Origin of the sequence: uncultured Veillonella sp., assembly GCF_937981445.1 — a bacterium.
Classification (GTDB): Bacteria; Bacillota; Negativicutes; order Veillonellales; family Veillonellaceae; genus Veillonella_A.
The window spans coordinates 1-46,010 of record NZ_CALJON010000016.1; the positions used below are offsets into that span (position 1 = coordinate 1).

General features: G+C 38.2%; 43 protein-coding genes, 5 tRNA genes and 1 other annotated feature. Of the genes, 47 read left to right on the forward strand and 1 reads right to left on the reverse strand.

Features of this window, described 5'->3' with window-relative positions:
* From Q0376_RS03610 to Q0376_RS03785, 36 genes are all read left to right on the forward strand, one after another.
* Positions 1–550 (forward strand): aminotransferase class I/II-fold pyridoxal phosphate-dependent enzyme (locus Q0376_RS03610; protein WP_298704189.1); only part of this gene is annotated, 550 nt, incomplete at its 5' end.
* A gap of 177 nt (positions 551–727) precedes the next feature.
* The gene (locus Q0376_RS03615) at positions 728–1,384 is read left to right on the forward strand and encodes an amino acid ABC transporter permease (protein WP_298704191.1); all 657 of its coding nucleotides are present in this window, start codon (positions 728–730) and stop codon (positions 1,382–1,384) included.
* On the forward strand, positions 1,381–2,100 hold the full coding sequence (locus tag Q0376_RS03620) for an amino acid ABC transporter ATP-binding protein (protein ID WP_298704194.1): 720 nt from the start codon (positions 1,381–1,383) through the stop codon (positions 2,098–2,100). The genes Q0376_RS03615 and Q0376_RS03620 overlap by 4 nt, the downstream gene beginning before the upstream one ends.
* 447 nt (positions 2,101–2,547) lie before the next feature.
* Positions 2,548–2,745 (forward strand): cold-shock protein, encoded by a 198-nt coding sequence (locus tag Q0376_RS03625; RefSeq protein ID WP_295788962.1) that lies wholly within the window; start codon positions 2,548–2,550, stop codon positions 2,743–2,745.
* A 404-nt stretch (positions 2,746–3,149) separates the two neighbouring features.
* Positions 3,150–3,680 (forward strand): ribosome hibernation-promoting factor, HPF/YfiA family, encoded by a 531-nt coding sequence (raiA, locus tag Q0376_RS03630; RefSeq protein WP_298704196.1) that lies wholly within the window; start codon positions 3,150–3,152, stop codon positions 3,678–3,680.
* A 203-nt stretch (positions 3,681–3,883) separates the two neighbouring features.
* Positions 3,884–4,120, forward strand: a binding site (T-box leader).
* A 45-nt stretch (positions 4,121–4,165) separates the two neighbouring features.
* Positions 4,166–5,188, forward strand: coding sequence for a methionine ABC transporter ATP-binding protein (locus Q0376_RS03635; RefSeq protein WP_298704198.1), 1,023 nt, complete (start codon positions 4,166–4,168; stop codon positions 5,186–5,188).
* Positions 5,185–5,847, forward strand: coding sequence for a methionine ABC transporter permease (locus tag Q0376_RS03640; RefSeq protein WP_298704199.1), 663 nt, complete (start codon positions 5,185–5,187; stop codon positions 5,845–5,847). The genes Q0376_RS03635 and Q0376_RS03640 overlap by 4 nt, the downstream gene beginning before the upstream one ends.
* A 29-nt stretch (positions 5,848–5,876) precedes the next feature.
* Positions 5,877–6,707 (forward strand): MetQ/NlpA family ABC transporter substrate-binding protein, encoded by an 831-nt coding sequence (locus tag Q0376_RS03645; protein ID WP_298704201.1) that lies wholly within the window; start codon positions 5,877–5,879, stop codon positions 6,705–6,707.
* A gap of 248 nt (positions 6,708–6,955) precedes the next feature.
* Complete coding sequence (gene secA, locus Q0376_RS03650) at positions 6,956–9,400, forward strand: preprotein translocase subunit SecA (RefSeq protein WP_298704203.1); 2,445 nt, start codon at positions 6,956–6,958, stop codon at positions 9,398–9,400.
* Between the two features lie 92 nt (positions 9,401–9,492).
* Positions 9,493–10,600 (forward strand): peptide chain release factor 2 gene (gene prfB / locus Q0376_RS03655; RefSeq protein WP_298704266.1). Its coding sequence is split into 2 segments (ribosomal slippage): positions 9,493–9,549 and positions 9,551–10,600, totalling 1,107 coding nucleotides; the frame shifts between segments, so codons are not numbered across the junction.
* Positions 10,601–10,625: 25 nt separating this feature from the next.
* Complete coding sequence (locus Q0376_RS03660) at positions 10,626–11,315, forward strand: DUF2993 domain-containing protein (RefSeq protein WP_298704205.1); 690 nt, start codon at positions 10,626–10,628, stop codon at positions 11,313–11,315.
* Positions 11,316–11,373: 58 nt separating this feature from the next.
* A complete protein-coding gene (locus Q0376_RS03665; protein ID WP_298704269.1) occupies positions 11,374–13,368 on the forward strand; it encodes a DUF5693 family protein in 1,995 nt (664 codons plus the stop codon).
* Positions 13,361–14,455: a polysaccharide pyruvyl transferase CsaB gene (csaB, locus tag Q0376_RS03670; protein WP_298704207.1), complete on the forward strand. Its 1,095-nt coding sequence runs from the start codon at positions 13,361–13,363 to the stop codon at positions 14,453–14,455. Before Q0376_RS03665 ends, csaB begins: the two co-directional genes overlap by 8 nt.
* Positions 14,456–14,494: 39 nt before the next feature.
* Positions 14,495–15,328, forward strand: coding sequence for a transketolase (locus Q0376_RS03675; protein ID WP_298704209.1), 834 nt, complete (start codon positions 14,495–14,497; stop codon positions 15,326–15,328).
* A gap of 1 nt (position 15,329) precedes the next feature.
* The gene (locus Q0376_RS03680; RefSeq protein ID WP_298704211.1) at positions 15,330–16,262 is read left to right on the forward strand and encodes a transketolase family protein; all 933 of its coding nucleotides are present in this window, start codon (positions 15,330–15,332) and stop codon (positions 16,260–16,262) included.
* Between the two features lie 15 nt (positions 16,263–16,277).
* Positions 16,278–16,964 (forward strand): cell division ATP-binding protein FtsE, encoded by a 687-nt coding sequence (gene ftsE / locus Q0376_RS03685; RefSeq protein WP_298704213.1) that lies wholly within the window; start codon positions 16,278–16,280, stop codon positions 16,962–16,964.
* Complete coding sequence (gene ftsX / locus Q0376_RS03690) at positions 16,954–17,841, forward strand: permease-like cell division protein FtsX (RefSeq protein WP_298704271.1); 888 nt, start codon at positions 16,954–16,956, stop codon at positions 17,839–17,841. Before ftsE ends, ftsX begins: the two co-directional genes overlap by 11 nt.
* 16 nt (positions 17,842–17,857) lie before the next feature.
* A complete protein-coding gene (locus Q0376_RS03695) occupies positions 17,858–19,057 on the forward strand; it encodes a murein hydrolase activator EnvC (RefSeq protein ID WP_298704216.1) in 1,200 nt (399 codons plus the stop codon).
* 1 nt (position 19,058) lies between these two features.
* A complete protein-coding gene (locus Q0376_RS03700; protein ID WP_298704218.1) occupies positions 19,059–20,219 on the forward strand; it encodes a S41 family peptidase in 1,161 nt (386 codons plus the stop codon).
* 61 nt (positions 20,220–20,280) lie between these two features.
* Positions 20,281–21,555 (forward strand): GTPase ObgE, encoded by a 1,275-nt coding sequence (obgE, locus tag Q0376_RS03705; protein WP_298704221.1) that lies wholly within the window; start codon positions 20,281–20,283, stop codon positions 21,553–21,555.
* Between the two features lie 119 nt (positions 21,556–21,674).
* Positions 21,675–21,959, forward strand: coding sequence for a ribosome assembly RNA-binding protein YhbY (yhbY, locus tag Q0376_RS03710; RefSeq protein WP_298704223.1), 285 nt, complete (start codon positions 21,675–21,677; stop codon positions 21,957–21,959).
* Positions 21,960–22,049: 90 nt separating this feature from the next.
* The gene (gene proB / locus Q0376_RS03715) at positions 22,050–23,177 is read left to right on the forward strand and encodes a glutamate 5-kinase (protein WP_298704274.1); all 1,128 of its coding nucleotides are present in this window, start codon (positions 22,050–22,052) and stop codon (positions 23,175–23,177) included.
* Positions 23,178–23,211: 34 nt separating this feature from the next.
* Entirely contained in the window at positions 23,212–24,471 is a 1,260-nt protein-coding gene (locus tag Q0376_RS03720; protein ID WP_298704225.1) for a glutamate-5-semialdehyde dehydrogenase, read from the forward strand.
* Between the two features lie 148 nt (positions 24,472–24,619).
* Positions 24,620–25,240, forward strand: a complete 621-nt coding sequence (nadD, locus tag Q0376_RS03725; protein WP_298704227.1) for a nicotinate-nucleotide adenylyltransferase — start codon at positions 24,620–24,622, stop codon at positions 25,238–25,240.
* A gap of 6 nt (positions 25,241–25,246) precedes the next feature.
* Entirely contained in the window at positions 25,247–25,816 is a 570-nt protein-coding gene (gene yqeK, locus Q0376_RS03730; protein ID WP_298704229.1) for a bis(5'-nucleosyl)-tetraphosphatase (symmetrical) YqeK, read from the forward strand.
* Between the two features lie 8 nt (positions 25,817–25,824).
* The gene (locus tag Q0376_RS03735) at positions 25,825–26,856 is read left to right on the forward strand and encodes an LCP family protein (RefSeq protein WP_298704231.1); all 1,032 of its coding nucleotides are present in this window, start codon (positions 25,825–25,827) and stop codon (positions 26,854–26,856) included.
* Between the two features lie 301 nt (positions 26,857–27,157).
* The gene (rsfS, locus tag Q0376_RS03740; RefSeq protein WP_298704233.1) at positions 27,158–27,520 is read left to right on the forward strand and encodes a ribosome silencing factor; all 363 of its coding nucleotides are present in this window, start codon (positions 27,158–27,160) and stop codon (positions 27,518–27,520) included.
* Between the two features lies 1 nt (position 27,521).
* The gene (locus Q0376_RS03745) at positions 27,522–28,424 is read left to right on the forward strand and encodes a S1 RNA-binding domain-containing protein (protein ID WP_298704235.1); all 903 of its coding nucleotides are present in this window, start codon (positions 27,522–27,524) and stop codon (positions 28,422–28,424) included.
* Between the two features lie 29 nt (positions 28,425–28,453).
* The gene (trkA, locus tag Q0376_RS03750) at positions 28,454–29,818 is read left to right on the forward strand and encodes a Trk system potassium transporter TrkA (protein ID WP_363302985.1); all 1,365 of its coding nucleotides are present in this window, start codon (positions 28,454–28,456) and stop codon (positions 29,816–29,818) included.
* Between the two features lie 10 nt (positions 29,819–29,828).
* On the forward strand, positions 29,829–31,337 hold the full coding sequence (locus Q0376_RS03755) for a TrkH family potassium uptake protein (RefSeq protein ID WP_298704239.1): 1,509 nt from the start codon (positions 29,829–29,831) through the stop codon (positions 31,335–31,337).
* Positions 31,338–31,578: 241 nt separating this feature from the next.
* On the forward strand, positions 31,579–32,172 hold the full coding sequence (locus Q0376_RS03760) for an MBL fold metallo-hydrolase (protein WP_298704241.1): 594 nt from the start codon (positions 31,579–31,581) through the stop codon (positions 32,170–32,172).
* Positions 32,173–32,448: 276 nt separating this feature from the next.
* A tRNA-Asp gene (locus Q0376_RS03765) sits at positions 32,449–32,524 on the forward strand.
* A 5-nt stretch (positions 32,525–32,529) separates the two neighbouring features.
* A tRNA-Phe gene (locus Q0376_RS03770) sits at positions 32,530–32,605 on the forward strand.
* Positions 32,606–32,610: 5 nt separating this feature from the next.
* Positions 32,611–32,685 (forward strand) — tRNA-Gly (locus tag Q0376_RS03775).
* 6 nt (positions 32,686–32,691) lie between these two features.
* A tRNA-Cys gene (locus tag Q0376_RS03780) sits at positions 32,692–32,766 on the forward strand.
* 17 nt (positions 32,767–32,783) lie between these two features.
* Positions 32,784–32,872 (forward strand) — tRNA-Leu (locus Q0376_RS03785).
* Between the two features lie 355 nt (positions 32,873–33,227).
* Here the strand turns inward: Q0376_RS03785 and Q0376_RS03790 are convergent.
* Positions 33,228–35,111 (reverse strand): phosphoethanolamine transferase, encoded by a 1,884-nt coding sequence (locus tag Q0376_RS03790; protein WP_298704243.1) that lies wholly within the window; start codon positions 35,109–35,111, stop codon positions 33,228–33,230.
* A gap of 179 nt (positions 35,112–35,290) precedes the next feature.
* Between Q0376_RS03790 and Q0376_RS03795 the strand changes: the two genes are divergently transcribed.
* The 11 genes from Q0376_RS03795 to rsmD all read left to right on the forward strand — a co-directional run bounded on the left by Q0376_RS03795 (position 35,291) and on the right by rsmD (position 45,931).
* Positions 35,291–36,028: a ScpA family protein gene (locus tag Q0376_RS03795; protein ID WP_298704245.1), complete on the forward strand. Its 738-nt coding sequence runs from the start codon at positions 35,291–35,293 to the stop codon at positions 36,026–36,028.
* Between the two features lie 145 nt (positions 36,029–36,173).
* On the forward strand, positions 36,174–36,722 hold the full coding sequence (gene scpB, locus Q0376_RS03800) for an SMC-Scp complex subunit ScpB (protein WP_298704247.1): 549 nt from the start codon (positions 36,174–36,176) through the stop codon (positions 36,720–36,722).
* A 19-nt stretch (positions 36,723–36,741) separates the two neighbouring features.
* A complete protein-coding gene (locus Q0376_RS03805) occupies positions 36,742–37,632 on the forward strand; it encodes a pseudouridine synthase (protein WP_298704249.1) in 891 nt (296 codons plus the stop codon).
* The gene (locus tag Q0376_RS03810; protein WP_298704251.1) at positions 37,632–38,888 is read left to right on the forward strand and encodes an NAD(P)/FAD-dependent oxidoreductase; all 1,257 of its coding nucleotides are present in this window, start codon (positions 37,632–37,634) and stop codon (positions 38,886–38,888) included. Before Q0376_RS03805 ends, Q0376_RS03810 begins: the two co-directional genes overlap by 1 nt.
* 12 nt (positions 38,889–38,900) lie before the next feature.
* Positions 38,901–39,590, forward strand: coding sequence for a (d)CMP kinase (gene cmk, locus Q0376_RS03815; RefSeq protein WP_298704253.1), 690 nt, complete (start codon positions 38,901–38,903; stop codon positions 39,588–39,590).
* A 29-nt stretch (positions 39,591–39,619) separates the two neighbouring features.
* Positions 39,620–40,234, forward strand: coding sequence for a 1-acyl-sn-glycerol-3-phosphate acyltransferase (locus Q0376_RS03820; protein WP_298704254.1), 615 nt, complete (start codon positions 39,620–39,622; stop codon positions 40,232–40,234).
* A gap of 15 nt (positions 40,235–40,249) precedes the next feature.
* Positions 40,250–42,160, forward strand: coding sequence for a bifunctional 4-hydroxy-3-methylbut-2-enyl diphosphate reductase/30S ribosomal protein S1 (locus tag Q0376_RS03825; RefSeq protein ID WP_298704256.1), 1,911 nt, complete (start codon positions 40,250–40,252; stop codon positions 42,158–42,160).
* 185 nt (positions 42,161–42,345) lie between these two features.
* Positions 42,346–43,680, forward strand: a complete 1,335-nt coding sequence (gene der / locus Q0376_RS03830; protein ID WP_298704258.1) for a ribosome biogenesis GTPase Der — start codon at positions 42,346–42,348, stop codon at positions 43,678–43,680.
* Positions 43,667–44,278 carry a glycerol-3-phosphate 1-O-acyltransferase PlsY gene (gene plsY / locus Q0376_RS03835; RefSeq protein WP_298704260.1) on the forward strand — a complete coding sequence of 204 codons (612 nt, stop codon included), beginning with the start codon at positions 43,667–43,669 and terminating at the stop codon, positions 44,276–44,278. The genes der and plsY overlap by 14 nt, the downstream gene beginning before the upstream one ends.
* Positions 44,279–44,286: 8 nt before the next feature.
* Positions 44,287–45,288, forward strand: coding sequence for an NAD(P)H-dependent glycerol-3-phosphate dehydrogenase (locus Q0376_RS03840; RefSeq protein ID WP_298704262.1), 1,002 nt, complete (start codon positions 44,287–44,289; stop codon positions 45,286–45,288).
* A gap of 97 nt (positions 45,289–45,385) precedes the next feature.
* On the forward strand, positions 45,386–45,931 hold the full coding sequence (rsmD, locus tag Q0376_RS03845) for a 16S rRNA (guanine(966)-N(2))-methyltransferase RsmD (protein WP_298704264.1): 546 nt from the start codon (positions 45,386–45,388) through the stop codon (positions 45,929–45,931).
* The last annotated feature ends 79 nt before the right edge of the window (positions 45,932–46,010 follow it).

Genomic DNA, 46,010 nt, shown 5'->3' on the forward strand with positions numbered 1-46,010 from the left:
TGTCCATGAACCCTACAAGGCCTTAGCATATTATGATACAAAAGGACAAGTTGTATTTATGGGAAGTTTATCCAAGACCTTAAGTCCAGGTTTGCGCTTAGGTTGGTTAAAAGGCACACAAGATGTTATTCAAATGCTAAGTTTAGTAAAAGAACAAAGTGATATTCACAGTAGCATTCCAGACCATGTCATTGCTGCCACCTATATGGCTGAGTATGACTATAAAGGTCATGTAAAAGCTATGTGCGAAATGTATAAAAAGCGTATGTATACTATGATTAAAGCATTTAAAACGGAGTTACCAGAGTTTACTTTTCAAAGCCCAGAAGGCGGTTTCTTTCTATGGTTAGCCCTTCCTGAGGGCATACAGGACATGGCCTTTTTTGAGGCAGCCTTAGATGCAGGGGTGCTCGTAATTCCTGGATCAGCATTTTTAGTAGGTATGCATAATAAATCATATATTCGGGTTAATTTTTCTGGTGTCGATGAAGCACAAATTGTTGAGGCTGTTAAACGCTTAGCCTTAGCTTATAAAAATATGATTAAATAACTATTGACAATGTATAATGATACAACTATAATGTGTTGTAAATGTTTTTATAATATCTAGTAATTTACATGGTTTTATGGACATTTTATAGCGTATTGTATTATCTGTATAATATTACAAGGTAATATTAAAATTAGTATTCATTTTATAGTTTGTAGGTAGAAAAGAAAGGATTTTATGATGTTTGATTGGAGTTTGATTTGGAATAATTTCCCCCTACTCCTCGCTGGGGCTGGGATTACAATTCAAATTACAGCCATGAGTGTGGGCTGTGGTTTTATTATTGGTATGTTTGCTTCTTTAGCACGCTTATCTCGCTTTAAAATCGTGCGTATTTTAGTAAAATGCTATGTAGAATTATTCCGAGGAACACCTTTGCTTGTGCAAATCTTTATGATATACTTTGCCTTGCCAAAATTATTACATCAGCCTATTAATCCTTATATTGCAGCGGTTACAGCTTGTAGTATTAACTCTGGGGCATATGTATCGGAAATCTTCCGTGCTGGGATTCAATCCATTAACAAAGGGCAGATGGAAGCAGGCCGTTCCCTTGGTTTAACTTGGGCTCAAACAATGCGTTATATTATTATGCCACAAGCGTTTAAAGCGATTATACCTCCATTGGGGAATGAATTTATTGCTATGATGAAAGATACTTCCTTAGTATCTGTTATCGGTTTCGAAGAATTGACTCGTCGTGGCCAATTAATTATTGCCAGAACGTATGGGTCTTTTGAAATCTGGTCAGCCGTAGCTTTAATTTACTTAGTTATGACATTAAGTATTTCCCAACTTGTAGCGTACCTTGAAAGGAGATATAAAATTAAATGATACAATTAATTGATGTTCATAAAAAATTTGGTGAATTGCATGTATTAAAAGGCATCGATTTAACTGTTAATGCTGGTGAAGTAGTGGTAATCATTGGTCCTTCTGGTTCAGGCAAAAGTACAGTTCTTCGTTGTATGAACTATTTAGAAGAGCCTACTTCAGGTAAAGTTATTGTTGATGGCATGGATTTAAGCGATAAAAAGAATATTAATAAAGTGCGCGCCGAAGTGGGCATGGTATTCCAGCGTTTTAATCTATTCCCTCATATGAGCGTACTTAACAATATTACCTTAGCGCCTCAAAAGATTCGCAAAATGAGTAAGGCCGAAGCGGAAACAACTGCTCGAGAATTATTAAAGCGCGTAGGATTAGAAGATAAGGCTGATGCATATCCAGAGCAATTATCAGGGGGTCAACAACAGCGTGTGGCTATTGCTCGCTCTTTAGCGATGAAACCAAAAGTTATGCTCTTTGACGAACCGACATCGGCTCTTGACCCTGAAATGGTGCGCGAAGTGCTCGATGTAATGAAGAGTCTAGCTGGCGATGGCATGACCATGGTCGTGGTAACTCATGAAATGAAGTTTGCTAAAGAAGTGGCTGATCGTGTACTCTTTGTAGATGGTGGGGAAATTCTTGAAGATGGTACGCCAGAACAAGTATTTGATAATCCGCAGAATGAGAGAACTAAGTTATTCTTATCAAAAATATTATAAAATTATAAGAAAATCATAATGAAGTCTTATAAAAATTTTATATTATTCAAATAAACTTGATAAAATTATAGAATTTACTAAAAAAGGGTTAACAATCTTGAAGGATTGTTAACCTTTTTGTTATAATACGGTATACCTTTAAGTAATGAGAGCGTCTTGATTATATATTAATAGATATAAATTTTTAGAAATGCCTTGAAAATAATTTATTATAATCAAATTTAAAAAAGAATGGCTAAAAATCACATATTCTATTACAATTATGAAGGAGTTTTTTGTGATTTTAACATAATGTTTATTTTTGCATAATAGGATAAGAAAAACTTTACAATATACAATTATTGCATATGACAGTTATTATCCTTGTATTTTAATTCGCTCTATGCTACCATAAGCAAAGAGTACTTGAAGTACTCTATAGCAAGGATTTTTTAGGAGGATTTTGTTATGCTTGGTAAAGTTAAATGGTTTAGTGCAGAAAAAGGTTTTGGTTTTATTGAAAGAGAAAACGGTGATGATGTATTCGTACATTACACAGCTATCGAAGAAGATGGCTTCAAATCCTTGAACGAAGGTCAAGAAGTTGAATTTGAAATTAAAGATGGCGAACGTGGACCTCAAGCGACTAACGTTCGTAAAGTATAAAACTAACTCAAAAAATGACCGGCTTAGGCCGGTCTTTTTTATATTATGGTCAATGAAATCTCTGAACCACATTTAGTCTTACAACTCTACATTTTCATGGACAAAATTCCAATAGCGGATTTCTTTTAACACACTCTTTTAACACACTTCTTTTAACACACTTCTTTTAACACACTTCTTTTAGCATACTTCTTTTAACATACTTCTTTAAGATACATCTTTTAGCAAATTTCTAATAGTACATTTCTATTAACATATTTTTAGTACATTTTATAAATATAGTTCTATTGGTATATATTTAAAATTTTTTTGAAAAAAAGAAGGAGATTTAAAACTCCTTGTAGAATAAGTAAGTATAACCAACAAGCTTTGCTTTTAAAGCTTGAAAGAAAGGATGTTTGCATATGAAAGTTTCAGTAAGAGGTAAAAATTTAGAAGTAACTCAAGCTTTACGTGAATATTTGGAAAAACGCGTAGAGAAACTAGCCCGTTATTTTGGGTCACCTTTTGACATTCAAGCAGTACTTTCTGTTGAAAAAGAAAATCGTGTAGTAGAGTTAACTTGCTTCGTTGAAGGAATCGTTCTTCGCGGTGTATCTTCTAATGCAGATATGTATGCAGCTATTGACTTAGTTGTTGATAAGATTGTACGTCAAATTCATAAATATAAAACTCGTTTAGCAAGACGCTTCAAGAAAGAAGTGGGCTTCCAACCTGATGCGTATGCTCCTGAAGTTCCAGTTCAAGAGGAAACTATTGATGTAGTACGTAGGAAACGCTTTGCTGTACGTCCTATGAGTGTTGAAGAAGCGATTATGCAGATGAATTTAGTAGGTCATGATTTCTTTATGTTCTTCAATGCAGATACAGAAATCATGAATGTAGTATATCGCCGTAAAAATGGCTCCTATGGTTTAATTGAACCTGAATTATAAGGTCCATCCCTGAAGGGACTGCTATAGGTCATTGATACAATTTAATATGCTTATTATAATTGAATAGTATGATGAGAGCGGGTTACTTAGTAACTAGCTCTCATTTTATATTACTGGTATTACATTTATTTCTTTTTACCTTTACTTTTTTGCGTGTTGACAATTATAAGTTTAAAACCTATTATATTAGTATGTTTTAAAATATAAACACGATGATCAAAATAAGTACCTATATGTTATCTATACAGAGAGACAAGCTAAGGCTGAGAGCTTGTTATAGTGTCAATATAGGGAATGCCTTTGGGAGTGGGAAAGTCGAAACTGTAGTAGATTTTCACGGCGAGCCACCGTTATGGTATTTGAGATCAATCATAGCTTATCACTGCATATAAATGAGCTAGATTGTTAACAGAGTGGAACCGCGGGCCACCGCCTCTGTCATGGAGGCGGATGGTCCTTTTTTTGTACCTTATAGGAGGTGAACTATGATTGAACTAAAGCATATTAATAAAGAATTTGTTGTAAAAAAGCAAACTGTTAAGGCCCTTCAAGATGTGAACTTGACGATTGAAGATGGTGATATATTTGGCATTATTGGTTTTAGTGGTGCCGGCAAATCAACCTTGCTGCGCATGGTCAATGCTTTGGAAACACCGACTAGTGGTGAGGTACTCATTGATGGCGTAAATATTAATGCCCTTAGTCATAATGAACTACGGCAAGTGCGCAAGAATATAGGCATGGTGTTTCAGTCATTTAATTTGCTTAATTCTAAAACAGTGTATGACAATATTGCCATTCCTTTACGATTGAATAAAGTTAGTGCAGAGAACATTGATAAACGGGTTAAAGAATTATTAGAATTTGTTAATTTACCAGATAAAGCACAGGCATATCCGACTCAATTATCAGGTGGTCAAAAACAAAGGGTAGGCATTGCCCGCGCGTTAGCTACGAACCCATCCATCTTGCTATGTGATGAAGCAACCAGTGCGTTAGATCCAGAAACAACGGAGGCCATATTAGAGCTTTTAAAACGCATCAATAAAGAGTTTAATATTACCGTTTTAGTAGTAACGCATGAAATTCAAGTTATTAAAGAGATTTGTAATCGCGTAGCCGTTATGGAACTAGGTAAGGTTGTTGAAACGGGCAGCATTATCGATGTATTTAGTCATCCAAGAGAAGCAATGACACGACGATTTGTACAGACTGTAATTCCTGAAAAAATTCCTCAAAGTATTGTGACTAATTTGGAACAGGATACAAGACCCTACGAATTGATTAAGGTACGCTTCTTAGGCGATACAGTGACTAAACATGTAATATACGAAATTAATCGTAAATTCGAAGTAGAAACAAATATTATATTTGCCTCTGTAAATCAATTGCAAGATTCGGCGTTAGGCATATTTATTCTGCAGGTGGTGGGCTCTACAGAAGCTATCAAAGATGTTAAAACTTATATTGCAGACAATGGATTGGAATGGGAGGTGGTGACTTTATGATGCCAGATTTAGGAGTGCCTCACGAACAAATTTTACTTGCTGCGCAAGAGACCTTGTACATGGTTTTCGTGTCTCTTATCATTGGATCTCTTATAGGACTTATCTTGGCGGTCGTACTTGTTCTTACTAATAAGGATGGAATTTTACGCAATGATTATGTATTTGCCACGATAAATACAATTGTTAATATTGTCCGCAGTGTGCCATTTATTATACTGATGGTGTTTATTTTACCACTTACGAAACTGCTTGTAGGAACTCGTATTGGTACCACAGCAGCACTGGTCCCACTAGTTATTTTTATTGCACCGTATTTGACGCGTTTGTTTGAAAACTCCTTGCTCGATGTAGATAAAGGGATTATTGAAGCAGCTCAAGCTATGGGAGCTTCACATTTTGAAATTGTCTGGAATTTCATTTTGCCTGAAGCGAAAGCATCTCTTATCCTATCGGTTACTACAGGCACTATTGGCCTTATAGGGGCTACGGCTATGGCTGGTGCAATAGGTGCTGGTGGGGTGGGCGACTTAGCCCTTACTTATGGATATGAACGACTTAATTTCCCACTCATGTTATTCACTGTTGTAATTTTAGTTATTTTTGTTCAAATTATACAAACTGTAGGTAATCATTTTGCTTTTAAAATGCGCAATCATTAATATTTTTGAGAAAAGAAAGTAGGAGTATTATGAAATTGACAGGTTTTAAAAAATTAGGTGCATTAGCACTCACTGTTGCCCTTGGAGCTGTGTTATTAGCTGGTTGTGGCAATGATTCAGCATCGGCTGATAAAAAAGAATTAGTGTTCAGTAAATCCCAAGGCCCTTATTCTGAATTATTTGAACAAGGTGTAAAACCTATTTTAGAGAAAAAAGGCTATAAGATTACAGCCCGCGATATGTCAGATTTAGTGCAAGCGGATGTGGCCCTTAAAGATGGTGAAGTGGACTTCAATGTAGAACAACATACAGCCTATATGGAAAACTTTAACAATAAACAAGGTGGTCATTTAGTGGCGCTAACACCAATTCCAACTGTACCGGCTGGCATTTATCCAGGTGCTAAATCTGATTTAAGTCAAATTGCTAATGGCGATACCATTGCGGTTCCTAATGATGCCTCTAATACGGCACGGGCTTATGCATTACTTCAAAAGGCAGGTCTTATTAAATTAGATCCAAGTAAAGATTTATCTACAGTAACTAAGGCTGACATTATAGAAAATCCACACAATTTAAATTTCGTGGAAATGAAATCTTTAACAATTCCATCTGTGCGTACAGACTTTGCCTTTATTGTAATAACTGGTTCCATTGTATATAATGCGAAAATTGATCCAGCTACAGCTCTAATGAAGGAAGATATTTTACCTCATCTTTTATTACAATTGGTAGTGTTAGAAAAGAACAAAGATACACAATGGGCTAAAGACTTAAAAGATGCCTATAATTCCGCAGAATTTAAAGAATATATTAACACTCACAACAATGGTCTATGGTATGTGCCTGAAAGTAAATAATAAATTATATTTATAAAAATACTTAGGCTAAGTACTATGGTGGACTCTGTGAATTGCCCTATAGTGTAATAATATGATGTGAAAAAATAAATAGTTAATCAAACTATTTAATAGAAGTTAAGAACAGTAAAATGGTAACGAATTTCCCAGTAGGGATTCGTTATCATTTTTTTGTTTTTTATTGACTTTGTGATATAATAAATTGAATATGTATATATGCAATATACGAACCTAAGGAGTTGATTTTGTTGTTTGATTTTATACAACGTTGGATTGGTAATAATAGTGCTAGAGAAATTAAGAAGATGCGCACCATTGTGGAGCAAATTAATGGTCTTGAGTCATCATTAAATTCATTAAGTGATGCATCTTTAGCAGCAAAAACTCAGGAGTTTAAAAATCGCCTTGCTAAAGGTGAAACATTAGACGATATTTTACCTGAAGCATTTGCTGTAGTTCGTGAGGCTTCCAAGCGTGTTCTTGGCATGCGTCACTTCGATGTACAGTTAATTGGTGGTATTACATTACACCGTGGTAACATAGCGGAAATGCGTACTGGTGAAGGTAAAACTTTAGTGGCTACCTTGCCAGTATATTTAAATGCATTAACAGGTAAAGGTGTACATGTAGTTACTGTTAATGATTATTTGGCGAGCCGTGACAGTGAGTGGATGGGGAAATTATATCGCTCATTAGGCTTAAGTGTAGGTTTGATTGTAGCTAATTTAGATTACAATCAGCGTAAAATGGCCTATGCTGCGGACATTACATATGGTACAAATAATGAATTTGGCTTTGATTATCTTCGTGATAACATGGTAGTTCATGCGGATCAAATGGTACAGCGTCCATTAAACTATGCTATTGTGGATGAAGTAGACTCCATTTTAATTGACGAAGCGCGTACGCCACTTATTATTTCTGGTCCTGGTGAACGCTCTACAGATAGCTACTATACATTAGCGAGCATTGTGCCTAAATTGGTTAAAGATGAAGACTACACAATCGATGAAAAGCAAAAAACGATTGCCCCTACTGAATCAGGGATTGCGAAAGTGGAAAAAATGCTTAAAATCGAAAACTTATACGATTCTGCTAACTTAGAGCTTAACCATTTACTTATTGCGTCTTTACGTGCTTATGCTATGATGCATCGCGATAAAGATTATGTAGTAAAAGATGGTAAAGTAGTTATTGTTGACGAATTCACAGGTCGTTTAATGTTTGGTCGTCGTTATTCTGAAGGTTTACACCAAGCTATTGAGGCCAAAGAAGGTCTTCAAGTAGAACGTGAAAGCCAAACCTTAGCGTCCATTACATTCCAGAACTATTTCCGTATGTACAATAAATTGTCTGGTATGACTGGTACAGCGAAAACAGAAGAACAAGAATTTAACAATATTTATGGTCTTGAAGTATATGAAATTCCACCAAACAAACCATTGCTTCGTAAGGATTTACCAGACTTAATCTTCAAAACCAAGAAGGCTAAGTACAAGGCCGTAGTTAAAGACGTGGTGGAACGTCATAAAAAAGGTCAGCCAGTGCTCGTAGGTACTACTTCCATTGTACAGTCTGAAGAGCTTGGTGATATGCTTCTTAAGAGTGGTGTTCCTAACAATGTATTGAATGCTAAGCATCATGAAAAAGAAGCAGAAATTGTTAAAAATGCTGGTCAGCGCGGCATGGTAACAATTGCTACTAATATGGCTGGACGTGGTACAGATATTAGCCTTGGTGAAGGTGTTGCTGAACTTGGCGGTCTTCACATCTTGGGTACCGAACGCCATGAAAGCCGTCGTATTGACAATCAGCTTCGCGGCCGTTCTGGTCGTCAGGGGGACCCAGGATCGAGTCAATTCTTCTTATCTCTTGAAGATGATTTGATGCGTATCTTTGGGGCTGACAATATTTCGAGCATGATGGATAAATTAGGCATGGAAGAGGATGAACCAATCGAACATTCTCTCATCACTAAATCTATTGAACGTGCTCAGAAGAAAGTAGAAAATCATAACTTCAATATTCGTAAATATATCCTTGAATATGATGATGTTATGAATCAGCAACGTGAGGTATTATACGAACAACGTCGTAAGATTCTTGGTAATGAATCCTTAAAAGATACAATTATGGATATGGTAGATGCCATTGTTCTTAAGGCGATGAATCAATATGCTGATGAAAAATTATATCCAGAAGAATGGGACTATGAAGGTTTATTAAAACAATTAGAACTCTTCTTCTTAGAGCCAGGTACATTGACTGTTGAAGAAATGGAAGAATATGGCCGTGGCGAATTACAAGAGAAATTAATTTCTATTGCGCATGAAGAATACGCTAAACGAGAAGCTCTTATTGGTGAAGTTAATATGAGAGCTTTGGAAAAAGCCGTTATGCTAAAAATTGTAGACAGCAAATGGATGGAACACCTAGATTCCATGGATATGCTTCGTGAAGGTATTGGCCTTCGCGCATATGGTCAAAAGAATCCATTGGTAGAATACAAGTTTGAAGCATATGATATGTTTGAAGCTATGATTGACGCCATTCAAGAAGATACTGTTATGTACTTATACCGCATCCGTGTAGAATTAAATGACGATGTGGCAAGTGAAGAAACACCAGTAGACCACCTGGCTAATGCGCAAACCCATCATGATGATGTGTTGGAACCGCAAAATGTAGATTAGACCAACGCAGAATGGTTCGTTGCCGGGGCTTACCTTTGGCACGGCCATTTTCTGCATTTATAGGATATGATTTTAAGAAAGAGGTGAACCTGTTGTTAGAGGATTTAAAAGGACCTATTGACAATTTGGAGGAGCGTATATATGGAATGAGGGATTCACTTTAACATCGCTCAAAAGGAAGATCGAATCTTTACATTAGATGTTAAAATGAGTGACCCTGAATTTTGGAATGACCCAGATTTAGCAAAAGCAATTTCCCAGGAAGCCACCCAATTAAAGGATGCTGTTGATGGTTATAAATCATTAGTAGGTGAAATTGAAGATGCTAAATTGATGCTTGAAATGGCTATTGAAGAAGAGGATGCTTCTTTAGAGCCAGAAATTGCTGATTTGGTTAAACATATTGAAGACGAAGTGGAACGCCGCGAAGTATTACTTCTTTTAAGTGGCGAATACGATAAAAATAATGCTATTTTAACATTCCATGCCGGTGCTGGTGGTACGGAGGCGCAGGATTGGGTGAGTATGTTGATTCGCATGTATTTGCGTTGGGCTGAGCAACATGGGTATAGCATTACTATGATGGATGAGCAGCCAGGCGATGAGGCGGGCATAAAAAGTGCGACCTTCTTAATTCAAGGTGAAAATGCTTTTGGCTATTTTAAATCTGAAAAAGGTGTTCATCGTTTAGTCCGTATTTCACCATTTGATGCCAATGCACGGCGTCATACCTCCTTTGCTGCTGTAGATGTAATGCCTGAAATCGATGATACTGTAGACATTCACCTAGATATGAAAGACGTGCGTGTCGATACATATCGCGCTAGTGGAGCCGGCGGTCAGCATATTAATAAAACTGATTCTGCTATTCGTATGACTCACATTCCTACAGGGATTGTAGTGCAATGTCAAAGTGAACGCTCACAGATTCAAAACCGCGATCAGGCTTTGAAACTCTTGCGCGCTAAGTTATTTGAATTAGAACTAGAAAAGCAAGCAGAGTTAAAAGAAAAGATTGGCGGTACCTACCAGGCCATTGAATGGGGCAGTCAAATTCGTTCCTATGTATTCCATCCTTATAATTTAGTTAAAGACCATCGCACAGGTGTTGAAACAGGTAATGTGCAAGCCGTTATGGATGGTACTATTGATAATTTTATTGAAGGATACTTAAAGAAAGAAGCTAATTTAAAAGTTTAATTAATTGTAGGAGCATACAAAAGTTATGAAAAAGTTTATTATTGCCTTAGTAGTTATAATTGTAGCTGTGTTAGTAGCAGCACAAGTATTACTGCCTGATTTTGTAAAAAGTCAATTAGAACGAGAAATAAACAGTAAGCTGAATCCAGATTCTACGACTTTAGTGGTAGAGTCCTCACCTGCTGCTAAGATGCTCTTAGGTGATGTAGATGCATTGCGCGGTGAATTAGAAGGTGTAACCTTAGGTCACCTTACCTTTGCGGATGTACATTTAGATGTACAAGATATGCAATTTAATGCCTTTGATTTATTAGTAAATCATAAATTAGAGATTAGCGAAATTGGCAAAGGTCAAATTGAAGGCACTGTTACTGAGTCTGATTTACAAACTTTTATGGAGAAAAATATCAAGGGACTTCAAATTAAAGAAGTGGATATTAACTCCAATGGCATCAATGTAGTAGGCTCTGTAGACATGGGCTTTATTAAAGGGACGGCGAATATTAAAGGGAAATTAGAAATAAAAAATAATTCCCTCGTATTCTCTCCAGACCGTTTTGAAATTAATGGTTCTAGCATTGGTGGTTTAACATCAGCCGTTTTAAAACAAATTGTTATTTATGACTTTACAGAATTCCCAATTCCAGTTCAGGCAGACCGTATTGAAACTGTAAATGGTGAATTACATCTTTATGTAAGTCCTATAGCAAAGTAAGAAAGGTTCTATTGTGAAAGACATACAAAGAATTAAACGAAGATTTTCGCCCATATTAATGGTGCTCATTTTAGTGGGCTTATGTGCGAGTCTCTTTTTAGTACATCAACGCTATCAAGTAGAACATACTCAACAACAAATAGAAAATATAGTTGACTATGATGCTGTATTACGGGCCGCATCTTTTGAAAAACGCAGCACGGAAGATGCCTTAAAAGCACTTAAGGATGCAGGCGTTACAGCTATGGCGATTTATGATCGCACCTTGGCTAAAGCCAGTGATAGCGGCGATATTAAAGTATATAAAGGTGAAGAAGCAGCTGCTTTACATCTTTATAATGCACAACCTACACCTGGTATTACCTATGTAGCACCAGTATATGGTAAAGAAGGATATTTCAAAGAAATAAAAGAAGATTTACAAGCGCGCTTAGGTGATGAAAAAGTACAAGAACTTTGGTCTGTACAAGGTCCTGTTTTAGCTTTGACGCAGCCTAATGAAGCATTAATGGACATGAAGTTGAGTATTTCTCGTCTTCAAGCCTTAGAAGTAAGTCAATTAGGCTTTAATGTTATTGCCAGACCGACTAATTTTAAAAATGGAAGCCGCGACAATGTAAATCATGTACTTGATCGCTTAGAAGGGGTTCCCAATGTAACTGGCATGGTATTCGTAGGTAAAGAAGTGTTGGGCTATCCTAATAATCTCGACTTATTAGATGCGCGCTTAAAATCTATGAGAATCCCTGTAGCTGGTATTGAAGCAGTGAACCAATTACAATATGATACGCAAGTAGGTTTTACTGAATTGGCCATTGCCGATGAATACAGTGTGGGCCGTTTATATACGATTCAAAAAGAATCGCTCAAGAAATTGTCCCCAGAAGAAGTATCTCAATGGTTTTATATCAGTGATATTGAGCGAAATATTCGCTACAATCTATTCCCGATCTATGAAGAAGGAGTAGGCAATAAAACAGCCCTTGAAACAAGTATTGAATATATGAAGGAAGTAAAAGAAAAATTGGAACCGCGCGGTTTTACCTTTGGTCGTCCAAGTATTTACCCTCCATATAAGCCAAGCCCTATTGCGGCAATACTAACATTAAGTGGTTCTATTGCACTCTTTACTTGGATGGTTCATTTGTTATTGCCTATGAGCCGCAATAAACAATTAGTGTTTAATTTTACTTTATTATTAATTTCTGTCGTATTTTATGCTATTACTCATGGCACCTTGATTAGTCAAATTTGGTCTCTTGCGGCGGCTATAACGGCGCCAGTGGTGGCCATTATATTACTGATGGATTGCTGGATAGCGCGAAGTCACTCTACGCCATTAGGCCCTTGGCGGGCGACCTTAGAGTCCATTGGCTATTTAGTAGGCGCAGCCTTTTTTGCGGCCATTGGGGGCATGATGATTGCCGCCTTACTAGGGAACACTCGATTCTTTATGGAATTCGCCCTCTTTAGAGGCGTAAAATTAGTTTTCGTAGCGCCTATTATTCTTACGGCTATCGCTTACTTACAGCGCTTTCCATTATGGAAAGGGAAGACTATAAGCAGCGTGGAAGACTCTAAGACATTTATTAAAGAGTTTTTAACTGTAGATGTAAAACTTTATATGATTTTAATCTTTGGTTTCTTAGGTGCTGCTGCTTGGGTATTTGTTGGACGTAGTGGACATACGGCAGGTGTGCCTGTGCCAAGCTTTGAAATTGCCTTGCGCCGTTTCTTAGAAAATACCCTTTACGCAAGACCTCGTGAAAAAGAATTTTTAATTGGACATCCTGCTTTAATGTTGGCATCCTTTGCATTCTTGCGTCGTTGGCCTATGGTATTACATTTTCTATTTACCATAGCTGGTGTAATCGGCATTGGTTCCTTAGTAGAAACCTTCTGTCATTTGCGAACTCCTGTACTTATGAGTATTGCCCGCGGCCTTGATGGCCTTTGGTTTGGCATTATTGCCGGTATTGTGGCGATTTTATTATTCCGCTTCTTAGCCTATATTACTCGTTGGAATCAGTCACGGGAGGTGTCTCATGACTAAATTGGTCATTTCAGGGTATTATGGTTTTGGTAATGCTGGTGATGAAGCTATGTTAGCGGCTATTTTAGAAGCTATTTTAGAAGTCATCCCCGATGCGGATATTACAGTTATTTCTGGTAATCCTAAACAAACAACTCAACATCATGGTGTTAAAGCAGTAGGTCGCTTTGATATGTTTGGCATATTAAATGCCATCGGTCGCTGTGATTTATTAATTAGTGGCGGAGGTAGTTTACTCCAAGACGTGACGAGTAAGCGAAGCTTGTATTACTATTTAAGTATCATCACATTAGCCACGACTTTGGGCAAACGCGTTATGTTATATGCACAGGGGATTGGGCCTTTACGACGTGAACGAGCTCGCAAATTAGTTGGTCAAGTTCTTAACAAAGTATCTATGATAACGGTGCGTGATGAAAAATCTAAGCAAGAGCTTGAATCGATGGGCGTAACAGAAGTTCCTATTGAAGTGACTGCGGATGCTGTTTTAGCTATGCATCCTGTAGATACTACAATTGGTAAGCGATTATTAAAAGAGTACCAATTATCTGGTGTACGCTATCGTGTAGGTGTATCAGTACGAAATTGGAAAGATTTTAGAGCCTATCGTCAAGAGCTAGCTACGGCATTAGATCGTTTACATTGTGAACTAGATGCGCAAATTGTATTTATTCCTATGCAACATCCTGCTGATACAGGGGAAGCTAAGATGATTAGCTCCCTTATGAAGAGCGAGCCTGTTATTTTAGAAAGTATATACACAACTACAGAGCTATTGGCTTTAGAAGGTTGTATGGACTTACTAATCGGCGTTCGCTTACATGCATTAGTGTTTGCTACCTTAATGGAAAAGCCAGTAGTTGGTATTTCCTATGATCCTAAAATAACTAATTTCTTGCACATGATAGGACAGGAGCCCGTAGGTACTCTTGAGTCCTTGCGCAGTGAAATGGTATATAAAGCGGCATCTGAATTATTAGAAGATGCGGCGTTACAGCAAAAATCCTTACAACGCGTGGCTGAGCTTCGCGAAGAGTCTTTAAAAAATGCGCATATTGCGTTATCCTTATTAAGTAAGAATGGGTAAGTAGAATTTACTTGTTTCCTAATGGAATGGAGGGTCTTTATGACAAAGTTAAATGCTGAACAAAAAGCACTAGTTCAGGAAAAGGCAAGAGAGATTCGTGTTAGTATTGTAAAGGCGGTTACGGCTGCTAAATCAGGTCATCCTGGTGGCTCCTTATCTATTGCCGACATTATGTCTCTACTATATTTTGTAGAGATGAAGGTAGATCCTGCTAATCCAAAATGGGTTGATCGTGACCGTTTTGTATTATCCAAAGGCCATGCAGCACCAGCTTTATATGCTACCTTAGCTGAAAAAGGTTTCTTCTCTAAAGACGAACTTCAACATTTACGTAAAATTGACCATATTTTACAAGGTCATCCTGATATGAAGCATACACCAGGTGTTGATATGTCTACAGGTTCTTTAGGCCAAGGCATTAGCGCTGCTTGTGGTATGGCATTAGCTGGTAAAATCGACAATAAAGAGTTTCGCGTATATTCCATTTTAGGCGATGGTGAATTAGAAGAAGGTCAAGTTTGGGAAGCCGCTATGTTTGCTGGTTTTTATAAACTTAACAATTTAACAGCTTTTGTAGATTATAATGGCCTTCAAATTGATGGCGATATTACAGAAGTTATGTCTCCACTTCCTATTGGCGAAAAATTTGCTGCCTTTAATTGGAATGTAATTGAAGTTAATGGTCATGATTTAGATGAGTTACATGATGCGATTGAAGCCGCAAAAGCAGTTACTGACAAACCAACTGTAGTTGTTATGCATACTGTAAAAGGCAAGGGCGTTAAAGAAATGGAAGGCCAAGCTGGCTGGCATGGCAAGGCGCCTAGTGCTGAAGAATGTGAAAAATTTGTGGCAGAACTTTTGGAGGTGTAAGATGGGTAAGGCAACTCGTGAAGCGTACGGTGCAGCATTAGCTGAAATCGGTGCAAAAAATAAAAATATTGTAGTATTGGATGCAGATTTATCTAAATCTACTAAAACAGATACATTTAAAAAAGTAGTTCCTGAACGTTTCTTCAATGTAGGGATTGCTGAACAAAATTTGATTAGCGTTGGGGCAGGTCTTGCAGCAGCAGGCAAGATTCCATTTGTATCTTCCTTCTCCATGTTTGCTACAGGCCGTGCTTTTGAACAAGTGAGAAATGCGGTATGTTATGCTAAACTTAATGTAAAAATTTGTGCCACTCATGCAGGTATTACAGTAGGTGAAGATGGTGCTACCCATCAAAGTTTAGAAGATATTGCATGCATGCGTGCCATTCCTAATTTAACTGTAATCGTTCCAGCTGATGAAGCTGAAACAAAGGCTGTTGTAAGTTGGGCAGCAGAGTATAATGGTCCTGTTTATGTTCGCTTAGGCCGTGCTGGCGTAGCCGATGTAACACCTGAAAACTACACATTTACACCAGGTAAATCCACTGAGCTAGTAGCAGGTACTGATGTATCTATTATTGCTTGTGGTGCCTTAGTTGGCCCAGCTGTAGACGCTGCGGCGATGTTAAAAGAACAAGGCGTAAGTGCCCGTGTTATTAACATGGCTTCTATTAAACCAATTGATGCTGATGCTATTATTAAAGCGGCTACTGAAACTGGTGCTATCGTAACAGCTGAAGAACATAATATTATTGGTGGTTTAGGCGCTGCTGTAGCAGAAGTTGTTACTGAGCATAAACCAGTACCAGTGATCCGCGTAGGTACCAATGATACTTTCGGTGAATCTGGTACACCAAAAGAATTAATGGCAAAATATGGTTTAACTGCTGAACATATTGTAGAAGCCGCACAAACAGCAATAAAACGCAAATAGTAAAGGACAATATCAATGATAGAATTTAATCACGTTAACAAAGTATATGACAATGGTTCACTTGCTTTGGATGATGTAACTATACATATTGAAAAAGGCGAATTTGTACTTATTTGCGGACCTAGTGGGGCCGGTAAATCAACCTTTATCAAACTTTTATCCCATGAAGTAGTGCCTGAATCAGGTACTGTAATTGTAAATGACATGGATGTGACACGCCTTAAAAAACGTAAAATTCCATATTTACGTCGTCGTTTAGGCATTGTATTCCAAGACTTTAGACTTTTACCAAGCAAGACAGTATTTGAAAATATTGCCTTTGCTCTCGAAGTTATTGAAGAAAAGCCAAAACGCATTAAGGAAAAAGTGGAACATGTACTCGATTTAGTTGGTTTAGCTCATAAAGCTAATGATTTACCACAAGACTTAAGTGGTGGTGAACAACAACGTGTGGCCATAGCCCGTGCTATTGTTAATAAACCATTAGTACTCATTGCAGATGAGCCAACTGGTAACTTAGACCCTAATACAAGTAAGGATATTGTTGAGCTCTTCAAGCGCATCAATAATTCAGGTACAACTATCGTAATGGTTACCCATGATATGCAAATGGTTAAATATTTAAATAAGCGTGTCATTGCATTAGAGGCAGGTCGCGTTGTAAATGATAGATTGCGAGGTGCCGAATTTAATGAAGCTTAGAACCTTTCGATATTTTGTTAAAGAAGCGTTAAAATCAATGAGCCGCAATGGTCTTATGACATTAGCGTCAATCTCTACAGTAGCACTATCCTTGTTTATTTTAGGTGTGTTTACCTGTGGGGTTGTGAATTTAAATAACTTAGCCTCTAATTTGGAAAGCCAAGTTGAGATTAGTGTGTATTTAAAAGATGGCTTAAACCAAAATCAAATCAATAATGTGCAAAATAAATTAAAAGACATGAATAATGTTAAAAATTTAGAATTTGTGTCTAAAGATGAAGCTATGAAGCGCTTTAAAGAGCGTTTAGGGGAACAACAAGGCTTAGTGGCGGCCTTAGATGGCAATAATCCATTGCCTTCCTCTTTTGTGATTACCTTTGAAAATCCAGAAGAAGTAAAAGAAGCGGCTAAACTTGTTACAACCTATCCAGAAGTAGAAAGCGCTCATTATGGTCAAGATGTAATTGAACAGATTTTTAAAATTACACAAGTTATTCGCATTGGTGGGATTGCGTTAATAGCCTTTTTAGCAGGTGCTACACTTTTCATTATTTCCAATACAATTCGCTTAACTGTATTTGCCCGTCGTAAAGAAATTGGCATTATGAAATACGTTGGGGCTACTAACTGGTTCATTCGTTGGCCATTTCTTATTGAAGGCATGCTTTTAGGTTTCATTGGCGCTGCTATTGCCGCTGCCTGTGTATGGGAGTTTTACCATTTCATAACATTAGAAGTAGAAAGCTCCTTAGCCTTCTTGCCTTTAGTACCAATGGTTCCATTTTTCTATGATTTAACTGCCATTTTATTTGGCGTAGGTATTTTAGTAGGTGCCATTGGCTCTACTATTTCTTTGAAACAGTACATGAAAGTATAAGAAGAGAAGGGTGTTTATGGCAAAGAATAATTTAAAAATTCGCATAATGGCCGTTCTTTTAAGTACTACTGTGTTAGCTGCTACTCCGTTTACCTATAGTAATGCTGAAGATGAAGATTTAACAAATCAGTTAGATACGATGCAACAGCAAATGAATGATGCTAGCGCTCAAAAGGCGAATGCTCAAGCTACCATTACTAGTGTATCTGAACAACTACATCAGATTCAGGTAGAACTAGATCAAGCTACAGAAAATCTAAAAAACTATCAACAACAGCGCGTTGTAGTAGAACAGGAAATTGCTAAGAATCAAAAATTGTTAGAAGAAGCACAAGCAAGACTGTCTAAACGAGAAGGCGTGTTTAATAAACGTGTGCGCGATATTTATATTAATGGTCGTTTGAGTTATTTAGATGTTGTTGTTGGGGCTAAGGATTTTAGTGATTTTGCCAATCGCGTAGAAATGTTAAAACGTATTATTGATGCTGATATTAAGCTTATCGATAGTATAAAGACAGAGCGCGAAGAAATTACAAATCGCAAAGCTATTTTAGAACAAGATCGAGCTAAGGTTGTAGAGCTTGAAAATAAAGCTAAAGAAGCACAGGCTGTTATTCAAAAGAAAAAAGATGAACAAACGGCTATTCTAAATAAAGCACAAAGTGATAAGGCTACAGCCGAGCAATTAGAGGCAAGTCTCCAAGAATCTTCTAATGCTATTCGTGCTTTATTACAGCAGCGTCAAGCTGAACGTGCCGCCGCAGCGGCCGCAGCCGCAGTAGCAGCTCAAGGTGGTGGCGGTGGCGGTAGCTCCGCTGCATATGTACAAGGTACTGGTCAATTATCATGGCCTGTTAATGGCGTGATTACGTCCGACTTTGGTTGGCGTACCCATCCAATTTTTGGCCGTCAAATTCTTCATTCTGGCATGGATATTGGCGTTGACGAAGGGACGCCAGTACATTCTGCCGATGGCGGTGTAGTAGTATATTCTGGTTGGATGGATGGCTATGGCTATGCCGTTGTTGTGGACCATGGTAATGGCATGTCTACATTATATGGTCATAACTCAGACTTAGCTGTATCTGAAGGGCAAACGGTATCAAAAGGAGCTGTAATTGCTTATGCCGGCAGTACGGGCAACTCTACAGGCCCTCACGTGCATTTTGAAGTTCGTATTAATGGTGATCCAGTAGATCCAGCAGGGTATTTATAATATGATGGAAATGAAGAATAATTCAGGTTTGTCTAAATTTAGGCAAATTGTGCAATTTGCTATTAAATTTACCATAGCTGGCTTCATATTTATGTGGCTAATCTTTTGGTATATGAGTGGTTCACCAACGGCAGTATATCGCTTTTTTGCCACCTATTATGTAAGCTCCCACTTTTTTAGGGACCCTGTAACTAAGGAGTCCCTCTTCAATGGAGCGCTCAGCGGTATGGTGGATTCCTTAGGTGACCCACATAGTCAATATTTAGACCAGAAATCCATGGAAAACTTAATGGAACATACGAGTGGCACATATAGTGGTGTTGGTATTGTTTTAGGCGCTGGTAAGAATGGTCTTGAAGTAGCTACAGCTATAGAGGATCAACCAGCGGCTAAAGCTGGCATTCGCTCGGGTGATATTATTGTTTCTATTAATGGTATTGATACAAGTAGTATTACTATGGAAGAAGCATCTAAAAATATCCGTGGAGAAGCGGGCACAACGGTAGTTCTTGGCATACTTCGTGATAATGAAGTAAAAGAATACACCTTAACTAGAGAGCAAATTACCTTGCCTACAGTGAAGGGGAAAATGCTAAATGATTCCATTGGCTATATTCGAGTTAGTCAATTTGCGGAAAATTCAGGAGAAGATTTTGCGCGCATTTATAAAGAACTTAGTGCTAAGGGCATGAAGAAATTAGTTCTGGATTTGCGTGATAATCCTGGTGGACTTGTAACAACAGCGCAAGAAATAGGTAGTTATGTACTTCCTACGGGACCTATTGTTACGATTCAAGATCGGTCCGGTCGTGTTGAATCATATGACTCGGAAGGTCTAGGCCATGATTTACCTATGGTAGTACTTATTAATAAAGGCTCTGCCAGTGCATCAGAAATTATTGCTGGTGCGGTGCAGGATGAACAAGTGGGTACCATTGTAGGATCTAATAGTTATGGCAAAGGAACTGTGCAATCAGTTCTTAATATATTAAATGATGAAGGTATTAAAATTACTATTGCAAAATATCACACGCCGAATGGTCGCGTGATAGATGGTATTGGTATTAAACCAGATGTGGAAGTTGAAATCACAGAGGCTGATATAAAAGCAGCTAATGATGTACAACTCAACAAAGCAATAGAAATTTTGCAGTCAAAATAAGGTTGAGGCGGTAATCTATAATAGTTACCGCCCCTATTGCTATCAGTAAAGGATGAAAACTATGTTTATCGATCGAGCAAGGATTTTTGTAAAAGCCGGTGACGGCGGCAACGGAATGAGTAGCTTTAGACGTGAAAAATATGTTCCTAATGGCGGCCCCAACGGTGGCGACGGCGGTAAAGGAGCAGACATCATTTTAAAAGCGGATAGAAATATCAATACACTCGTTGATTTTAGATATAAAAGACAATTTAAAGCACCTGCCGGTGAAGGTGGTCAAAGTAGTAATAAATATGGCCGTGGTGCTGATAATATGATTATTCCAGTACCATTAGGAACTACTGTAAAAGATGAAGAAAGCGGTAAAGTTATGGCCGATCTTATTGAAGATGGTCAAACTTTCGTAGTAGCTAAAGGTGGCCGTGGTGGTCGTGGTAATGCGCACTTCCATACTAGTGCGAACCGAGCACCTACATTTGCGGAAAAAGGGGAACCTGGTGAGGAACGTTGGCTACAACTAGAATTAAAAGTCTTAGCTGATGTGGGCTTATTGGGCTATCCAAGTGTAGGTAAGTCTAGTATTATTCGCAAAGTCTCGTCTGCGAAACCAGAAGTAGCAGCCTATCATTTTACTACATTAACACCTGTATTAGGAGTTGTGAGTGTAGAAGAAGGTCATAGTTTTGTTATGGCCGATATTCCAGGTCTTATTGAAGGCGCTAGTGAAGGTGTAGGACTCGGACATTCGTTCCTTCGCCATGTGGAACGAAGCAATATATTGATTCATGTGCTTGATGTATCAGGCATGGAAGGACGAGATCCAATTGAAGATTTCCATAAAATTAATGAAGAATTAAAAAAATATAGTGAAAAATTAAGCAAAAAACCACAGATTATTGCTCTTAATAAAATTGATTTAGTAGAAGACGAAGGAACGATTGAAAAAGTACGCAAGTATTTTACAGATCAAGACTATGAAGTATTTCCAGTAAATGCCTTAACTGGTGAAGGCTTAAATGAACTTGTTCATCGCGCTTGGTATTATGTGGAAAACTTTGTTCCAGAGCCGGAAGCTAAAGAAGAAGCAGTAGAATATGTGGCTAAGCCTGATACTGATTTTGTCATCACCCGTGGCGATGATGCGTCCTTTATTATTACTGGTAGCCGCATTGAAAAATTAGTGGCTATGACAAATCTTGAAGACGAACAAGCCTTACGTCGTTTCCAAAAAATCTGGAAATATATGGATTTAGATAATAAACTTAAAGAACGTGGCTGTAAAGATGGTGATGAAGTTGTTATCGGCGATCAACGCTTCGTATTCCATGATTTATAAAATAGTAAGATTACGTAGAACCTATTGTATATAGTCAACAATAGCAAAATTACGTAAATCCTATGGTATGAAGCACATAAATGTATATATAAGTATTTGATTAGTATATGGGAGATAACATGACAGGCAAACAAAAACGTTATTTGCGTTCCCTCGCGGCGACTATGGCACCAGTTGTAATGATTGGTAAAGGTGGTTTAGAGGATGCTGTAATTGATAGTGCTAGAGCAGCTATTACAGCACGTGAATTGATTAAAGTAAAGGTACTTAATAATGCACCGGTAGATATTACCGAAACGTTTGAAGAGTTAGCGGACATGCTAGGAGCTGAATTAGTTCAAATTATTGGGCATAATGGTGTTCTATATAAGGCAAAAAAAGAACCTAAAATCGTACTACCATAACAATATGCCTTAAGGAGAGAGCCTATGGAGAACCTCAGAGAGAATCACGGCCATACGCAGGCAATGGTTGATACGGAAGCGGTAAGTGAAATGGAATTACGTCAACGTATTGCTACAGCTAAACGCATTGTTGTAAAAGTGGGGACAAGTACCTTAACTTATGACAATGGCCGTTTAAATTTAAATCGCATTGAATTAATTGTAAAACAAATCGCCGATTTGATGAATCAAGGTAAGGAAATGATCTTGGTTTCATCTGGTGCAGTAGGGGCTGGATTAGCTCCCTTGGGTTTAAAAGAAAAGCCCAAGGATATTGCCACTAAACAGGCGGCAGCTGCTGTGGGACAGGGCATTTTACTTCATATGTATGAAAAAATGTTTCGTGAGTATGGTCATACAGTGGGACAAATTCTACTTACAAAAGAAGATAGTACGCATCGCTTTCGCTATGTAAATTTACGAAACACTCTATTTTCTTTATTGAATTTACATGTTATTCCCATCATTAATGAAAATGACGTAGTAGCTATTGATGAAGTGAAAATTGGCGATAATGATACATTGTCTGCCACTGTTGCTAGCATTGTAGAAGCTGATGTGCTACTTATCCTTTCTGACATAGAAGGTCTTTACACTGCGAATCCTCAAACAGACCCTAATGCCACTTTAATCAGTACAGTTCCAGAAATTACCCCTCATATTTATGACATAGCAGGTGGTGCAGGATCGAGTCGTGGTACAGGTGGCATGTACACAAAAATTCAAGCTGCTCATATTGCGGTTAATTCTGGTGTTAATATGGTAATTGCATCAGGGGAACATACAGATTCCATTCGCGCTGTATTGGGTGGTGAATTGCGTGGTACACTTTTTGTAGCTCGTCATGCAGTACCACATATTAAGAAGCGCTGGATGGCTTTTGGCTCTCGTTTAAAAGGGTCTGTTACAGTAGATGCAGGTTGTGCTAAGGCCGTGTTATCCCAAGGCTCTAGTGTATTAGCGGTGGGAATAAAAGAGGTGCAAGGGGATTTTGAAGAAGGTGAAACAATTAGCCTTTATTTTGAAAATCAAGAGATTGCACGAGGCATAGTCAATTACTCATCAGCTGATTTAGACCGCATAAAAGGCCGTAATTCCTCAGATATAGCAAATATTTTAGAGATTTCTACAGCCCATTATGAAGTCATTCATCGCGATAATTTAGTAACTTTGAAATAATTCAATGAAATTCTCTCCTCAGGAGGAGGTTCCTATGAGCACATATGAAGAAATATTTCACCTTATGGGGCAAAAGGCACGGCAAAGTGCCTATATATTACAAACTGCCTCAAGTGATACAAAAAATAAAGCATTACAAGCTATGGCAGCCATATTAATAGAAAAAGCAGATTGTATTTTAGAAGCTAATGCTAAAGATATGGAGTTATCAAGCACATATAATTTACCTAAGATAATGTTAGATCGTCTTAAACTAACAAAAGAGCGCATTGAGCAAATGGCTAAAGGCGTTGAGCAATTAGTAGATTTAGAAGATCCTGTAGGACTCATCTTAGATGAAGGGACACGACCTAATGGCCTTTTAATAAAAAAAATCTCTGTTCCTTTAGGTGTTATCGCCATGCTTTACGAGGCGCGACCTAATGTGACAGTAGATGCTGCAGCATTGACCTTAAAATCAGGCAATGCCGTTATTTTGCGAGGCGGTAAAGAGGCTTTCTACTCAAATCAATGTTTAGTGGCTCTTATTCGCGAAGCCTTAGAATCAGTAGGACTCCCTGGTGATGCTGTGCAATTAGTGGAAGTATTAGATCGTGAAGCTGTATCTGATTTATTACGGCAGCGTAAGTATATTGATGTAGTAATCCCTCGTGGTGGTGCTGGTTTAATTAAGCGCATTGTAGAGGAAAGTACTATACCTGTTATTGAAACGGGCAGTGGCGTAGTTCATATTTATGTGGATGAAGACTGTGATGAAGCAAAGCTTATTCCTATCATCCTCAATGCTAAAGTGCAACGTCCCTCTGTGTGCAATGCAGCGGAAACATTACTAATTCATAAAGCTGTAGCGTCTAAATATTTGCCAAGTATTGCGGCTGCGTTAGAAGAACATGGTGTTCTATTAAAAGGTGATACGGCCAGTTGTGAACTTGTGAAGACTATGACAGAAGCCGATGACAATGCGTGGAGTACTGAGTACAATGATTTAATTATGAATGTGAAAGTAGTAGATGATTTAGAAGCAGCCATTGACCATATTAATACATATGGCACTAAGCATTCAGAATCTATTATTACAGAAAATAAAAATGCTGCCGCACGCTTCATGCAAGCCATCGATGCATCTACGGTGTATCACAATGCATCTACGCGTTTTACTGATGGCTTTGAGTTCGGCTTTGGCGCTGAAATCGGCATTAGTACGCAAAAATTACACGCCCGCGGTCCAATGGGGCTAAGGGCACTCACTTCATATAAATACTTTGTATATGGAGAAGGGCAAGTTCGAAAATGAGGACTTGGCTTACAAATGTAAAGCTATATGTTAAGTATATGAAATCTCCAAAGGGACGCTATGAATGGCGTTCCTTTGGCTGGGCTATATTCCTTTGGATTATTATATCTTTGGTTGCTATCGTGGGAGTTAGGATTGTGATGAGTTTATGACAAATACAGGACGCATAGGAATATTTGGTGGCACATTCAATCCTATCCATATGGGCCATTTAATGATTGCTGAGCTCGCCTTAGAGGCGTATGAGTTGGAGCGAGTTATCTTTGTGCCTTCCTATCATCCGCCTCATAAGGATAGCGATGTAATCGCTGCTTCGTATCGCTATGATATGACGGCCATTGCGATTCGTGATAATCCTCGTTTCACCATATCAGATATTGAATTTAAACGGGAAGGTCCATCCTATACGATTGATACAGTGAAATATTTTCATAGTATATATGGTGAGGATAAAGAGTATTATTTTATAGCTGGCACAGATACTATCCAGGATTTACCGAATTGGAAATATATTGATGAATTGTTGGCGCTGTGCTATTTTATCGGTGCTATTCGTCCTGATGGGTCGGAAACAATCGACAATATTATTGAGTATTTTGGTGATGTAGGGAAGAAACAGATTCATCGTCTACTAGTGCCTACAATGAATTTATCAGCTACCGATTTGCGAGCTCGACTGAGAGATAATCGCTCAGTTCGCTACATGGTACCTAAAGCAGTGGTACACTATATTAAAGAACATAATATTTATAGAAGTAAGGAAGTTTGAAATGTCATGTATGAACAATTAATTGATGAACTACAAAGTCGTTTAACACCTAAACGATTTGCGCATACTTTGGGTGTTGCTAAAGCGGCTCAATCACTAGCTAATGTATATAATGCCAATCCAACTAAGGCTTATTTAGCGGGATTACTTCATGATTGTGGTAAAGAGATGCGCATTACCGATATGCAACAAATCGTGAAAGATGCAAATATTAATGTAGATATTGAAATGTTCAATAATGGAGCCTTACTTCACGGTTTAGTGGGGGCTATTTTAAGTCATAATGTATATGGTGTTGAAGATGTAACAATTTTAGATGCCATACGGTATCATACTACGGGACGCGTGGGCATGAAATTGATGGATAAAATTATCTTTTTAGCTGATTATATTGAGGAAACTAGAGATTTTCCTGGTGTTGAAAGACTTCGTGAATTAGCTTATAAAGATCTAAACAAGGCCGTTCTCGCCAGCTATGATACAACTATTGTTCATTTAATTGACCAAGGTGTACCTATTTATTTTAAGACCATATTGGGGCGCAATGATATTCTTCGCCAAGTACGTAAGGGCTAGGTTATAGTATGGAAGAAAAAAAGCAAACAAATCGCAAGGTAAGAAGAAAGAAAAAAAGTAATATACTTTGGGGTCGCGTAATTTTGGCCGTTATAATTTTTATCTTACTACTTAGTGGCATTGTATTTGGAGCTATGAAGGGCTACGAATATTTAACAAAGCCTCAAACAACCTCTGTTGCTGATGAAGTAACTTCTACGGAAGATAAGCCGAAAGGGCCTACGATTCCACTAGAGCAAAAATCATTGGATAAACCTATTTATATATTAGTTATTGGTAAGGATAGTTCGAATCCAGCACAGGGAGATGCGACATTTTTAATTTCTGTTAATAAAGAACAAAAGAATGTAGATATTATAGGTATCCCTTCTAATACTAAAATTGACAGTCGCGATAAAAAGTCTGTATCCATGTTAAACACCATGTATAGTAATGGTGGCATTGAGTTGACCAAGGCTGTAGTGGAGGACTTGTTCCATATCATAATTCCGTATTATGTAGTTGTTGATGAGGCGGCTTTTAAAAAGACTGTAGATACATTAGGGGCCCCTGACATGTATGTGGAACGAAATATGGTTCATATGGATGAAACGATCAATAAAGCGGATGTTAATTTAGCTCGTGGGTACCAAAATTTAGATGCGGACAAAGCATTACAATATGTACGCTTTGTAGATGAAGATACTAATGCGTTTAGTCGTACACAAAGACAGGAGCGCTTTATTAAAGAATTGTTAAGCACTCAAGAGAATACTTTTACCATAACTCGCATGTGGCATGCATGGCGACTTTGGAGTAGCTTTGAAACTAATATTTCCTCTACTGATGCTATGCGTTTAATTATGGATTTAGGTGGTTTAAAATCCAACCAAATTCACTATTATATTTTACCTGGCACCCGAGAAGCTATTGGCGGCCAGATGTATTGGAATTATGATCCTACAGAAGCTCAGCAATTAGTCGGTATTACCTTAGGCAATATTCCCGTTGATGGCACAACCACACCAGCTGACGAGCCAGAACCAGCTAAAGAAGGGTAATGCTTAAGAATGGCCAGGTGGAAAACATGGAATGCTAAGAATGGCCAAGCTCAAGAGCGTATATACTAAAGCTGACCAAGCTGAAGAGAGTATATACTAAAACTGGATAAGCTGAAGAAGGTATACGCTAAAACTGGATAAGCTGAAGAAGGTATACGTTAAAACTGGTAAAGCTAAAAAAGGGTATACTAAAACTGGTAAAGCTAAAAATAGTAATAGTAAAACAGCAATGCTAGTGCATGCTAATTCTAAAGACGCTTAGTTATGAGTGTTCTATTATGTAATAAAACAAGGAGTAGTAATGAAAGAAAAAGTTGATATTAAAGAATTTGCTCTTACCTTAGGGCAAGCAGGGTATGATAAAAAAGGGACTGATATTACAATTTTAGATTTAGAAGATTTGTCTTCTATTGCGGATTATTTTGTAGTTATCAGTGCATCCAATACTAAGCAATCTCAAAGTATTGCCGATGAAATTGAAGATAAAGGGGCTGAACTAGGATTTCCTATGCTTCATCGTGAAGGCTATCATGAAGGTGAATGGATTTTATTAGATTTTGGTGATATTATCTGTCATGTATTCGGTGGTAATGAAACACGCCAATTCTACGGTTTAGAACAATTGTGGAATGATGCGCCGCGTGTAGAATTTGTAGGGAAATAATATGGCTACTGAATTGTTAGAAAATACATTGGCCACCTTAAAAGTATTGCGTCAAAGCGAGCAAGGCTCCTTTTTAGATGGTGGCACTGGCAATACCAATGATGATATTTTACTTCATAAAGAACAGCAAACTGAGCCTGTTCAAATTGGTGAAGAAGTGCATGTGTTCTTGTACAAAGATCCAAAAGGACGTCTTACGGCTAGTATGCGTCTTCCTGCCATCAAAGAAGGTCAAATCGGTTATGTAGAAGTGGTGAATACGACGAAATTTGGCTGCTTCGTAGAAGTTGGCACAGAACGTGGCATTTTCATGCCTCTCGCTGAAATGCGCGGACGTCCGCAATTAGGCGAAAAAGTCTGGGTTCGATTATATTCTGATAAATCGGGCCGCTTAGCTGTGTCGATGGATGTAGATGATGCTATGCGCCGAGCTGCAAAGCCCGCTGTGGAAGCTAAAGTCGGTCAAATGGTGCGTGGTGCCATCTATAATATGACCGCTGACGGAGCCTTTTTTATTACGCCTGAACGATGGATTGCCTTTTTACATCGCAGTGAAATGACTGATTCTTTAAAAGTCGGCGCCATGGTTAAGGCGCGTGTTACGTTTAAACGAGATGATGGTCGAATTAATGTTTCCATGCGTCCTGTTAAAGAAACTGCCATAACTGAAGATGGTCTAGTATTAATGAATTATTTATGGCAACGAAATGGCCGCATGCCATACAGCGATAAAACAGCTTCAGAAATCATTAAAGATAAATTTGGCTTCAGTAAAGCCGCCTTTAAACGTGCTGTAGGACATTTGATGAAAGAAGGCAAAGTCATTCAAGAAGATGGCTGGACGCTTCTAACTGAAAAAGGAAAGGAAAGTGCTCCTAAAAAGGAGGATGCTGAAGAAGTATAAACTTTAGTATTCAAACAGTATTTTGGAGTGTGAATAATATCATGAAGATTATTGTTGTTGGTGCTGGTAAAGTTGGCTACTCTGTAGCGCAACGACTTGTTCAGGACGAACATGATGTGTATATTATTGAAAAATCCGCTGAACGCATTCGCAAGATTGAAAATAGTCTTGATGTGAGTTTAGTGCAAGGCAATGGCAGTAGTTTAAAATTACTGAAGCAAATTGGCATGGATGATGTAGGCATGCTCATCGCCGTTACTGATTCAGATGAAGTAAATATGCTGGCCTGCTCAGTCGCTAAAATTGGTGGCATACCTAAAACTATTGCTCGCGTTAGAGATAATGAATATTTACAAGATGATAATAGGAAGTTACAAGAACAATTAGGGGTGGATTTATTTATCAATCCTGAACTTGTAACTGCGCAAGAACTTGTTCAAGTCTTGCAGACGCCGGCCGCTCTTGATGTGGAAGATTTCGCTAGTGGTGCAGTGCGCCTCATGGAATTTAAAATGTCTGAGGACATACCTTATGTAAATAAGCGCTTACGTGATATTCGTTTTCCTGCCTCTGTATTAGTGGTGGGGATTTTGCGTAATGGTGAAATGATTATCCCCCATGGTGAAAGTCGTTTAATGCCTTATGATAAAGTCTTTATATTAGGCGCTAAGGACAGTATGGAACAGATTGCCCTTGAGTTCCATGAGGAGAATTTAAGTCTTGACACGAAACGTGTAGTCTTAGTAGGCGCAGGGCTCATTGGCTGTAATTTAGCCGTATTATTGGAACGGGCTGGTTTCATTGTTAAAATCATAGAAAAAGATTTAAAGCGGTGCGAATACTTGGCTACATTAGTGAATGATAGTATGGTTATCAATGGAGATGGCACCAATATGGAATTATTGGAAGCTGAGGAAATATCTGATAGTGATGCTATTATTTGTTTAACTGATGATGACAAGCTGAATTTGTTAGTTGCTTTGTTAGCTAAACATTTAGGTGTACCTAAAACTATTGTGCGTGTAGGACGTCCTGAATATATTGTCCTCATGGAGCAAGTGGGTATTGATATTGTATTTTCCCCACGGCTTTTAACTTCAGGGGAAATTCTTCGCATGGTTCGTAAAGGCGAGCATGTAATGAGTATTTCTACTTTTGAAGGCTCTAAAGCGGAAGCGGTGGAAGTGGAATTAACTGAAGTATCGCCTCTTGTAAATTGTGCTTTGAAAGATTTGAAACTTCCTGGTAAAGCCTTGGTGGGCGCTATAGTGCGCAATGGTAGCACCATCGTGCCAACTGGTAATACTGTATTAGAAGCGAAGGATCACATTGTATTTTTCACATTACCTGACCATGTAAATAAGTTACTTACTTATTTACAGCCTCCAGTTTGAGAGGTGTAGTATGCGAATCCAAATTGTTATGCGCTTGGTAGGGCAATTAATGTTAATTGTATCCTTGACCATGTTAATACCTTTTATTTATGGAATTATGTTTGAAGAGATATTTTTCTCTTTTTTGTTTAGCACCTTAGTAGCGGCAGCAGCAGGGGGGCTTTTGTTTTATTTTGGTGAAAATAGTACAAGCTACAGTCTCCGAGATGGTTTTTTAACTGTAGGCTCTACATGGATACTCGTTTCTGTTTTTGCAGCTTTGCCCTTTTATTTTGGCGGTATTTTACCTAATTTTATAGACGCTTTATTTGAATCAATATCAGGAATTACAGCCACGGGGGCAAGTGTAATTCCTGATATTGATACCATTCCTGAAGCTTATGTCTTATGGCGAAGCCTTACAAATTGGCTAGGTGGCATGGGGATTATCGTCTTGGTACTAGCCTTTCTAAAAAATCTAGGGGCAGACTCGGCTCATTTATTTAATGCGGAAGCCTCAGTGCCACGTCCTGGTGTAGTTATGCCACGAATTCGGTCTACAGCATTAAAACTGTGGAAAATTTATTTACTTTTCTCGGCTATTTGTTTTGTTGCCTTAATGCTTGCTGGCATGTCTACCTTTGATGCTGTAAATATGACTTTTTCTATTATTGCTACAGGGGGGTATACACCTAATACAGGGGTCGCTGATATTTATGCCAATAATGGCTATATTCGCTTTATCTTAGTTACCTTTATGATTTTAGCGGGTGGTAATTTTACAGTATACTACAATGTATTTCAACAGGGGTTACAATCAGTATGGCAGGATTTTGAATATCGCATGTATATTTTTATTCTTGCTGTAGGCGCCCTATTTGTTGTTTTATCCTTGTGTTTACAAAGTGAGCTAAGTGTATGGGAATCCATTAATGTAGGGTCCTTCATGCTCGTTTCTATGCAAACTGGATCAGGCCTTTCCTTAGGGAATTATGATCAATGGCCACCTTTAGGGCAAATGATGCTCTTTATGGCTACTTTTTTTGGCGGTTGTAGTGGGTCTACTACAGGTGGCATTAAAATCATTCGTATTATTATTTTAATTAAGAGCAGTTTGATTTACTTACGTAAAGCCATCCATCCTGATTTAGTACAATCCATCACAATCAATAAAAAGCCAATGCCTAATAAATGGGTACAATTAGCACAGGAATTTTTCTTTTTATATTTAACTATTTTTGCTATTAGTGCGCTTTGTATTTCGGCTACAGGTTTACCTTTTGGTGAATCGATTCAATGTGTAGCTGGTATTTTAGGTAATGTAGGCTTAGGTTTTGGTACCCTTGGGCCATCAGGCTCCTTTGCGGTATTACATCCATTTGCTAAAATTGTTTGCTTAATTGACATGCTCTTAGGTCGTTTAGAATTATTTACCTTGCTTGTACTCTTACATCCTGATTTTTGGCAGGGGTATTTTGTAAAACGCCGTAAGAAGAGTTATAAAATCTGGCAGCCTGTAAGAGCTCATAGACGCTTTTAAAGGCGTTTAGATGAGATGCTTTTAAGGTCAATCATATATTTAAGCGCATAAACATGTTTAAAGCATATAAATGCTTTTAAAGATCATAAACGTGTTTAAAGCTCATAAACGTTTTTAGGCTCATATATGTGTTTAGGACTCATAGCTTTTTTTAGTATATAGATATGTTTTTGAAAGTGTACAGACTTTTAGAAATTTTATGACTCTGTTTGTATTATGTAACTGTGCAGGATTGAATGATATGGAAATTTTAAAACGACCGTTAGGTTTATATCGAACTAATTGTTATGTTCTAAAAGAAGAGGGAAAGGCTTTAGTGATTGACCCTGGATTTCATCCTAAACGTGTTATTGAAATGATTGGTTCAGCACAATTGCTAGCCATTTTATTAACTCATGGACATTGTGATCATATTTGCGCTGTTGATGGTGTCAAAGAGGTCTTTGATGTGCCCATTTATATGCATGAAGGGGATCGAGCCCTCTTGTATACTAAACGGCGCATGCCTTCTGCGTATAAGAATTTATGTAATTCCCCTTTTATTCCCATTGAAGAAGGGCATATGGAGTGGGGGCCCTTTTCCATTGATGTATTCGAAATGCCTGGGCACAGCAAGGGGAGTGTGATGTACCAATGGGGCTCCCATCTCTTTACAGGTGATACAGTGCTCAAGAACTCGGTCGGTGCTAGTGTAAACTTTAATGGCTCCCAAAAGGAATTAGAAGAATCTTTAAATCGATTTAAAACTTGGGATCCAAAGCTCATAATTCATCCTGGACATGCCGAAGACAGCACAATTGGGGCCGAATTGGCTAACAATCCTTTCTTAATATAATATAGGTTTATAGGGCTCAAATAGGGGATTAAAAAAATTTTAAAAAAATCTAAAAAAGGGCTTGTAAAAAAATAAAATATGCATTATAATGAACTAGTTGTCAGATGACAGTACTTAGTAATTACTGAGAATGCAGTCTTAGTGGCAACTAGTTGTTATTATTGTTTTTACACTTGTAAGTACCTTTGAATAAGTATTTAAAATACTTTATAAAATTTCAAAAAAAGTACTTGACAATTAACTTCTAAAAACATATAATAACGAAGTAACGTAAACGGCCCCGTGGTGTAGCGGTTAACATGTCGCCCTGTCACGGCGAAGATCGTCAGTTCAAATCTGATCGGGGTCGCCACGTTTGCCCCGGTAGCTCAGTCGGTAGAGCAAAGGACTGAAAATCCTTGTGTCGGCAGTTCGATTCTGCCCTGGGGCACCATGTGTGCGGAAATAGCTCAGTGGTAGAGCACCGCCTTGCCAAGGCGGGGGTCGCGAGTTCGAATCTCGTTTTCCGCTCCACTTTTTGGCGGCATAGCCAAGCGGTAAGGCAGAGGTCTGCAAAACCTTTATTCCCCAGTTCGATTCTGGGTGCCGCCTCCATATTTTATTCCACCCATGCCGGGGTGGCGGAACAGGCAGACGCAACGGACTTAAAATCCGTCGGTTAGAAATAACCGTACCGGTTCGATTCCGGTCCTCGGCACCATTTAGACTGAACATTTATGTTCAGTCTATTTTTTTATTTGTGGATTATAAAATTCATTTATTCGGTTTTACACTATAGACCCCATTAATAACAATTGTATTACCAAAGCATTTTTATTACAGTTAGTTGGTGTATGGTCTTGTCCTATACCTCTATGATTCTGAATACTTATTACCTTAAATAAAAGGGGCTGTAAGGGAAGACAGTGTGGTGGAGGGGCGCTTTACAACAAACGGGATATTCTTTGATGGATAAAGGAAAACAAGGACTTCTTTGAGAGTTATGATGGCTCAAAGAAGTCCTTGTTTTAAAAAGAAAATAAAATTGTAACTTAAATGGTGGAAAAATCAGCACTTTACGGATCAACAGCTGCTGGGTCAGTATTTAATGGATGCTGGCCTAATAGGGTTGTTAATGTGTATTTATTGAATCTATAGGCTGAATTTGTGAAGTCGCGAGTTGGATCATAGCGATTAGATGGTGCCTGCAATAAGCCACTCATCATGTCGTAGAGTAAATCATTAGTGAAGTATTGATGTTCATTACTTCGCATAGTTGCCACCGTTTCTGGAAAGGCTTGTTGATACTCTGGCGATACATAGACCCAAAGAGGGATGTGCGTCATATTAAAATCAAAAATGTCTGGATTATGAGATAATTGTAAGCTCTCCCCATGGTCTGAGAAATAGACCATAGCCTGAAGATTTAAATGTGTTTTGGCATAGGTATATACTTGTTGTAATACCCAGTCCGTATAAAGTTGACTGTTAGCATAGGCTTCTTTCCCCTTTGGAACGTCGCCGATTTTCCATTTACTAAACTCATGTGGATAGCGGTCATTGTAATAAATATGACTTCCCATAATATGGATGACAATAAAATTATTTTTACTTGGATCTGCATGAGGGAGCAAGGAGAGCAATACGCCATCATATTTATCAGAAAACATATACGCTTCATGGGCCCAAAGTGGGCGATCCGCCGTTTTTGCAATTAAGGAGATGGCTGTATCGTATTCACCATAAACCCCTTGATTACTAAACCAGCTAGTAAAATAACCAGCTTTTTTCGCTACATCAATAATGGTCGCGGAATCCATAAATGGACGATCATCATATTGATTTCGCTCGGTCAAGGCGCGCTCTAAGGTTGGCACTGTTTGTACATAGGAGGAGTAGGCATTTTTAAAGAAAATAAAATTAGGATTATGAGCCGCCATTTCATTTTGCCAAGGCGTGTCTTCGTATTCAAAATTAGGATTATAGACCTTCATATAATTACGAGAAGACGATTCTCCGATGACTAAAATTACCGTTCCTGGTACTTTAGAAGCAGCCGTTTCTTTAGATGTAAGTTCTAAACTTTCGATTACTTTCTCATGATTACTATTGTATTGCTGTAACTCCTTCATATAAGTAGCAACTTCCATCCAATTGTGAACAATATCTGTATTGAAGAATCCCCAAAAAGGTAAATAAATAAAATGGGCAATGCATGTCAAATATAAAAATGTTTGGCGAAATTTACCGGAATTAGAAAGAGCATTGTAATTTTCCGCTAAACGATTTGCAGGATGCGTGTTTACTTGAGCACCATGACTTATTTTATACATATTCCAGTTAGACCAATAGAGGAAGAGGAATAAAATGATGAGTCCCACCGCAATGGCCATAAGTCCTAAGACACCAGCACCTGCTTTTAGATATCCTAGGGCTTCTTCCGTATTAGTTTGATATAAAGCCATTAATGTGGCCGGAGTCAAGCAATGCCAAGTGTTAATATAGTAGCCAATTTGAATTAGTGGAATCCAAAGCATGAGCCAGTCTAGTAAGGACATGAGCCCCGTTACAATATGCCTTTTATTACAACCTAAAGACAGGGTATAATGAAGGGTAGAAACACCTATAAAATAAAGCGTACCAAATAAAAAATCTGGGAAAAATTCATAGAAATAAAATGGCTTTGTATATGACCAATGATATAAGAGGGGATATGTTAGCACCCATGCCACACCGACTAAGAAATGGCCCATAAAGCCAAGTTTAGCAAAATGTGAACGCCATAAACATTGGCATAAAAAAAGGCCTAACAAAGTAGGTAAGGCAAGTAAAGAGATGTCTTCCCAGTCAAAGCCAAGGGCTAAAGGCTCATATGTAAAGTAGAGCGCAGTAAAGACGAGAATTGCCAATATGGCATAATGTAGCATTGGTTTTCGCCACAAGGGGGAGATAGAGAACATATAAAGCTCCTTTATAAATTTATTTTTTACTGTTATTTACATTTATTTTACAAAGTATGAAGTATATCATCATAACGATAACAGAATTACTATAAAAATACAAGCAAAAAGCTAGAACTATTAAGAAATATTCGGTATAATTAATAGTTGACATTTATCGGTACAGAGAGGAGGCATATATGCAGTCTTATGAATATAAATTAGATGTATTTGAAGGGCCCTTAGACTTGCTGCTCAGTTTAATAGAAAAGCATAAGATTGATATATATGATATCCCTATTGTTGAGATTACATCACAATATATGGCGCAGTTAGAATTGTGGCAAACTTTTGACATACGCTATAGTAGTGAGTTTTTAGTAATGGCCGCCACATTATTACAAATCAAATCACGCATGCTCTTGCCCCGTAATGCGCCGCTTAATCCCGATGAAGAGGGGGACCCACGCGATGAATTAGTGGCTAATTTGTTAGAGTATAAACAAATTAAAGAATTAACAGAAGCTCTTGCACAAAAAACAGAAGCTAGCAATCAAAGCTTTAGCCGCTTAGATGCACTAAGCCAATGGGGGCAAGAAACAATCTTTCGTTTTGAATTGCGGCATTTATATGAAATTTTTAAATCCTGCTATGAGCGAGAGAAAGAAGCCGTAGTTGAGCCGCCTACTGTAAAAGTTGAAAAAGAAGAATTTAGTTTAGAAAGTAAAATTGACGAATTGTATTTGCGAGCTAAAACAGAGCGTACCTTAAGCTTTAAAAGCTTACTTGATGGTTCACGTATACGTGCTGAGAAGGTAACTATATTTCTAGCCGTATTAGAGCTTTTAAAACGTCAAGTATTTACCTTAGGACCTGTAAAAGAAGACGATTATAGTCACGAAATTACAGATGTTACATTATATAGTGGGGTTGTATAAATTAGGACTCATGAAGTTCGACACAATTAATCCATTTCATAATCTAAATAAACCAATAAGACAATAAACCAATAAATTATAATATAAATCAATAAACCATAATATAAATTAATAAACTATAATAAAAATAAAGTAAGGAGGCCACATGGAAGAGAATCAACCACATACTAAGGCATCAGAAGAGATTTACAGCCATATAGAAGCTGTATTATTTTCTGCAGCGAAACCTGTACCATTGGCTTTATTAGCTGAACTATTTGAGCAAAGGGAAGAGGAAATTAAAACTATCTTAGAAGCTTTTGAACAAGTTTTGATTACCACACATCGGGGGCTACGCTTAAAAACTAGTGGCCTTGGCTATGAATTAGTGAGCGCTCCTGAAAGTAGTGTGTATGTAAGTAAAATACGCCAAAAAGAAGCTCGCCTGTCTCCTGCTGCCATGGAGACTTTGGCAGTAGTAGCGTTTAAACAGCCTGTAACTAAAAGTGAAATTGAAGAAATTCGGGGCGTAAATTGTGAAAAAGTATTGAAACAATTAGTAAGTCGTGATTTAATTGCTGAATTGGGGCGAAAGGAGACCATTGGCCGCCCTGTGTTATTTGGAACTACTGATACCTTTTTACGGAGCGTCGGTATTGAATCAGTAGATAATTTAAAAGAAGAAGTTATTTCAGAACAAGATCATTTGTCATAAGACATAAGAGGAGATATAAATGGAATTAGAACGTTTGCAAAAATATATTAGCCGATGTGGCTATGTATCACGTCGTAAGGCTGAGGAATTAATCGTAGCAGGTAAAGTACAAGTGAATGGTCGCTTAGTTACTGAATTGGGTACAAAAATTAATCCTGCTGTGGACCGTGTGAAAATTGAAGGGCAACGCATTGAACCTGAAAAATTAGTTTATTATGTATTAAATAAACCAAAGGGAAGTATTACTTCCGTTGGTGACCCTCAAGGTCGCGATACAGTCATGGACTACTTAAAAGATGTAAAGCAGCGCGTATATCCTATTGGTCGCTTAGATTATAATACGGAAGGTCTTTTATTGTTTACCAATGATGGCAGCTTGGCGCAAGCGCTCATGCACCCATCTAAAGGGGTGAATAAAACTTATGAAGTGAAACTAAAAGGCCGTGTTGCTGATGACCATTTAGAGGCCATTAGTAAAGGTGTAGAATTAGAAGATGGTATGACATCGCCAGCTGATATTGTAGATTATGGTTTTGACAGTAAAACCAATCTAACTACAGTGGAAATTACCATTCATGAAGGGCGTAATCGTCAAGTGCGGCGCATGTTTGAATACTATCATTATAGTGTACATAATTTAAAACGATTAGCCTATGGAAGCATTACTTTATCTGGTTTAAAACGCGGTGCGTATCGCCCTCTTACTGATGAAGAAGTGCGCCAACTTAGAAGCTTGGTTAAATTGCCTTTTATAAAAGCTAGCGGTGAAAAAGGCCGTTCCAGCAAAGGGGACAGCGTTAAACGCTCTGCAGGGCAACAAAAATCAGGAAGAAATAGAGGTAATGGGTCTTCAAGACGACCTAATGAAAATACAAGTAGCCGCCGTACCGCTCCTAAAGGAGGCCGCTAATGAAGCGTATTATTGTAGTTGGTGCAGGTGCTGCCGGCCTTATGGCAGCTACCATTGCGGCTCGTGAAGGGGCCGTAGTTACCTTAATTGAAAAGATGAATATGATCGGTAAAAAGATGGGTATCACCGGTAAAGGTCGCTGTAATATTACCAACAATGCACCTATTGAAGATTTTATTGCACGCACCCCTGGTAATGGTAAATTCCTCCTCAGTGCGTATCAGCAATTTGATAATCGTGATTTACTTGATTTACTCACTCATTGGAAGTTAAAAACTAAGGTAGAGCGGGGTGGACGTATTTTCCCTGAATCAGACTCCGCTTTAGAAGTGCGTGATATGTTTATGCGCGTTTTTAAGGGCTATGGTGGCACCTTACATCTCAATGAAGCGGTAGAGCATTTAATTGTAGATGAAGGGGCTATTAAAGGGGTTAAAACGAATCGAGAAACCTATTATGCAGATGCTGTCATTTTAGCTACCGGTGGTTTATCCTATCCATTAACTGGTTCTACTGGAGATGGCTATGAATTAGCACGTGCTGTAGGTCATAAAATTACTGATTTGAGACCATCCTTAGTTCCTATTGAAACTAAGGAGTCTTGGGTAAAAGACTTAATGGGACTTAGCTTACGCAATGTGGAGCTATCTGTAGTGGCGAAGAATAAGGTACAGGGCAAAATGTTTGGTGAAATGATGTTTACTCATTTTGGCATTACAGGACCTATCGTTCTATCTTTAAGTCATACAGTGGGTAAGTTGATGAAGAAAAAAAATATAGGTTCTATTGAACTTCAAATAAACCTTAAGCCCGCCTTATCACAAGAACAATTAGATGTACGAGTACAAAAAGATTTTCAACTCTATTCTAAGAAACAATTAGGCAATGGTTTAAAAGATTTATTACCACAGCGCTTAATTCCAGTCATTATTAAGGAAGCACAATTAGATGAATCTAAATTCATCAATCAAATGAGTCGCGAAGAGCGTTTTCGTTTAGTTCATACTTTACAGCATTTGACACTTAATTTTAAATCCTTAGGTCCCATTGCCGAAGCGATTGTTACATCAGGAGGCATTACGGTGAAAGAATTTACGCCACGCACCATGGAATCTAAATTAATTAAAGGTCTCTATGGGGCTGGTGAAGTGCTAGATATTGATGCTTTTACAGGGGGCTATAATTTACAAGCCGCCTTTTCTACTGGCTATGTAGCGGCCATGCATGCTGTACATGGTGATTTAGATAATAAGTGAGGAGTGTAGTATATGTCATCCAACAAGCGCATTGCTGTTGCTATAGATGGTCCTGCTGGGGCAGGCAAAAGTAGTATTTCAAAAGTGGTGGCTCAACAATTGGGCTATTTATATATTGATACGGGTGCTATGTATCGTGCAGTAACTTATGCCGTACTAAAGCATCAGGTTAATATTGAAGATGAAAAAGCCGTAGCTGATTTACTTGCTACTTTAACACTTCGTTTAGAGCCTACGGAAACACTTTTTAGAGTCTATATGAATGAAGAAGAAATAACTGATTTTATTCGAACCCAAGAGGTTAATGCCCATGTGTCGCAAGTGGCGGCCTTAAAATCGGTACGTCAATTTTTAGTAGCTCAACAGCGCGCAATGGCCTCAAAGGGTGGGGTTATTTTAGATGGTCGCGATATTGGATCTGTTGTACTTCCTAAGGCCGAGTTAAAAATCTATTTAACTGCTTCGGTGGAAGAGCGTGCTAGACGGCGCTGGTTAGAAAATAAAGATAAAGAACAAGTATCTCTTGATGAAATTAAAGCCAGTGTAGAATCGCGCGATTACATGGATATGAATCGCAAGGAGTCTCCTCTTGTTTGTGTACCTGAGGCCATTGTAGTTAATTCTGATACGCTTAGTTTTGATGAAACCGTAGCTCGTATGATAGAATTAATTCGTAATGCTGAAATAAAAACAGCACAATAAAATGCGTAGTAAATAAAGAAGGTGTATGTGTGAATAAATTTTCAGAATGTCTTTGGCGCAGTGCCTTCCACGTAGTATATAAATGGATTTATAATATTGATATTGTAGGTCGGGAAAATTTTCCCATGGAAGGCCCCGTTATAGTGGCCCCTAATCACATGAGTAATAATGATCCCTGTGTTAGTGGTCTAGCCTTGCCAAGACATGTCCATTTTATGGCGAAGGAAGAATTGTTTAGAAATCCTATTTCTAATTTCTTTTGCACTTGGCTAGGTGCGTTCCCTTTACGTCGCGGGGGCGTCGATAAAATTGCCATCCGTCATGCCATGAATTTACTAAAAGATGAAAAAGTATTAGGGATTTTTCCTGAAGGAACGCGTCAAAAAAAAGACAAACTTGGGCGTTTTCACGATGGCGTAGCCTCTATGGCTTTGCGCACCGGTGTAAATATTGTACCCCTAGCCATTATGGGTACAAGTCATATAAAACGGGGGCAGGTGGCTGCTATTATTGGTAAGCCCATTGTGGTAGAGAAGGCCAAGCCTACAGCCGAAGCTATTGCGGCGGTGAACGATACATTACGACAACATTTAGAAAGATTGATGGCTGATTATAGAGCCAGTCATCCTAATTTTAAACGTTAAACTAAGGAGTTTATCTTGGACATTAAAATTGCCAAAAACTGTGGTTTTTGCTACGGTGTAAAACGAGCTGTGAACATGGCAGAAGATACAGCCAATCACAATGATAAAAGCTTTACTTTAGGCCCTATTATCCACAATCCTCAAGTAGTAGGAAGTTTGGAAGCCAAAGGAGTATATTCTATTAACTCTCTCGATGAAGTGGATGCTGGTACAGTAATTATTCGCTCTCATGGTGTGGGGCCTGCTATTTATGAAGAAGCCTCATCAAAGGGCTTGCATGTAGTAGATGCAACTTGTCCGCATGTGACGAGAGCCCAACAAGATGCTAAGTCAGTAGTAGATGAAGGAACAACTTTGGTCATTTTAGGTGAAAAAAAGCATCCTGAGGTAATTAGCATTAACTTATGGGCTGATAACAAAGGCATAGTCATTGAATCTGAAGAAGAGGCCCAAAATATTCCTTTCGTGGAAAAAATGGGCGTTGTTGTACAAACAACCTTTTCACAATTTAAATTTCAAAGTATAATAGACATATTAGAAAAAAAATCTAAGAATCTAAAGGTTTTCAAAACGATTTGTACAGCCACTCAAGAGCGTCAAAACTCAGCGGTGGAACTGGCAAAAACGGTGGACCTTATGATTGTGGTAGGTGGGAAGAATAGCGGTAATACGACAAGATTAGCAGAGGTCTGTCGTGACGTTGGATGTCCTACATACCATATAGAAACTGCTACTGAATTACAATTGGCATGGTTCACACATGTCCAAACGGTAGGAGTTACAGCCGGTGCATCGACACCCGACTGGATAATTAAGGAGGTCATTGACACAATGAGTGAATTCGAAGAATTATTAGCCAAAGAATCTGACTGGGCAGAAGATCTAAAGAAAGGATCTGTAGTTGAAGGGGAAGTAGCACAGGTTGAAGAAGACCGTGCATGGATTTCCTTCGGTTATAAAACAGAAGCAATTTTAAATCGCACTGAAATTTCTTATCCAGCACCTGCCTCTGCTAAAGACGTGCTTAAAGAAGGCGACAAAATTAAAGCTGTTATTATGAACCATATTAAAGAAGATAATCCTATCTACTTATCCATGACTCGTTTGGCTAAAGACGAAGATTGGCAGTATGTACAAGAAGCACAGGAAAAAGACGAAGCAATCATCTGTAAAGGTGTTGACGCTATTCCTGCCGGCTTAGTAGTTACTGTTAAATCCCTACGTGGTTTTATTCCATTGTCTCAAGGGGATGTACACTTCGTTAAATCTCTTGACAATTTAGTTGGTACTGAATTCGAAGCTAAAGTACTTGAAATTGACGAAAAGAAAAACCGTTTGGTTCTTTCCCGTCGTGCTGTACTTGAAGTAGCTCGTCAAGCAAAATTAGAAGAAGCATTGAAAAACATCACTGTAGGCGATAACTACAAAGGTATTGTACGTAAAATCATGCCTTACGGTGCATTCGTAGATATCGGTGGTATCGAAGGTTTACTTCACATTTCCGATATTTCTTGGCACAAAATTAAACGCGTTGAAGACGTGTTAACTGTAGGTCAAGAAATCGAAGTTAAACTTCAATCCTTCGACCAAGAAAGCAACAAGCTTTCCTTGTCTTTAAAAGCATTAACTAAGAGCCCATGGGATGAAGCTGAAGAAACAATTCATGTAGGCGACGCTATCAATGGTAAAGTTGTTCGCTTAGTAGCATATGGTGCATTTGTAGCTATTAACGACGACATCCAAGGCTTACTTCATATTTCCCAAATTACTAAACAACGTAATGCTAAAGTGGAAGACTACTTAAACCGTGGTCAACAAGTTGAAGTTAAAGTTATTTCTCTTAACAAAGACGAAAAGAAACTTGGCCTTGCTTTAACTGAGTTAATGGAACCAGTTGAAACAGCTGAAGAAACTGACGCTGAATAATTATATATAAAATAATTCATATATAGCACTTAACTGTGAAGTGGAGTCATCCGCTTCACAGTTTTTTGTTGCTGCTAATAGAATGATAGTGAGCGCTCTATTAGATTAATTTCTATGCCTTTATAGATTGTAAGTAATATGTTAAAATATAAAGTGATATTTTATGTGTAATTGAGGTGATTTTTATGGCCAAACCATTAGTTGCGGTCGTAGGTCGACCAAATGTAGGTAAATCGACTTTATTTAATGCTATTGTTAATAAGCGAATTTCTATCGTAGAAGATATTCCTGGTGTTACAAGAGATAGAATTTATTTTGATGCTGAGTGGCTCAATCGTGAGTTTACCATGATTGACACGGGCGGCATTGAGTTCATCACAGCGGATAGTCATGTGATTCCTAAAATGATGCGCCTTCAAGCCGAACTTGCCATTGAAGAAGCAGATGTGATTCTCTTTGTAGTTGATGGTAAGCAAGGCGTTGTGCCAGCTGACGAGGAAGTAGCTAATATTCTACGTGCCAGCGGTAAACCAATTATTCTAGTTGTTAATAAAATTGACAGCATTAGCCAAGAAGCAAACATTTATGAGTTCTATAATCTTGGAATCGGAGATCCAATTGGTATTTCAGCTAAAAACTTAATGAACTTAGGTGATCTTTTAGATGATGTAGTTAAAAACTTCCCACCAGTGGGCACTAATGAGGATGAAGAGGATACGATTCATGTAGCTTTAATCGGCCGTCCAAATGTAGGGAAGTCCTCATTGACGAATGCGTTGTTGGGACAAGACCGCGTAATCGTTAGTGATGTAGCCGGTACAACGCGTGATTCCATTGATACTCATTGGTCTCATGATGGGCAGAAATTTGTTCTCATCGATACAGCAGGTATGCGACGAAAAGCTAAAATCGATGCCCCTGTAGAACGTTATAGTATTGTAAGATCCTTGCGCTCCGTAGATCGTGCCGATATTGTAATCCTCGTGCTTGACGGGGTTGATGGTGTAACTGAACAGGATAAGAAAATTGCCGGTTATGCCCATGAAGCTGGTAAGGGCATTATTATTGTGGTAAATAAATGGGATTTAGTAGAAAAAGACGATAAAACTACATTGCGCTATACGGAAGATATTTACGATGAAATGGCCTTCCTTCGCTATGCGCCTATATTGTTTGCTTCTGCCCTAACAAAGCAGCGTATCCATCGCTTAGCTGATTTAATTAAATTTGTGTCCGAACAACAACATATGCGTGTATCTACTAGCGTACTCAATCAAGTATTATCTGATGCACAAAATGTGAATCCTGTGCCATCACGCAATGGTCGTTTACCAAAGATTTATTATATGACTCAGGCATCAGTTAAACCGCCTACATTTATTCTCTTCGTAAATGAACCTGAATTAATCCATTTCTCTTATATGCGGTTCTTAGAAAATCGCTTGCGCGAATCCTTTGGTTTTGAAGGTACGCCAATCCGATTAATTTTACGAGGTAAGAAGGGAAATGATGATGATTAATATGAGTATGGAACATATAGGATTTATTATCTTAGCCTATCTTTTAGGATCCATACCGACGGGCTTATTGATTGGTAAATTATTTTTTAATACTGATGTAAGACAGTATGGCAGTAAAAATATTGGTGCCACTAATACATATCGAGTGCTCGGTTTAAAAGCAGCCATTCCTGTATTTTTAGGTGATGCCCTAAAAGGCATGGCTGGCGTTTGGCTATTTAGTCAAGATCAAAACCTCATGTTATTAGGTGGCATTTTAGCTATGATTGGCCATAATTGGTCCATCTTTTTAGGCTTTAAAGGTGGTCGCGGTGTGGCCACTGGCCTTGGCGTTTTAATCTTTTTGGTACCTATTATTTCAGCCATTTGCTTTGCCTCTTGGGCTGTAATTGTAGGTTTAACTAAATATGTATCATTAGGTTCTATAGTAGGGGCTGCTTTAGTTCCTATTTTGATGTTTGTTTTTAATGAACCCCTTCCATACATCATCTTTGGTTTCATCGCTGCCGTATTTGTTATTGTGCGGCATAAAGAAAATATTATGCGCCTTGTAAAAGGTAAAGAGCTTAAAGTAGAACGTACTAAAGAAAGTAAATAGGAGATATTATGAACGTAACAGTTTTAGGGTCAGGTAGTTGGGGTACTGCGTTGGCTTGTAAAAGTGTACAAGCCGGTAATACTACCTATTTATATTGCCGCAATGAACAGGTGGCTACAGAGATAAAACAAACTAAAGAGAATACTACCTATTTACCAGGTGTAACTATTCCTGATGAACTCCATATTACCAGTCATTTGGAACAGGCCTTAGAGGATAATCAAATCATTTTAGTAGTTACTCCCTCCATTTATGTGAGAGAGATTCTAGAGCAAATTAATCCCTTTGTTCATGAATCGTCTATCATTGTCATTTGCTCCAAGGGGGTTGAACGGCATAGTGGCAAACGTTTGTCAGAAGTTGCTCAGGAAGTAGTGGGGCATAAGACGAAGCATATTGCAATTTTATCGGGGCCTAATCATGCCGAAGAAATTGGTCGTGATTTACCAGCTGCTACAGTGATTGCAGCGACTGATATAGAGGCGGCTAAAATCGTACAACAGGCGCTTAATAGTCCTAATTTTAGGGTTTATGTGAATGAAGATATGACAGGCGTTGAACTAGCTGGGACTACTAAGAATATTATTGCTTTAGCTGCTGGTATTGTAGATGGCATGGGTCTAGGGGATAATTGTAAATCCCTACTATTAACACGTGGTCTGCACGAGATGACTAAGTTTGGCATGGCCTTAGGGGCACGCCGGGAAACCTATGCAGGACTTGCTGGAATGGGCGACTTGATTGCTACCTGTATGAGTAAACACAGTCGCAATCGGTCAGCTGGACAAAAATTAGCTAATGGGGAAACGATGGATTATATTATTAACCATTCAAAAATGGTGGTAGAAGGATTCTTTGCCGTAAAAACAGTGTATGAAATGGGACAAAAAAAGCAATTAGATTTGCCTATTACTGAAGCGTTATATGAAGTGCTATATTTCAATAAAAAACCTAGTACGGCTTTAATTGAACTCATGGGACGACATGTAAAAGACGAAATGAATTTATAACTTTTTGATAAATATAAAATTTTATAAGAAGATTGCTTTTATTTTGGCTTATTATATACTATAATTATATGATGAGTGCAGGCATAATGAGGAAGGTATGAGAATTATTGCAGGACGTGCTAAAGGTCACAACCTAAAAGCACCAAAAGGTCTTCAAACAAGGCCCACTCAAGATCGAGTAAGAGAAAGTATTTTTAATGTATTGTCAAATTATGGAATCAACGAGACGACAGTGCTTGATTTATTTTCTGGCACCGGTGCCTTTGCATTAGAGGCAGTCAGCCGTGGGGCTCTAAGGGCTTCTTGTGTAGATAAGGCAACGAGTCGCATTATTAAGGACAATATAGCTCATTGCCACATGGAAGATGCAATTACCGTATTACCTGTGACGATTCAAGTGGCAGGGAACCAATTAAAAGGACAGCAGTTCGATTATATATTCTCTGATCCGCCTTATGATAGGGGATTCGTGGCTGCTACTTTTGAAGTCATTACGGTGCATCAACTATTAAAAAATGATGGAATGCTTATTATGGAGCATCACGAAAAGGAACTAGTAGAACTCCCAAAAGGCTGGTCCATTGTAAAAGAGCAGCAATTTGGTTATACTAGAGTTACCTATTGTGTGCCCCATGAGGCTTGAAAGGAGCTAAATAATTGCGTATACGTATCTGCCCTGGCAGTTTAGATCCCATAACGAACGGACATGTAGATATATTTGA

Excerpts from the sequence above, each read along its gene's own strand:
- Q0376_RS03615 (WP_298704191.1), top strand. The coding sequence starts at position 728 with ATGATGTTTGATTGGAGTTTGATTTGGAATAATTTCCCCCTACTCCTC.
- Q0376_RS03620 (WP_298704194.1), top strand. The coding sequence starts at position 1,381 with ATGATACAATTAATTGATGTTCATAAAAAATTTGGTGAATTGCATGTA.
- Q0376_RS03625 (WP_295788962.1), top strand. The coding sequence starts at position 2,548 with ATGCTTGGTAAAGTTAAATGGTTTAGTGCAGAAAAAGGTTTTGGTTTT.
- raiA (WP_298704196.1), top strand. The coding sequence starts at position 3,150 with ATGAAAGTTTCAGTAAGAGGTAAAAATTTAGAAGTAACTCAAGCTTTA.
- Q0376_RS03635 (WP_298704198.1), top strand. The coding sequence starts at position 4,166 with ATGATTGAACTAAAGCATATTAATAAAGAATTTGTTGTAAAAAAGCAA.
- Q0376_RS03640 (WP_298704199.1), top strand. The coding sequence starts at position 5,185 with ATGATGCCAGATTTAGGAGTGCCTCACGAACAAATTTTACTTGCTGCG.
- Q0376_RS03645 (WP_298704201.1), top strand. The coding sequence starts at position 5,877 with ATGAAATTGACAGGTTTTAAAAAATTAGGTGCATTAGCACTCACTGTT.
- Q0376_RS03660 (WP_298704205.1), top strand. The coding sequence starts at position 10,626 with ATGAAAAAGTTTATTATTGCCTTAGTAGTTATAATTGTAGCTGTGTTA.
- Q0376_RS03665 (WP_298704269.1), top strand. The coding sequence starts at position 11,374 with ATGGTGCTCATTTTAGTGGGCTTATGTGCGAGTCTCTTTTTAGTACAT.
- csaB (WP_298704207.1), top strand. The coding sequence starts at position 13,361 with ATGACTAAATTGGTCATTTCAGGGTATTATGGTTTTGGTAATGCTGGT.
- Q0376_RS03675 (WP_298704209.1), top strand. The coding sequence starts at position 14,495 with ATGACAAAGTTAAATGCTGAACAAAAAGCACTAGTTCAGGAAAAGGCA.
- Q0376_RS03680 (WP_298704211.1), top strand. The coding sequence starts at position 15,330 with ATGGGTAAGGCAACTCGTGAAGCGTACGGTGCAGCATTAGCTGAAATC.
- ftsE (WP_298704213.1), top strand. The coding sequence starts at position 16,278 with ATGATAGAATTTAATCACGTTAACAAAGTATATGACAATGGTTCACTT.
- ftsX (WP_298704271.1), top strand. The coding sequence starts at position 16,954 with ATGAAGCTTAGAACCTTTCGATATTTTGTTAAAGAAGCGTTAAAATCA.
- Q0376_RS03695 (WP_298704216.1), top strand. The coding sequence starts at position 17,858 with ATGGCAAAGAATAATTTAAAAATTCGCATAATGGCCGTTCTTTTAAGT.
- Q0376_RS03700 (WP_298704218.1), top strand. The coding sequence starts at position 19,059 with ATGATGGAAATGAAGAATAATTCAGGTTTGTCTAAATTTAGGCAAATT.
- obgE (WP_298704221.1), top strand. The coding sequence starts at position 20,281 with ATGTTTATCGATCGAGCAAGGATTTTTGTAAAAGCCGGTGACGGCGGC.
- yhbY (WP_298704223.1), top strand. The coding sequence starts at position 21,675 with ATGACAGGCAAACAAAAACGTTATTTGCGTTCCCTCGCGGCGACTATG.
- proB (WP_298704274.1), top strand. The coding sequence starts at position 22,050 with ATGGAATTACGTCAACGTATTGCTACAGCTAAACGCATTGTTGTAAAA.
- Q0376_RS03720 (WP_298704225.1), top strand. The coding sequence starts at position 23,212 with ATGAGCACATATGAAGAAATATTTCACCTTATGGGGCAAAAGGCACGG.
- nadD (WP_298704227.1), top strand. The coding sequence starts at position 24,620 with ATGACAAATACAGGACGCATAGGAATATTTGGTGGCACATTCAATCCT.
- yqeK (WP_298704229.1), top strand. The coding sequence starts at position 25,247 with ATGTATGAACAATTAATTGATGAACTACAAAGTCGTTTAACACCTAAA.
- Q0376_RS03735 (WP_298704231.1), top strand. The coding sequence starts at position 25,825 with ATGGAAGAAAAAAAGCAAACAAATCGCAAGGTAAGAAGAAAGAAAAAA.
- rsfS (WP_298704233.1), top strand. The coding sequence starts at position 27,158 with ATGAAAGAAAAAGTTGATATTAAAGAATTTGCTCTTACCTTAGGGCAA.
- Q0376_RS03745 (WP_298704235.1), top strand. The coding sequence starts at position 27,522 with ATGGCTACTGAATTGTTAGAAAATACATTGGCCACCTTAAAAGTATTG.
- Q0376_RS03755 (WP_298704239.1), top strand. The coding sequence starts at position 29,829 with ATGCGAATCCAAATTGTTATGCGCTTGGTAGGGCAATTAATGTTAATT.
- Q0376_RS03760 (WP_298704241.1), top strand. The coding sequence starts at position 31,579 with ATGGAAATTTTAAAACGACCGTTAGGTTTATATCGAACTAATTGTTAT.
- Q0376_RS03790 (WP_298704243.1), bottom strand. The coding sequence starts at position 35,111 with ATGTTCTCTATCTCCCCCTTGTGGCGAAAACCAATGCTACATTATGCC.
- Q0376_RS03795 (WP_298704245.1), top strand. The coding sequence starts at position 35,291 with ATGCAGTCTTATGAATATAAATTAGATGTATTTGAAGGGCCCTTAGAC.
- scpB (WP_298704247.1), top strand. The coding sequence starts at position 36,174 with ATGGAAGAGAATCAACCACATACTAAGGCATCAGAAGAGATTTACAGC.
- Q0376_RS03805 (WP_298704249.1), top strand. The coding sequence starts at position 36,742 with ATGGAATTAGAACGTTTGCAAAAATATATTAGCCGATGTGGCTATGTA.
- Q0376_RS03810 (WP_298704251.1), top strand. The coding sequence starts at position 37,632 with ATGAAGCGTATTATTGTAGTTGGTGCAGGTGCTGCCGGCCTTATGGCA.
- cmk (WP_298704253.1), top strand. The coding sequence starts at position 38,901 with ATGTCATCCAACAAGCGCATTGCTGTTGCTATAGATGGTCCTGCTGGG.
- der (WP_298704258.1), top strand. The coding sequence starts at position 42,346 with ATGGCCAAACCATTAGTTGCGGTCGTAGGTCGACCAAATGTAGGTAAA.
- plsY (WP_298704260.1), top strand. The coding sequence starts at position 43,667 with ATGATGATGATTAATATGAGTATGGAACATATAGGATTTATTATCTTA.
- Q0376_RS03840 (WP_298704262.1), top strand. The coding sequence starts at position 44,287 with ATGAACGTAACAGTTTTAGGGTCAGGTAGTTGGGGTACTGCGTTGGCT.
- rsmD (WP_298704264.1), top strand. The coding sequence starts at position 45,386 with ATGAGAATTATTGCAGGACGTGCTAAAGGTCACAACCTAAAAGCACCA.